This window comes from Arthrobacter senegalensis (assembly GCF_059091765.1).
Genome location: NZ_JBNHGZ010000002.1, coordinates 676998 through 734668, shown reverse-complemented (window position 1 = coordinate 734668; position 57671 = coordinate 676998). Strand labels below are relative to the sequence as shown.

At 64.3% G+C, this 57671-nt stretch carries 47 protein-coding genes, 2 pseudogenes and 1 riboswitch (2 of these 50 cut by a window edge); of the genes and pseudogenes, 24 read left to right on the top strand and 25 right to left on the bottom strand.

Translation table 11 applies throughout. The features are described 5' to 3' along the window. Positions 1 to 126, bottom strand: partial view of a hypothetical protein gene (locus AC5RVG_RS08810; RefSeq protein ID WP_494013540.1) — the start only. It extends 2346 nt beyond the left edge of the window; only the first 126 of its 2472 coding nucleotides appear in the window; the start codon lies at positions 124 to 126; its stop codon lies beyond the left edge, outside the window. Between the two features lie 7 nt (positions 127 to 133). After that, a complete protein-coding gene (locus tag AC5RVG_RS08805) occupies positions 134 to 922 on the bottom strand; it encodes a peptidoglycan-binding protein (RefSeq protein ID WP_494013539.1) in 789 nt (262 codons plus the stop codon). Positions 923 to 1359: 437 nt separating this feature from the next. Next, positions 1360 to 1461, top strand: a riboswitch (glycine riboswitch). A 441-nt stretch (positions 1462 to 1902) separates the two neighbouring features. Here AC5RVG_RS08805 and gcvH point away from each other — a divergent pair. From gcvH to AC5RVG_RS08790, 3 genes are read left to right on the top strand one after another with little or no spacing between them, the layout of a single operon-like run. Then, on the top strand, positions 1903 to 2289 hold the full coding sequence (gene gcvH, locus AC5RVG_RS08800) for a glycine cleavage system protein GcvH (RefSeq protein ID WP_493989946.1): 387 nt from the start codon (positions 1903 to 1905) through the stop codon (positions 2287 to 2289). Positions 2290 to 2297: 8 nt separating this feature from the next. Then, entirely contained in the window at positions 2298 to 3611 is a 1314-nt protein-coding gene (gene glyA / locus AC5RVG_RS08795) for a serine hydroxymethyltransferase (protein WP_494013773.1), read from the top strand. A 9-nt stretch (positions 3612 to 3620) separates the two neighbouring features. Beyond that, positions 3621 to 5036, top strand: a complete 1416-nt coding sequence (locus AC5RVG_RS08790) for an L-serine ammonia-lyase (RefSeq protein WP_494013538.1) — start codon at positions 3621 to 3623, stop codon at positions 5034 to 5036. Positions 5037 to 5087: 51 nt separating this feature from the next. On the opposite strand, the gene AC5RVG_RS08785 is transcribed toward AC5RVG_RS08790, so the two are convergent. After that, positions 5088 to 5774 (bottom strand): FadR/GntR family transcriptional regulator, encoded by a 687-nt coding sequence (locus AC5RVG_RS08785; protein ID WP_494013537.1) that lies wholly within the window; start codon positions 5772 to 5774, stop codon positions 5088 to 5090. Between the two features lie 204 nt (positions 5775 to 5978). On the opposite strand from AC5RVG_RS08785, the gene AC5RVG_RS08780 reads away from it, so the two are divergent. The 3 genes and pseudogenes from AC5RVG_RS08780 to AC5RVG_RS08770 all read left to right on the top strand — a co-directional run bounded on the left by AC5RVG_RS08780 (position 5979) and on the right by AC5RVG_RS08770 (position 9622). Then, a complete protein-coding gene (locus AC5RVG_RS08780) occupies positions 5979 to 7505 on the top strand; it encodes a gamma-glutamyltransferase (RefSeq protein ID WP_494013536.1) in 1527 nt (508 codons plus the stop codon). Next, positions 7502 to 8206 (top strand): YoaK family protein, encoded by a 705-nt coding sequence (locus AC5RVG_RS08775; RefSeq protein WP_494013535.1) that lies wholly within the window; start codon positions 7502 to 7504, stop codon positions 8204 to 8206. The genes AC5RVG_RS08780 and AC5RVG_RS08775 overlap by 4 nt, the downstream gene beginning before the upstream one ends. Before the next feature lie 109 nt (positions 8207 to 8315). Continuing rightward, positions 8316 to 9622: pseudogene (locus tag AC5RVG_RS08770) on the top strand (Nramp family divalent metal transporter). A 213-nt stretch (positions 9623 to 9835) separates the two neighbouring features. Here the strand turns inward: AC5RVG_RS08770 and AC5RVG_RS08765 are convergent. From AC5RVG_RS08765 to AC5RVG_RS08740, 6 genes are all read right to left on the bottom strand, one after another. After that, positions 9836 to 10870, bottom strand: coding sequence for an AAA family ATPase (locus AC5RVG_RS08765; protein WP_494013534.1), 1035 nt, complete (start codon positions 10868 to 10870; stop codon positions 9836 to 9838). Between the two features lie 586 nt (positions 10871 to 11456). Then, positions 11457 to 12305 (bottom strand): 3-hydroxyacyl-CoA dehydrogenase, encoded by an 849-nt coding sequence (locus AC5RVG_RS08760; protein ID WP_494013533.1) that lies wholly within the window; start codon positions 12303 to 12305, stop codon positions 11457 to 11459. Positions 12306 to 12386: 81 nt separating this feature from the next. Beyond that, the gene (locus AC5RVG_RS08755) at positions 12387 to 13571 is read right to left on the bottom strand and encodes a thiolase family protein (protein ID WP_494013532.1); all 1185 of its coding nucleotides are present in this window, start codon (positions 13569 to 13571) and stop codon (positions 12387 to 12389) included. 51 nt (positions 13572 to 13622) lie between these two features. Next, entirely contained in the window at positions 13623 to 14810 is a 1188-nt protein-coding gene (locus AC5RVG_RS08750) for an acyl-CoA dehydrogenase family protein (RefSeq protein ID WP_494013531.1), read from the bottom strand. Next, on the bottom strand, positions 14807 to 16336 hold the full coding sequence (locus AC5RVG_RS08745) for an acyl-CoA synthetase (protein WP_494013530.1): 1530 nt from the start codon (positions 16334 to 16336) through the stop codon (positions 14807 to 14809). Before AC5RVG_RS08745 ends, AC5RVG_RS08750 begins: the two co-directional genes overlap by 4 nt. An 83-nt stretch (positions 16337 to 16419) precedes the next feature. Next, on the bottom strand, positions 16420 to 18789 hold the full coding sequence (locus AC5RVG_RS08740; RefSeq protein ID WP_494013529.1) for an alpha/beta fold hydrolase: 2370 nt from the start codon (positions 18787 to 18789) through the stop codon (positions 16420 to 16422). A 234-nt stretch (positions 18790 to 19023) separates the two neighbouring features. On the opposite strand from AC5RVG_RS08740, the gene AC5RVG_RS08735 reads away from it, so the two are divergent. From AC5RVG_RS08735 to AC5RVG_RS08725, 3 genes are all read left to right on the top strand, one after another. Beyond that, the gene (locus AC5RVG_RS08735; protein ID WP_494013528.1) at positions 19024 to 19959 is read left to right on the top strand and encodes a helix-turn-helix domain-containing protein; all 936 of its coding nucleotides are present in this window, start codon (positions 19024 to 19026) and stop codon (positions 19957 to 19959) included. 392 nt (positions 19960 to 20351) lie between these two features. Then, the gene (locus AC5RVG_RS08730) at positions 20352 to 21905 is read left to right on the top strand and encodes a GMC family oxidoreductase (RefSeq protein WP_494013527.1); all 1554 of its coding nucleotides are present in this window, start codon (positions 20352 to 20354) and stop codon (positions 21903 to 21905) included. 185 nt (positions 21906 to 22090) lie between these two features. Further along, a complete protein-coding gene (locus AC5RVG_RS08725; RefSeq protein ID WP_494013526.1) occupies positions 22091 to 23521 on the top strand; it encodes an aldehyde dehydrogenase family protein in 1431 nt (476 codons plus the stop codon). Positions 23522 to 23929: 408 nt separating this feature from the next. On the opposite strand, the gene AC5RVG_RS08720 is transcribed toward AC5RVG_RS08725, so the two are convergent. Beyond that, positions 23930 to 25183 (bottom strand): MFS transporter, encoded by a 1254-nt coding sequence (locus AC5RVG_RS08720; RefSeq protein ID WP_494013525.1) that lies wholly within the window; start codon positions 25181 to 25183, stop codon positions 23930 to 23932. Between the two features lie 271 nt (positions 25184 to 25454). Here AC5RVG_RS08720 and AC5RVG_RS08715 point away from each other — a divergent pair, with 271 nt between their 5' ends. The 7 genes from AC5RVG_RS08715 to AC5RVG_RS08685 all read left to right on the top strand — a co-directional run bounded on the left by AC5RVG_RS08715 (position 25455) and on the right by AC5RVG_RS08685 (position 31427). After that, complete coding sequence (locus AC5RVG_RS08715) at positions 25455 to 26315, top strand: MBL fold metallo-hydrolase (protein WP_494013524.1); 861 nt, start codon at positions 25455 to 25457, stop codon at positions 26313 to 26315. A gap of 131 nt (positions 26316 to 26446) precedes the next feature. Continuing rightward, positions 26447 to 27181 carry an alpha/beta fold hydrolase gene (locus AC5RVG_RS08710; protein WP_494013523.1) on the top strand — a complete coding sequence of 245 codons (735 nt, stop codon included), beginning with the start codon at positions 26447 to 26449 and terminating at the stop codon, positions 27179 to 27181. After that, positions 27178 to 28548: an MFS transporter gene (locus AC5RVG_RS08705; protein WP_494013522.1), complete on the top strand. Its 1371-nt coding sequence runs from the start codon at positions 27178 to 27180 to the stop codon at positions 28546 to 28548. Before AC5RVG_RS08710 ends, AC5RVG_RS08705 begins: the two co-directional genes overlap by 4 nt. Before the next feature lie 14 nt (positions 28549 to 28562). Continuing rightward, positions 28563 to 29003 (top strand): nuclear transport factor 2 family protein, encoded by a 441-nt coding sequence (locus AC5RVG_RS08700; protein WP_494013521.1) that lies wholly within the window; start codon positions 28563 to 28565, stop codon positions 29001 to 29003. Further along, the gene (locus AC5RVG_RS08695; protein ID WP_494013520.1) at positions 28996 to 29940 is read left to right on the top strand and encodes an alpha/beta hydrolase; all 945 of its coding nucleotides are present in this window, start codon (positions 28996 to 28998) and stop codon (positions 29938 to 29940) included. The genes AC5RVG_RS08700 and AC5RVG_RS08695 overlap by 8 nt, the downstream gene beginning before the upstream one ends. Positions 29941 to 30026: 86 nt before the next feature. Further along, positions 30027 to 30572 carry a CGNR zinc finger domain-containing protein gene (locus tag AC5RVG_RS08690; protein WP_494013519.1) on the top strand — a complete coding sequence of 182 codons (546 nt, stop codon included), beginning with the start codon at positions 30027 to 30029 and terminating at the stop codon, positions 30570 to 30572. 99 nt (positions 30573 to 30671) lie between these two features. Continuing rightward, the gene (locus tag AC5RVG_RS08685) at positions 30672 to 31427 is read left to right on the top strand and encodes a flavin reductase family protein (protein WP_494013518.1); all 756 of its coding nucleotides are present in this window, start codon (positions 30672 to 30674) and stop codon (positions 31425 to 31427) included. Positions 31428 to 31892: 465 nt separating this feature from the next. On the opposite strand, the gene AC5RVG_RS08680 is transcribed toward AC5RVG_RS08685, so the two are convergent. Next, positions 31893 to 32237: a recombinase family protein gene (locus AC5RVG_RS08680; RefSeq protein ID WP_494013517.1), complete on the bottom strand. Its 345-nt coding sequence runs from the start codon at positions 32235 to 32237 to the stop codon at positions 31893 to 31895. Between the two features lie 272 nt (positions 32238 to 32509). Then, complete coding sequence (locus AC5RVG_RS08675) at positions 32510 to 33430, bottom strand: hypothetical protein (protein ID WP_494013516.1); 921 nt, start codon at positions 33428 to 33430, stop codon at positions 32510 to 32512. 636 nt (positions 33431 to 34066) lie between these two features. Between AC5RVG_RS08675 and AC5RVG_RS08670 the strand changes: the two genes are divergently transcribed. Together AC5RVG_RS08670 and AC5RVG_RS08665 are read left to right on the top strand one after the other, a co-directional pair. Next, positions 34067 to 35335: a HEPN domain-containing protein gene (locus AC5RVG_RS08670; protein ID WP_494013515.1), complete on the top strand. Its 1269-nt coding sequence runs from the start codon at positions 34067 to 34069 to the stop codon at positions 35333 to 35335. Between the two features lie 101 nt (positions 35336 to 35436). Next, positions 35437 to 36321: a hypothetical protein gene (locus AC5RVG_RS08665; RefSeq protein WP_494013514.1), complete on the top strand. Its 885-nt coding sequence runs from the start codon at positions 35437 to 35439 to the stop codon at positions 36319 to 36321. Between the two features lie 66 nt (positions 36322 to 36387). On the opposite strand, the gene AC5RVG_RS08660 is transcribed toward AC5RVG_RS08665, so the two are convergent. From AC5RVG_RS08660 to AC5RVG_RS08645, 4 genes and pseudogenes are all read right to left on the bottom strand, one after another. After that, positions 36388 to 37992 carry an AlbA family DNA-binding domain-containing protein gene (locus AC5RVG_RS08660; RefSeq protein WP_494013513.1) on the bottom strand — a complete coding sequence of 535 codons (1605 nt, stop codon included), beginning with the start codon at positions 37990 to 37992 and terminating at the stop codon, positions 36388 to 36390. Positions 37993 to 38358: 366 nt separating this feature from the next. Then, positions 38359 to 39712: pseudogene (locus tag AC5RVG_RS08655) on the bottom strand (ParB/RepB/Spo0J family partition protein). Between the two features lie 555 nt (positions 39713 to 40267). After that, positions 40268 to 40417: a hypothetical protein gene (locus tag AC5RVG_RS08650; RefSeq protein ID WP_494013512.1), complete on the bottom strand. Its 150-nt coding sequence runs from the start codon at positions 40415 to 40417 to the stop codon at positions 40268 to 40270. Positions 40418 to 40584: 167 nt separating this feature from the next. Beyond that, positions 40585 to 40992, bottom strand: coding sequence for a hypothetical protein (locus tag AC5RVG_RS08645; RefSeq protein WP_494013511.1), 408 nt, complete (start codon positions 40990 to 40992; stop codon positions 40585 to 40587). A gap of 629 nt (positions 40993 to 41621) precedes the next feature. Here AC5RVG_RS08645 and AC5RVG_RS08640 point away from each other — a divergent pair. Next, the gene (locus AC5RVG_RS08640; RefSeq protein WP_494013510.1) at positions 41622 to 43748 is read left to right on the top strand and encodes a calcineurin-like phosphoesterase C-terminal domain-containing protein; all 2127 of its coding nucleotides are present in this window, start codon (positions 41622 to 41624) and stop codon (positions 43746 to 43748) included. Positions 43749 to 43858: 110 nt separating this feature from the next. Here AC5RVG_RS08640 and AC5RVG_RS08635 read toward each other — a convergent pair whose 3' ends face one another. From AC5RVG_RS08635 to AC5RVG_RS08620, 4 genes are read right to left on the bottom strand one after another with little or no spacing between them, the layout of a single operon-like run. Next, positions 43859 to 44962 carry a zinc-binding dehydrogenase gene (locus AC5RVG_RS08635; protein ID WP_494013509.1) on the bottom strand — a complete coding sequence of 368 codons (1104 nt, stop codon included), beginning with the start codon at positions 44960 to 44962 and terminating at the stop codon, positions 43859 to 43861. Then, entirely contained in the window at positions 44959 to 45975 is a 1017-nt protein-coding gene (locus AC5RVG_RS08630) for a Gfo/Idh/MocA family protein (protein WP_494013508.1), read from the bottom strand. The genes AC5RVG_RS08635 and AC5RVG_RS08630 overlap by 4 nt, the downstream gene beginning before the upstream one ends. Next, on the bottom strand, positions 45972 to 47099 hold the full coding sequence (locus tag AC5RVG_RS08625) for a glycosyltransferase (RefSeq protein WP_494013507.1): 1128 nt from the start codon (positions 47097 to 47099) through the stop codon (positions 45972 to 45974). Before AC5RVG_RS08625 ends, AC5RVG_RS08630 begins: the two co-directional genes overlap by 4 nt. A gap of 3 nt (positions 47100 to 47102) precedes the next feature. Then, positions 47103 to 48074: a glucosyl-3-phosphoglycerate synthase gene (locus tag AC5RVG_RS08620; protein WP_494013506.1), complete on the bottom strand. Its 972-nt coding sequence runs from the start codon at positions 48072 to 48074 to the stop codon at positions 47103 to 47105. Between the two features lie 203 nt (positions 48075 to 48277). Between AC5RVG_RS08620 and AC5RVG_RS08615 the strand changes: the two genes are divergently transcribed. From AC5RVG_RS08615 to AC5RVG_RS08605, 3 genes are all read left to right on the top strand, one after another. Further along, entirely contained in the window at positions 48278 to 48976 is a 699-nt protein-coding gene (locus AC5RVG_RS08615; RefSeq protein ID WP_494013505.1) for a histidine phosphatase family protein, read from the top strand. Positions 48977 to 49255: 279 nt separating this feature from the next. Further along, a complete protein-coding gene (locus AC5RVG_RS08610) occupies positions 49256 to 49987 on the top strand; it encodes a hypothetical protein (protein WP_494013504.1) in 732 nt (243 codons plus the stop codon). Between the two features lie 194 nt (positions 49988 to 50181). Next, on the top strand, positions 50182 to 50838 hold the full coding sequence (locus AC5RVG_RS08605; protein ID WP_494013503.1) for a 4a-hydroxytetrahydrobiopterin dehydratase: 657 nt from the start codon (positions 50182 to 50184) through the stop codon (positions 50836 to 50838). 314 nt (positions 50839 to 51152) lie between these two features. On the opposite strand, the gene AC5RVG_RS08600 is transcribed toward AC5RVG_RS08605, so the two are convergent. Further along, entirely contained in the window at positions 51153 to 51488 is a 336-nt protein-coding gene (locus AC5RVG_RS08600; protein WP_494013502.1) for a hypothetical protein, read from the bottom strand. Positions 51489 to 51641: 153 nt separating this feature from the next. Between AC5RVG_RS08600 and AC5RVG_RS08595 the strand changes: the two genes are divergently transcribed. Then, the gene (locus tag AC5RVG_RS08595) at positions 51642 to 52397 is read left to right on the top strand and encodes an SDR family NAD(P)-dependent oxidoreductase (RefSeq protein ID WP_494013501.1); all 756 of its coding nucleotides are present in this window, start codon (positions 51642 to 51644) and stop codon (positions 52395 to 52397) included. Positions 52398 to 53173: 776 nt separating this feature from the next. Continuing rightward, positions 53174 to 55012, top strand: a complete 1839-nt coding sequence (locus AC5RVG_RS08590; protein ID WP_494013500.1) for an FAD-dependent oxidoreductase — start codon at positions 53174 to 53176, stop codon at positions 55010 to 55012. A gap of 141 nt (positions 55013 to 55153) precedes the next feature. Here AC5RVG_RS08590 and AC5RVG_RS08585 read toward each other — a convergent pair whose 3' ends face one another. From AC5RVG_RS08585 to AC5RVG_RS08570, 4 genes are all read right to left on the bottom strand, one after another. Continuing rightward, positions 55154 to 55645: a class F sortase gene (locus AC5RVG_RS08585; RefSeq protein WP_494013772.1), complete on the bottom strand. Its 492-nt coding sequence runs from the start codon at positions 55643 to 55645 to the stop codon at positions 55154 to 55156. A gap of 299 nt (positions 55646 to 55944) precedes the next feature. Next, complete coding sequence (locus tag AC5RVG_RS08580; RefSeq protein WP_494013499.1) at positions 55945 to 56718, bottom strand: hypothetical protein; 774 nt, start codon at positions 56716 to 56718, stop codon at positions 55945 to 55947. 91 nt (positions 56719 to 56809) lie between these two features. Continuing rightward, positions 56810 to 57424 (bottom strand): TetR/AcrR family transcriptional regulator, encoded by a 615-nt coding sequence (locus tag AC5RVG_RS08575; protein ID WP_494013498.1) that lies wholly within the window; start codon positions 57422 to 57424, stop codon positions 56810 to 56812. Further along, a protein-coding gene (locus AC5RVG_RS08570; protein ID WP_494013497.1) for an NAD(P)/FAD-dependent oxidoreductase crosses the window boundary here: on the bottom strand, positions 57424 to 57671 show its 3' portion. The gene runs 937 nt beyond the window's last position; 248 of the gene's 1185 nt are visible here — the last part of the coding sequence; its start codon lies beyond the right edge, outside the window; the stop codon is at positions 57424 to 57426. Before AC5RVG_RS08570 ends, AC5RVG_RS08575 begins: the two co-directional genes overlap by 1 nt.

The window sequence follows — 57671 nt, the reverse complement described above, 5'->3', positions numbered from 1 at the left end:
TCCCCGTGCCGGTCCGAGGAACTGCACGCCCTCGGCCAGGGCCGGGACGTCAACCGAAGGGGCAGCCGGCCGGCCGCCGGGCAGCGGGTCGCTCGTGGCCGGCGGCCGGCTCGGACTGATGCTCATTCAGGGACTATTGTTCGAGATCGGACTGCTGGCCGGCGCTGGCCTCGGCGCTGCCGTCGATCTGCTGGTTGATGATGGCGTCCTGCTGCGCCACCGCGACGGCGTTGCTGTCGATCGAGCCGATATTCGCGGCCACCGCGGCGTCGATCGGCGCGGCAACGTTGGCGTTGGCGGCCACGGCGCCGTTGATCGGGGCGGCAATATCGGCGTCCGCGGCCAGATTGACGTTGACGTTGAGCAGGTTCCCGTCGAGGGTCGACCCAAGGCCTTCAGTGGATCCGGTGTCGGGCAGGGTGCCATCGGGAAGGGTCCCGTCCGGCAAAGTCCCGTCCGGCAGGGTGCCATCCGGCAGCAGCGCAGGGGCAGTTGCCTCCTGCCCGGTGGCCTCCTGGGCAAGCCCGGAATCGCCGACGGCGGCGCCCGTCCCGGCAGCGGAACCGGCCGTTGCCCCGGCGTCCTCCACGGTGTCATTGCCCTGGTCGATGGTGCTGTCCTGGGTGGACTCGGCGGTCGCGTCGGCGGTGATGCCCTGGTTGATGATGACTCCCTGGTCGGACAGGGCCTGCGCCGTGGAGCCGGCCGAGAGGAGGTTGGCCGAGGCGGCGGCATCGATGGGGGCCGCGACGTTGGCGTTCGCCGCTACGGCCAGGTCGATCGGCGCGGCCGCATCGATGGCCAGGTCGAGATCGGCATTGAGATCCAGGATGGACGCGACTTCCTTGTCCGGCAGCGCGGTCCCGGACTGCGATTCGAGCTCCTCCGGCGATAGCGGCGTGCGTCCCATGTCGTTGCTCATCAAAATCTCCGTCTCCGGCGCAGAGCGCCATTCGTTCCAACCCGTTGGCGAAACCTGTCGATTCTTGTCAACGGCCCGGCGGTACCGGCGCCTTGGTCATCAGCCTTCCTCTCGAGGACATCAACGCAAAGCATACTGATGAATCCATTCATTGTGTAGGCATCGGCGTTCTCCAGGACGCGCAGCGGCGCACGCGACCCTGGATGTGCCGGGACGGGAGTGGCTGCCGGCAGGACCATCGGAGAGCGGCGGCCCGTGAGATCGGAGAGTGGCGGCCGCCGGGACCGGAGAGTAACGGCCGGCGGGACGCGACCTCGAATTGGCGGCCGGCACAACCCTGGATCGGCGACAGGGCCTAATCTCTGGCGCCGCAATTTGGGATCCCACGGGCACTGTGTGTAGGGTGTGAGGCGAATCACCCACAACTGAATGCCTTTCGAACCGTGGCGGGAGAGTCCTCTCCGCACACCATCCGGGCAGGCGCCGTAGGAGCAAATCCTCCCCAGGAATCTCTCAGGCCCATGTACCGCCGCGGCTAGGCAACTCTGGAAAGCAGTCAGGCAGCAGCCTGGCTCACCGACGGTGCAAGCGGAACACACTCCGCGGAATCTCTCAGGTCAAATACAGAGCGGGGAGGAACCCCAATCCCAGCCGAGCCCTCGGGCCGGCCCGATCTTGGAGTTCCTCATGACTTCCTGTCTGCAGCGGCGCGTCCTTCGCAGACATTCAAATACTTGGTTGCCGGCCCTGGCCCCACCTTGATCCCCGCCCCGTCGTTCCCGCTGTGCCCGGCGCCCTGATCCTCGAGCCGAGGAGTCCGGAGATCTGGCGGCCATCGACCGCTTCATCGAAGCCATGATCGCCGTCCGCACGTGCTTCCGCGCACGAAGCGTCACGGCAAACAAAAACGGGTGCATGGCAGGGACCGAGGCGGCCTCCTCTCCTCTCCTCAACAAAAGCGTGTTAAGAAAGGCATCACAGTGAGCAAAGTCAACGCCGAACTACGATACTCCGCGGAGCACGAGTGGGTGGCCGCCGACGGTTCCGGCCCGTCCAGGATCGGCGTTTCTGCCGTGGCAACCGAGGCGCTGGGCGACATCGTGTACGTGGATCTCCCCGAGGTCGGTACCGTCGTGACGGCCGGCGAGACCTGCGGTGAAATCGAGTCCACCAAATCCGTTTCGGACCTCTACTCTCCGGTGACCGGCGAGGTCATCGAAGTCAACGGCGACGCCGTGGCCGATCCCGCCGTGATCAACGATGACCCCTACGGTGCCGGCTGGCTGTTCACCGTCCAGGTGTCGGAGGAAGGCCCCCTGCTCTCCGCGGAGGAGTACGCCTCCGCCAACGGTGGTGAAGTAGCGTGAGCGCGGCCATGGCGGCGGTCGCCAGCACCAGCCTGAACGTGGACCTGGGTGTCCTCGATCCGGAAATCGCCGCCCAGATCGACAACGAGCTGCGCCGCCAGCAGTCCGGGCTGGAGATGATCGCCTCGGAGAACCACACCCCCGTCGCCGTCATGCAGGCGCAGGGCTCGGTGCTGACCAACAAGTACGCCGAGGGTTACCCGGGGCGCCGGTACTACGGCGGCTGCGAGCACGTTGACGTGATCGAGCAGCTGGCCATCGACCGGGTCAAGGAGCTGTTCGGCGCCGGTTTCGCCAACGTCCAGCCGCACTCCGGTGCGCAGGCGAACGCCTCGGTGATGCACGCCATGATCAAGCCCGGCGACACGATCCTGGGCCTGAACCTGGCCCACGGCGGGCACCTGACCCACGGCATGAAGATCAACTTCTCCGGCAGGCTCTACAACGTGGCCGCCTACGGCGTCTCCGAGGAGGACCACCGGGTCGACATGGCGGAGGTGGAGCGGCTGGCGCACGAGCACCAGCCGCAGCTAATCATCGCCGGCTGGTCCGCCTACCCGCGCGAGCTCGACTTCGCGGAATTCCGGCGGATCGCCGACGCCGTCGGGGCGTACCTGATGGTGGACATGGCGCACATCGCCGGCCTGGTGGCCGCCGGCCTGCACGCCAGCCCGGTGCCGCACGCGCACGTGGTCACGTCCACCACGCACAAGACGCTGGCGGGCCCGCGCGGCGGCATCATTCTGACCAACGAGGCGGACATCGCCAAGAAGATCAATTCCGCGGTGTTCCCCGGCCAGCAGGGCGGGCCGCTCGAACATGTCATCGCGGGCAAGGCCGTGGCGTTCAAGGTTGCCGCCTCCGAGGAATTCGCCGACCGCCAGCAGCGCACGCTGGCGGGCGCACGGATCCTGGCCGAGCGGCTGTCGCAGCAGGACGTCGCGGAGAAGGGCATCACGGTGCTGACCGGCGGCACCGACGTGCACCTGGTCCTGGTTGACCTCCGCAATTCCGAGCTGGACGGCCAGCAGGGCGAGGACCTGCTGGCGACCATCGACATCACGGTCAACCGCAACGCGGTGCCGTTCGACCCGCGGCCGCCCATGGTCACCTCCGGCCTGCGCATCGGCACGCCGGCGCTGGCCACCCGCGGCTTCGGCGACGCGGCGTTCCGCGAGGTCGCGGACATCATCGCCGAGGCCCTCATTGCCGGGCCGGCCGCTGACCTGTCCGGCCTGAAGACCCGGGTGGAGGCACTGGCCCAGGCGCATCCGCTCTACCCTGACCTGGCACAGGTTTCCACGCCCACCGAAGGGCACTGAGGAGCCATCATGGCCGTAGGCGTCTTCGACCTCTTTACCGTGGGCATCGGTCCCTCCAGTTCGCACACCGTCGGCCCGATGCGGGCAGCCGCCGTCTTCGCCGGGGAACTGGTGTCAACCGGTGTGCTGGACCGGGTCGCCGGGCTGCGGGTGGACCTCTACGGATCCCTCGCGGCCACCGGCCGCGGCCACGGCACGTTCACGGCGGTGATGCTCGGGCTGGAAGGTTTCCAGCCCGAGCAGATCCTCCCGGACGACGTTGAATCCCGGCTGGCAGAGATGGCCTCGGCCGGCGAGCTGCAGTTGTGCGCGCGGGTCGAGGGCTCGGCCGGACGGGCCCTCGACTACCGGGTCGAGGACATGGTGCAGCATCCGCTCACCGTGCTGCCCCGGCACACCAACGGGATGAAATTCCAGGTGACCGACGACGCCGGCGCCGTCCTTCACGAGGCGACGTTCTTTTCCGTGGGCGGCGGCTTCGTGGTCCGCGACGGCGAGGAAGGTGCGGCGGCCCGGGAGCCGGATGCCGCCCAGGAGCCCCTCCCCTACCCCTTCCGGACGGCGGCGGAACTGCTGGAACACTGCCGCAACACCGGCCTGGGCATCAGCGACATCATGATGCTCAACGAGAAGGCGTCGCGCTCCGAGGCGGAGATTCGTGCCGGCCTGATCCACATCTGGCAGGTGATGGAGGACTGCAAGGACTCCGCCATCAGGCGCGAAGGTGTCCTGCCCGGCGGGCTGAACGTCCGCCGTCGGGCCCCCGCCTGGCATGAGCGGCTGCGCAAGGAGGACAAGGACCGGGACCACAAATACTGGCAGGAATGGGTCAACCTGGTGGCCCTTGCGGTGAACGAGGAGAACGCCTCGGGCGGCCGCGTCGTCACCGCACCGACCAACGGAGCGGCCGGCATCATCCCCGCGGTCATGTTCTACGCCACGCACTACGCGCCGGGCATGGACAAGGCGACGCAGGCGGACAAGGAAGACGTCATCGTGAAGTTCCTACTGGCGGCCGCCGCCGTCGGGGTCCTCTACAAGGAGCAGGCCTCCATCTCCGGCGCCGAGGTCGGCTGCCAGGGCGAGGTGGGCTCCGCGTCCTCCATGGCCGCAGCGGGACTGGCCGAGGTGATGGGCGGCAGTCCAGCGCAGGTGGAAAATGCCGCCGAGATCGCCATGGAGCACAACCTGGGGCTGACCTGCGACCCGATCGGCGGCCTGGTGCAGATCCCCTGCATCGAACGCAACGCCATCGGCGCCGCCAAAGCCGTGAACGCAGCCAAGATGGCGCTCTGGGGCGACGGCACGCACCGCGTCTCGCTGGACGAAGTCATCATCACGATGCGCGAAACCGGCAAGGACATGAGCTCCAAGTACAAGGAAACCGCGATGGGAGGCCTGGCCGTCAACGTCGTCGAATGCTAGGCGCGCCCGGTCCGGCTAAGCCCCGCGGGCGCCGGTATTGCGCCCCCGTATTCACTGTCCCTTTTCGGTGTGGCCCTTAATGTCGATCAGGTGCTCCTCCATGGCATCGAAGGCCCCGTCGCCGTCGCGCGCCAAGACAGCCTCAAAAATGCGGCCGTGCCACATCACAGAGCTCCGGACGCGTTCCAGCGTCAGGAATTCGTCGGCACGCGAGGGGGCCATCAGGTCATTGGACATCGCCAACAATTCGGTCAGCAGCGGGTTCAGGGACAGCCGGGCCAGTTCCGCATGGAAGTCCAGATCGAGTTTTCTTAATTCCGCGTTCGAGGGCTGCGTGCGGCCCGCCTCTTTGGTGGCCGCATCGAGGATCGACCGCAATTTGGACACCTGGCCACGCGCCCTGATGGCCGCCCGCTTGGCGATCCCCGGTTCGATGACAAGGCGGAGATCCATGACGTGATTCATCGGGTCACCGGCACCGGCGCTGCCGGCCAGCGACGAGGAGCCGAAGGCCAAAAGCGGTTCGTCGGCTACGTAGGTTCCGCTGCCGGGGCGGCGATACAGCAGGCCGACAGCCTCGAGCTCGCGCAGGGCCTCCCGCACCGTATTCCTGGACAAGCGGTAATTCTCGGCGATTTCCCGTTCGCTCGGAAGTTTAGCTCCGGGGCTCAGGGTGCCGTCCTCAATCCGGGTCCGAATTGCCTCGGCGAGAACGTCTACGCGATCGCTGAATACCAATAAGGGCTCCTGCCTCAGGCTGCGCATATTCGTCCTCTCTATGGGTACCGGTTAGCGGGTTTCCCCCTGACCGCACAAGTTCCGGCAATTGAAAGTGTATTTCGCGGCCCCACACCTTGTGGTTTAGTGACTCACCTCACTATGCTACCCAAAGTGGTCCAACCACCCTACCGGTTCTGTGAACTAGCAGAGGAAGCCCCAGCAATGAATCAAGCAGCAATCTCAACGCCGCACCATCTGGCCACGGAGGCCGGGTGGGCCGTTCTTCAGTCAGGCGGAAGCGCGGTCGACGCCGCCATCGCCGCGGCCGCCGTCCTGTCCGTCGTCTACCCGCACAACTGTTCCATCGGCGGCGATCTGGTGGCGCTGGTGAAGGAACCCGATGCAGAGCCTGAGTGCGTGCTTGCCGTAGGCCGTGCCCCCGGTGCCGGCCGCCTGGCGGACATGAGGGATCGGTTTGGCGAGAAGATGCCTGCCCGGGGACCGGCGACCCTCACGGTTCCCGGAGCCCCCGCCGGCTGGCAGCACCTGCATGAGCGGTACGGACGGCTGGCGCCCTCGACCCTTCTCGAAAAGGCGGCGGAACTCGCCGGCGGCTATCAGCTGTCCCGGTCGGTGACGATGGCAGCGGTCAAAGCAGCAGCTGCCGGCGGAATAAGTGCCGACCTGGTCTCCGCGTTGTTTGGCTCCTCGTTTGAGCCGGGCAAGCGCGTGTCGAACCCGGCACTGGCGGAAACGCTGCGCCGCATGGGTTCGGAGGGGTTTCAGGAGTTCTACCGGGGCACGACGGGCGAGTCACTGCTCTCGTTCATGCAGGGCCACCGCGCCGAATTCAGTGCCGACGACTTCGCATCGGTCGTCCCGGTCACCGCCGCGCCGCTGTCACACCGCGGCGAAAGCCACACCGTGTACACCAGCCCGCCGCCCACCCAGGGCTTCGCACTGATCCGGCTGCTGGAGAACCTGGCCGCGGCCACGGGCCACGCGGTGACCTCGCCGGATGTCGTCGAGGCCATGCAGGTCAATGCCCGGATCTGCAACCACCTCCGGGACAACGTCCTCAGCGAAGACTCCGAACCGTACTTCTACCGCGATTACGGCCTGGAGGACCTGCCGTCATCCGGAACTCCCGCACTCGCCTCGGCCCGGGCCGACGGAGACACGGTCGGAATTTCGTGCGTGGACAGCACGGGGTTGAGCGTGTCCTGGATCCAGAGCCTGTACTCGGCCTTCGGCTCGTACCTGATGGATCCGGCTACCGGCGTCATCCTGCAGTGCCGGGGCTCTATGTTCTCGCTGAACGACACGCAGCCGAACGCCTTCCGGGGCGGAGCCATGCCGCCGCACACGCTGATGCCGGTCATGGTGACCGATGAGCACGAACGCATCCGCTATATCCAGTCGACCATGGGTGGCAAAGCCCAGCCGCAGATCCACGCCCAGGTGTTGCTGAGGCAGTGGGCGGGCGAATCGCCGGCGTCTGCGCTGCTGGGCCCGCGCTGGATGATCGTGCAGGACGACCAGGGTGCCGATGTGGCTGTCATTGAGCAGTCCGTGGATGCCGGGACGCGGAGGCACTTGGCGGATAGTCTCGGCCGAACCCGCATGGAGCCGGACTTCACCGACGGGCTGGGGCACATGCAGCTGGTCACGGTGGATTCCGCCGGCGCCCCGGTCGCGGCCAGCGATCCCCGATCGGACGGATCCGGACGCTACGGACCGCTCGGATGACGCTGACGGAAAGGCGCCCGGCAAAGAGTGCCCGGCGCGGCTGGCTGCTTCCCGATCCGCTCCTCTTGACGGTGCTCTCGTTCGGCACGGGCTTCCTGGATGCCCTGACCTACCTCGGACTGGACCGCATTTTCGGTGCCAACATGACCGGAAACCTGATTTTGGTGGGGATCGGGCTGAGCGGGGACTGGGCCGAATTGATCCACCCGCTGGTCGCCCTCCTCGCGTTCTGCGTCGGATGCATGGTGGCGGGCTTGTGCAACAGGCTGCTGGAGGCAAAAAAGCGGGGATCCCCGGCCCCACGGATGCTGTTCCTCACCACCGGGGTGCTTCTGGCCGTGAGCACCGCCCTCGCTTTCATGAATGGGAGCGGATCTTTGGGACTGGTCATCACCGCCCTCATCGGGGTGGCCATGGGTTGCCAGAGCCTCGCCGCGAGACTTCTGGCGGTCCCCGAGATCAACACCGTGGTCGTCACCTCCACCCTCTCGCAATTCTTCGCCGAGGCCGGAGCGGGCCGAACCTGGCGCAAACGGCGTGTTTCGGCACGCCAGCTGGCAGCCGTTGGAAGCATGCTGGGCGGTGCCATCGTCGGTGCGGCCGTCGTACCCTTTGCCGGCCTCACGGCCCTCGCCGTTCCCACCGCCCTGGTTCTCCTGATGGCTCTTTTCTGCCGGCGGCTGAAACCCCAGGCGTCCTGACACCTGCCCGCTGCGAGCCCGATCGAGAAAGGGGAAAGAACCAGAGGCTGCCCTGACGGAACAAGCCTCACGTCGATTGCACCAATTCTTCCAAGAACAGGAAATCCAAATGTCTGAGTACAACGCGCCAACCGGAGCGGTGAACCACGCCGACCGGATTGACGACGACGGCGGCAAGCCCGCCAAATGGAAAATTGTCGGCCCGGGCTCGTCGTAGCGGCCACCGGCGTGGGGGCAGGGGACATGGTCGCCACCCTGGTGGCCGGCACCCAATTCGGTTACCAGCTCTTCTGGGCCGTCATCGTCGGTGTCGTCATGAAGATCGTCCTGGTCGAAGGCGCCGGACGCTACACCCTGGCTACCGGCAAGACCATCTTCGAAGGCTGGCTGACGCTCGGCCGCTGGACCACGTGGTACTTCGGCCCGTACATCATCATTTGGGGCTTCGTCTACGGCGCCACCGCCACCTCCGCGGCAGCGCTGCCGTTGGCCGCCATGTTCCCGGTGCTCCCGCTATGGGCGTGGGCCATCCTGAATAGCCTGGCCGGCTTCGTCATGATCTGGTTCGGCAAGTACGCCACCTTCGAGAAAATCACCGCAGTGCTGGTCGGTATCATGTTCGTCACCGTCGTGGGCCTGGCCATCATTGCCGTTCCCAACATCCCCGAAATGCTCAAGGGGCTGATCCCCTCGATCCCGGCCGAAGGCGGCCTCCTGTCCACCCTGGCCCTCGCCGGCGGCGTCGGCGGCACCATCACGCTGGCAGCCTACGGCTACTGGCTGCGTGAAAAGGGCTGGTACACCCCCAAGTGGATGCGTGTCATGCGCATCGATAACTCCATGGCCTACGTCATGACCGGCATCTTCGTCATTGCCATGCTGATCGTCGGCGCGGAGGTCGTCCGCTCGGCCGGAGTCTCCATCAGCGGGAGCGATGAAGGCCTGCTGGATCTGGGCAACGTCCTCAACGATCGCTACGGCGAGGTCGTCGGCACCACCTTCCTGATCGGCTTCTGGGCGGCGTCGTTCTCCTCCATCATCGGCGTCTGGAACGGTGTGTCCCTGATGTTTGCCGACTTCTGGGGCCACATGCGCAAGAAGCCCTCCGGCCATCCGGACACCCGCATTGGGGGCAAGTACTTCAAGTTCTATGTGCTCTGGCTGACCTTCCCGCCCATGCTGCTGTTTATCATGGGCAAGCCGATCGCGCTGATCCTGGCCTACGGCGTCCTTGGCTCGCTGTTCATGCCGTTCCTTGCCCTGACGCTGTTGGGCCTGCTCAACGGCAACCGCGTGCCCAAGGCGTGGGCCAACCGCCTGCATACCAACATCGCGCTGGGCATCTGTGCCCTGCTGTTCGGCGTTCTCGGTATCCAGCAGTTGGTCAAGTCGATCGCCCCGCTCCTCGGCGGCTGACACCCAGGCGAGGTGGGTCAACGGCTGCACAGGCCCGCGGGCGCACCCGGCAGGATAGCTGCCCGGCCACCAGCGCAGTCCCGAGGCAAGGACGCCTCGGCAGCCATGGGAAGAAGTTATATGTACGGAAGGCCCGCAACGTCGCGGGCCTTCCGTCTCCCTTTGGTAATGCTCCGGCAGCCGGTTGTTCGGATCGCAACCGCTGTTTGCCTGTTAGGCAAGCCAGCGCCGCCAGCGTGACTGCTCCGGTTCCGGCGTTGGTTCCGGCTCCGGCTCCTCGCCCAAGGCCAGCGCGGCCTCGACGATGTCGTCCTCGGTGAGCGTCATGACGGCCTCACGATCGAGCGCATCGAGACTTCGGTCCTCGTCCAGCGACAGCCGCAGCGCCTGGCGGTTGAGCGCCTGCTCGAACAGCGTGCGGGCAAACCGTGCGTTGCCCGAGTCCTCGCCCGCGTGGAGCCCGGTGAAAATGCGGCGCAGCATCTGGTCCGCACCCGGCTCCAGCATGTACTCGTGTTGGGCAAGCATCTGGTGGAAGATCGTCTGGAGTTCGTCGATGGAGTAGTCGGGGAACGTGATCTCGCGGGCGAATCGGGAGCGCAGTCCGGGGTTCGAGAGCAGGAAGGACTCCATCAGCTGCGGGTACCCGGCCACAATCACGACGAGGCGGTGGCGGTAGTCCTCCATCCGCTTGAGCAGGACCTCGATCGCCTCGGGGCCGAAGTCCGCCCGGCCGTCCTCCGGGGCCAGCGCGTAGGCCTCATCGATGAACAGGACGCCGTCCAGCGCACGCCGGATCACCCGGTCCGTCTTGATGGCGGTCGCGCCGACGTACTGCCCCACCAGGCCCGAACGGTCGACCTCGACCAGATGGCCTTTCTGCAGTAGACCGACCGCGCGGTACATCTCGGCCAGGAGTCGCGCCACGGTGGTCTTGCCCGTGCCCGGGTTTCCAAGGAACACGAGATGCTGTGATGTGGCCACCTCCGGCAGGCCGTGCGCCTTACGGCGGGCCTGGACCTGGAGCAGTGCGACGAGGGCCCGCACCTGTTCCTTCACGGTCCCCAGTCCGACCAGCGTGTCGAGCTCGGCCTGCACCTCGGACAGCGGCCGGGCCGGCCCGGGCCTCGCACCGATGCGATCACCGACCAGGTCGTCGACGCGCTCCGAACCGTGCAGCTTGAGCTGATCGGCCAGATGGCCGATGGTCTCGCGCAGGTCGTCGAGCGGATTGCGGCTGGGAGCCATGCACTCACTGTAGTACCCGGTTCCCGACCGGGGAGCGGTTGGCCTCACGAGTATCCCCCTTTGGCCGTAGTTCACGCGACACCGGGTCTCCGTTTGATATGCGGGCACTGGCCGGAGAACAATGAGCAGTGCCATACAAGTGGCCGCAATGGAGGAGCATGGTTATCTAAGTCGCATTCCTTCCCTGCTCAGGGCCGAACCCTGCGCCTCGGCCTGACAGTCTCGCAAGCCGGCCGCACACCGCGACAAAGATGAGCGGGAACTTATGAACGCCATGTCCACCAAGGTTCATGTATGTCCCGTTAGCGGATGCTTCATCGAGACACTGCCGGGACATACTCACGGTTATCGGCGGATTACTTTTCGGTCCATGTCCGGGATGCGTACAGGGTAACTCCGCACTTGCAGCGGTAGGTGCGGAGCCGGGCGGGCCGGTCCTGCCCGGGCTCCCCGTCCGGCACGGAGGGCAGGATCACGAGAAGCTGGGCGTACCGGTCGCCTGCCAACAGACCCGAAAACAACCGGCAACGGACCTGAGGACCGGCTTTGAAACCTTCACCCGGTCAGGGAGAGTCGTCGAGCCGGGTTACTCGTAGTCGTAGAATCCTTTCCCCGTGGCAAGTCCCAACCGGCCCTTGTCGATGAAGTCGCGTTTGAGGATATTCGCGAATTCCCGGAGTTCCGGGTCCTCACTATGGGTGTTGAGGTTGTATGGGGTTTCCATGCCGATGATGTCGTGGATTTCGAAGGGGCCGAAGGGTGCGCCCGTGGCCCTGCGCCAGGTCGCGTCGATGACCGCTACGTCGGCGACGTCCCGTACGTAGAGCTTCGCGGCCGAGGTCAGGAACGGAACCAGTAGCGAATTCAGGATGTATCCAGGCTGTTCCTTCTTCAGCTTAATGGGGACCATGCCGATCTCCTCGGCGAATTCAGCAACGGCGTCCAGGTACTGCGCGGCAGTGCCCGCATGTCCCATGATTTCGCCGGTGTTCAGGCGCCAGACCTCGTTGGCAAAGTGCAGTGCCAGGAATCTTTCCGGACGGCCCGTGGCATCTGCGATGTCACTGGGCAGGAGCGTTGAAGAGTTCGTAGCGAACACCGTGTTCGTGGGTGCCACTGCTCCGGCCTTCGCCCAGACATCGCGCTTAATCTGCAGAACCTCGGGGACCGCTTCAATGACGATCTCGGCGTCCTTCAGGGCATCGGTCAGGTCGCTGGAGGTGCGGATGCGTCCGACGGCGGCATCGAGCTTTTCGGCGGTGGCTTCGGGCAGATCGCGCAGGTAGAGCGGCTTGAGGTATTCCCAGCGGACAGCCAGTTTTGCAAGTATCTCGTCGCTGAGATCGTAGGCGACGACATCTTTGCCCCGATAGGCGGCCTGAAAGGCGATCTGCGATCCGAGGACACCTGTGCCGAGCACGGTGAGGTTTTGCATGGTTTCTCCTTGTCGTGGGTGGCTGTGCAGGTTCAGTCAGCCGGGGCGTTGCCTGGGCGTGGTCAGCGGGAGATCAGGGGGTCAGAGCGCCTCGAAGAGGCCTGCGGCGCCCATGCCACCGCCGATGCACATGGTCACCACGGCGTACTTTCCGCCGCGTCCCCGGGTGGCGTGCAGTGCGTGCCCGGTCATGCGGGCGCCGCTCATGCCGTATGGGTGGCCGATGGAGATCGCTCCGCCGTCGACGTTGAACCGTTCCGGGTCGATACCCAAGGTGTCGCGACAGTGCAGGGTCTGGGAGGCGAATGCTTCATTGAGTTCCCAGAGGTCAATGTCGTCGATGGCCAGCCCGTGCCGGGAAAGCAGTTTCGGAACGGCGGTGACCGGGCCGATGCCCATCTCGTCGGGTGCGCAGCCGGTGACGGCGACACCGTGGAAGATGCCCAGCGGTTCAAGGTCACGGCGGGAAGCCTCGGTGGCGTCCATGAGGACCACGGCGGCGGCCCCGTCGGAGAGTTGGGAGGCGTTGCCAGCGGTGACGCTGAACCGGCCCGGGTGCTTTCCGTCCCGGTCCAGGACCGGGCTGAGTTCGGCCAGAGTCTTAGCAGTGGTGTTGGGTCGGTTGCCCTCGTCGCGGGCTAATGTCCCGGCCGGGGCGGTGGCGTTCCTGTCCGGGTGTTGGGACAGTGGGACGATTTCGGCGTCGAAGGCCCCGCGTTGTTGGGCTGCGGCGGTGCGCCGCTGGGACTCGGCGGCGTAGTGGTCTTGGGCCTCGCGGGAGATCCCGTAGCGGTCGGCGACGAGTTCGGCAGTTTCGAGCATGCTGGAGTACAGGCCGGGAACATTGGCTTTCAGCCAGGGGTCATGGGCACGGTGGGTGTTGAAGTGTTGGTTTTGCACCAGGGACACGGACTCGGCTCCGCCGGCGACGATAATGTCGGCGTCCCCGGCTTCGATCATGCGGGCTCCCAGAGCGATGGCCATGAGTCCAGAGGCGCACTGGCGGTCCACCGTCATCCCGGGCACCGTGTCCGGTAGGCCGGCTCGCAGGGCGGCCTGCCGGGCCAGGTTCATTCCCTGGCTGCCCTGCTGCAGGGCTGCGCCCAGGATGACGTCGTCGATTTCGGCGGGGCCAAGCCCGGCACGCCGGACCGCGTGCTCGATAGCGTGGCCGGCCAGTGTCTGGGCCGGGGTGTCGTTGTAGGCCCCCTTGTATGCCCTGCCGATCGGGGTGCGGGCGTAGGACACGAGGACGGTTTGGCGCACGGTGGCTCTCCTGATGGGTTTCGCGGCGGGTGGATGTCGGGCGAAGGCGTTTCAGACGAAGGCGGAGATTCCGGTGAGGGCCCGGCCGACGATCAACGTGTTGATCTGGTGGGTGCCTTCAAAGGTGTAGATCGCCTCGGCGTCCATGAAGTGCTTCATCACTTTGTTTTCCAACTTGATGCCGTTGCCGCCGAGCACTTCCCGGCAGTGGGCGACGGTCTGGCGGGCCTGGGAGGCGGCCATCAGCTTCACCAGGGAGGCGTGTTCCTCTTCCAGTGCGTCCCGGTCGGCGAGTCGGGCGGCCTGGACCAGCGCCCCCAGGGAGGAGGTGATGTTGATTTCGGAACGGACGAGCAGGTCCTGCACGAGTTGGAACCGTGCCACGGGGCGGCCGAACTGGTGGTGGCCCATGGCGTGGGCCAAGGCCGCGTCGAAGGCACCGATCGCATTGCCCAGTGCCGTCCACCCGACCTCCAGCCGCGTGGATTTCAGCACTTCGGAGATCTGCCGGAACGAGCTGACCCCAGGCAGCCGCGCGGTGTCCGGGATGCGGACGTCGGTGAGGGTGATGTGGGCGTTCTGCACGGTGCGCAGGCTGTACTTGCCTTCGATCTTCTCGGCCAACCATCCCGGGGTGTCGGTGGGGACGATGAAACCGAGGAAGCGGCCGTCTCCGCCTTGCTCCTTCGCCCACACGATGGCTTGGTGGCCCCAGGTGGCGTTGCCGATCCATCGTTTGGCACCGTTGATCACCCAGCCGGCTCCCTCCCGGCGGGCCGTGGTGGTCATGCCGCCGGCGATGTCGGAGCCTGAGCCCGGTTCGGTGAGCGCGAACGCGCCGATCAGTTCGCCGGTGGCGACGGCCGGCAGGATGTGGGCCTGTTGGGAGGGTGAGCCGAAGCGGCGCACCGACAGGGCGAACAACGAGCCGCTGACCCCTACGAAGGTGGCCAGGGAGGCGTCCTTGCGGGCGAGTTCTGCGGTGAGCATGCCGCGCAGCAGGTGGCTGGGTTCTTGCCCGGTGTGCAGGTGCCGGCCCAGTTGGCCGGATTCGGCCAGTGACTGGACGAGTTCGACCGGAAATTCCGCGTTCTCCCAGGCACGGTTCAGCGCGGTGTCATCCACGCCGGCCAGATAGGAACGGAAGTCTTCCAATACTGCTTGCTCCGCGGGATCCAACAATGTCTCAAAGAGCAGCAGGTCGTGGGACTGGACGGTGGTTGTGGCGGACAGGCTCATCGGGAAACTCCTTGGCGGGTGCGCAGATCGGTTTTCAGCAACTTGCCGGTGGAGGTGCGCGGCATCTGTTCGATGAACTCGATCTGCTTGGGGATTTTGAACCGGGACAGGGCAGGCGCGACGGCTGCGCGGATGTCCTCGGCCGTGAGCTCAGCGCCGGCTTCGGGCACGATGAAGGCTTTGCCGACCTCGCCCCACTGCTCATCGGGTACTCCGATGACGGCGGCTTCGGCGACACCGGGCACGTTCAGCAGGGCGGACTCCACCTCCGCCGGGTACACGTTCTCCCCGCCCGAGACGTACATGTCCTTGTACCGGTCCCGGATCCAGTAGTAGCCCTCCTCGTCCCGCACCGCTGCGTCCCCGGTGCGGAACCAGCCGTCGGCAAACGCGGCGGCGGTGGCCTCGGGGCGCTGCCAGTACTCGCGGATCACATTCGGTCCCACCGTCTGGATCTCCCCGATTTCCCCGGGGGATGCCGGCTCGCCGTTCGGGGCGATGAGGCGGACATCGACAAGGAACTGCGGCTTGCCGGCCGATCCGGCCTTGCGGATCCCGTCCTCGGCGGCAAGCTTGAGCACCGCCGGGGCGGTTTCGGTGAGGCCGTAGCCCTGCTGGACGGCCACGCCCCGCGCGGCCCACGCCCGCAGAATGCGTTCGGGCACCGGGGCCCCGCCGACGACGATGGTGCGCAGCGAGGACAGGTCGGTCTGGCTGAACAGGCGGTGGTGGGCCAGGGCATCGAGCATGGCCGGGACGGCGAACAGGCTGGTCACCCCCCGGCCCTGGATCGCGGAGAAGATCGCTTCAGGTTCCACGCGCCGGTGCACCTCGATTGTTCCGCCCTTGAGGAACGTTGGCAGCACGAGCCCGTTGAGTCCGGCGATGTGGAACAGAGGGGCTGCCGCCAAGCACACCTCGTCTGGGCGTATGTCGTTTTCGATCAGGACGTTGATGTCATTGAAGAACAAGTTTCCGTGGGTCAGCACGGCGCCCTTGGGGCGCCCGGTGGTGCCGGAGGTGTACATCAGCACGGCCGGATCATCGAGACCGCAGCAGGCTTCCGGCACCGGGCGAGCTTCCTCTTCCGGCATCTGCCCGTAAGGTGTCCCCGCGCCGGTGCCATCGACGTCGACCAACAGACGGGCGGGTATCCTCCCGGCGATCATTCTTGCTGCTTCTGCCTGCTCTTGGCCGAAGAACAGCAGAGCGGCGCCGCTGTCTTGCAGGATGTACTCCGCCTCTGCCGGCGCGAGCCGGGCGTTGACCAGCACGCAGATTGCTCCAATCCGAGTGGTGGCGAACAGCGTCTCTAGGAGTGCCACATTGTTTGCTCCCCAGTAGGCCACCCGGTCACCCGCATGGACGCCCTGATAGGCCAACCAAGCGGATAGCGACTCCACCCGATCGGCGAACTGTGCGAATGTCAGCTCCGTTCCCTCGAAGACCAAGGCCACGCGGTCTGGACTGAGCATCGCCCGTCGACGAGGCCAGGATCCGAGCCCCAGGTTTTGAAGACTCGACATGTCGTATGTTCCTTTCGGTTTGCTGACTGGGCGCCGGACACCCGGAAAAGAGGCGCGGGACGGCGATCGTGCGCTTTGGGCGCTTATACAGCGCCTTCGCCAACGGGCGCGAGCCGGGCTGGTGTATCGGCCCAAAAGCCGGTGGTCAGGTCGGCGAACTCCTTGGCCCGCTCGATCTGCGGCATGTGCCCGACGTTGGGCATGGCGTGTGTGCGGGCGTGCGGCAGGTGTTCGCCGGCGGCGGCGAGATGGGCGAACGGGAAAATATTGTCCTGCTCTCCCCAGATGACCAGGGTCGGTACACGCTGGGCGGCCAAGCCTTCCATGAGCTCCTTGCGCCAGGCCTCATTGGTACCGCGGAACGTGCCGAGGGCTGCGGCGGTGTCCAGGAACACGCGGCTCGCGTGTGGTCGGGAGGCCAGACGGTATCCCAGCTGCACCCGCTCGTCGGTGACCTGCGCCGGGTCGTTGAAGAGGCTGAGTTCCAGCCGGCGTGACGAGGCGGGGCTGGGCTTGCTCAGCAGCATCTTGCCTAGCGGCCGGACTGACATCAGACGGACCGGCAGTGCGACCTCCCTGCCGAAACCGGCGCTGCCGGCGAGTACGAGGCTGCGCACCCGCTGGGGCGCGTCCACGGCTAGCTGCATGGCGACGGCACCGCCCAGAGAGTTGCCCACTATGTGGGCGGGTTGGGTGATGCCCACCGCGTCCAGGAAGGCGCCGAGGAAACGGGCCAGAGCGGGCAGTGAGTATGGCTCGCTCAGCGGTTCGGACCCACCGTAGCCTGCCAAGTCGACGCTGATGAGGCGGTACCCCTGACCAGCAATCAACTCATGCTGCTCGTTCCAGTCCTCAAGGCTGCGGCCTATGCCATGCACCATGACGACAGGGGTTCCTTCCCCCTCATCGCGGTAGCGGACCTGCCCGCCGTTTACTGCAACCGTTTGCGTGGCGGGAGCGTAGAACGCCTCCACTGATGACTCCCCGGCTGCCCGCCGCCGTTGAAAGCTCATGCTCCCGTCCTCCAGTTGACGGCCGCTTAGCAGCCGAATGTCCTTCATGTAGTTCTGGTGCAACCGCCAAGGCACCTGCGTGCCCTGCTTGGCCATCCCGTCCACTCCACGCCGGATGTAGCCGGCGTCGAGGTCCAGGAAAGGGCGTGGGGTCTCGCCGAAGGGGGTGAGCGGGGTGGCGGAAACGTAGCCGTTCGCGTCCAGATGTTGCAGGAGGCGGCATGCATACCGACTGACCAGGTCAGCCTTCAGCGTCCAGGAGTTGTTCGTGTAGCCCGTGACCATGCTCAGGTTGGGCACTCCTGAGATCATCGTGCCTTTGTAAGCAAACCGCTCGCCGACGTCGACCTTCTCGCCGTCGACGCTCAGAGTCATGCCGCCCAGCCATTGAAGGTTCAGCCCGGTAGCAGTCACGATGATGTCTGCGGGCAGGTCCTCGCCCGATTCAAGTACGATCCCGTCCTTGTTAAGAGTGCGGATTCGCCCGGTGGCAATCGATGCTTTGTCACCCCGCAGTGCCGTGAACAGGTCCCCGTCCGGGACCGCGCACAAACGCTGGTCCCAGGGGTTGTAGGGCGGGTTGAAGTGCGTGTCGACGTCGTAACCGGCGGGGAGCAACTTGACTGCATCCTTGCGGATCTTGGCGCGAACCATGTCCGGGTTTTTGCGGCTCAGTGTGTACTTCAGGTGCAGGTTCAGCATGTTCTTCCACCGCAAGGCGGGATATGCCACGGAGGCCGGCAGCACGCGTCTCAGCACATCGGCCAGCGGATCGACAGCCGGCACCGATGCGATGTACGTGGGGGTGCGTTGCAGCATGGTGACGTGCGCTGCCTTCTCCGCCAGGTTCGGTACCAGTGTCACGGCTGTGGCGCCGCTGCCGATGACGACGACGCGCTTGCCCGCGTAGTCCAGGTCTTCGGGCCAGTGCTGCGGGTGCACGATCTGACCGCGGAAGCGCTCCTCGCCCTCGAACGCCGGCCGGTAGCCTTCGTCGTAGCGGTAGTAGCCGGTGGCGCCAATAACCCAGAGGGCCGTAAAGACAACTGATTCCCCGGTATCGGACCGTTCGGCGGTAACCGTCCAGCGTCCGTCGGCGGTAGACCACTCCGCACACAAGACCCGGTGGTGGAAGCGGATGTTCCCGGTGATTCCGTATTCCTCGGCAGTCTCCTCGACGTACCGTTTGATCGATGCCCCGTCAGAGATTGCCTTCGGCTCCGTCCATGGCTTGAAGGCGTAGCCGAAGGTGTACATGTCCGAATCGGAGCGGATACCGGGGTAGCGGAACAGGTCCCAGGTCCCGCCGATGGCGCCGCGCGACTCCAGGACGGCATACCGCTTACCGGGACACTCCCGAACCAGATGGGCGGCCGCACCGATGCCCGACAGGCCCGCACCTATGATCAAAACGTCTACATGCTCTGTGGCCACGGCCATCGTCTCTCCTTTGAAGCGGGTGCTCGGAACGGTTTCCCAATGCGCGGTACCGTCCACGCGGGCTAGAGCCCGTATGATCTAGGACACACGGTATGTCTGTTGCAGGGCCGGGCGCATGACTGCCCGTGCAGCCGGCCTTGCCCGTCTGTGCAAGTCTGGGCGTCCGCCGCGAAGCCTGACCTTGGGGCCGGCAGCGGACGGCAAGTCCCGTGAGGGTGTTGAAGGAGACGATCCATGACAAAGGTGCAGACCTGGTCCACCGACCTCTTGCCGGAAAAAGCCCGGTTCGAAGCGTGGGCGGAGAAGATGCGCGCGCTGCACATGGACTGGGACCTCTCCACGCCGGTCGAGGATACCTATGCCGCCCGTATCCGCTACCGGGGGGCCGGGAACCTCAACGTCGCCGACGTGCGCTGCGCGGCGTTCGGGGGTCAACACGCCCCTTCATCAAACACCCCTGACGTCGTGGGCATCCAGCTGCAGCTCAGTGGGCGGCTGACGTGCACCTATGGAGATGACCGATTCACGCTCAATCCAGGCGACCTGTTCCTCTGGGACAGCGACCGAAAAGGCACCTTCGACAGCGTTGGGCAACACCGTCAGCTGTCGCTGCTCGTCCCGATGGCGCGGGTCCCGCAATCCATCGCATCGATGCTCGGGAGCAGTCGTCCCCTCGCCGCGCGGCCCGGAGCCGGCGCACTTTCCATTGCTGCAAGCCAGATCCGCGCAATCGCCCGCGAGCTGGACCACCTCAGTGATGATGCCCTGCACCGGACGGTGAACGGGCTCCTCGATCTCCTCGACACCGCGGTGGCCCCCGCCCAAGGCACAGCCTCCGGGCAGCGCGCGCAGCTTCTCGCGGACATCCAGCAGTACATCCTGGAGCGGCTCGACGACCGGCAAATGTCTGTCAGCTCCATCGCAGCCGCCCACTGGATCTCGGTGCGCACCCTGCACCTCATCTTCTCCGAGTCGGGGACACCGGTGGCACGATGGATACGCCAGCAGCGGCTGGAGCGCTGCCGCCGCGATCTGGCCGGCGCCTCGGGCTCCACGACGGTCACCGCTGTCGCCTTTCGATGGGGCTTCAGCGACACGGCCCACTTCAGCCGCGCGTTCAAGCAGGCCTTCGGCGTCCCGCCGACGGCGGTCATGCCGCGGCCGGAGTAATACAGTGGCATTGATGGTGCCACCGGCACATCAACGCCACCTTTCAATGGACTAGCCGCCCTGCCGGCCTAAATCCCACAAAGGCGTCGCGGTCCTTGATCCCGGGTGCCACCTCGCACCGTTGGGCCCCAAATCAGGACGAGCAGGCAGCGGCCACCACGCACCGGGGCGTCCGGGTCACTGATACAGCGGCTCTCCATTTCCGCCGTTCAGCCGCCTGGCCCTAACAACGAGACGTCGATCCACTCGAGTGTGTGCCCGCAGCCAGGTCAAAATGGCACTGATTGTCATGGCCCCTGCACTCACTGACAAGCGGATTGCGCCACGCGCAAATAAGACTGGAGCATCAGTTGTAAGTGAGCTGCATCACCGCAGAGTTTGGGAGGCCAAAGATGGCAGCAGAGTTGGATTTCATCGTCATAGGTGCGGGATCGGCCGGGTCCGTCCTCGCACGCCGGCTCATCGACGCCGGCAAGCGCGTGGCCGTGCTGGAGGCCGGCGGCGAAGACACCAACCCGGTGATCGCCGACGTGTTCGCGGCCGGTGCACTCTGGCACGGGCCGGAGGACTGGGACTACTACACCACGGAGCAGGAGGGGTGCGCCGGCCGGCGACTGCACCTGCCGCGCGGGAAGGTCACCGGCGGCTCGCACGCGCTGAACGCCACTATCTGGGTCCGCGGCGCGAAGCAGGACTACGACACGTGGGCCTACCTGGGCTGCCCGGGCTGGAACTGGGACGAGGTCCTGCCTGTCTTCAAGGCGATCGAGAACTACGACGGCGGGGCCTCCGACACGCGCGGCGGTTCCGGCCTGCTCGACGTCGTTAAGGACTTCCCACGCAACCCGGTCCAGGACGACATCCTCGAAGCCGCGCAGGAAGTCGGGGTGAAGCTCAACGAGGACTACAACTCGGGCGACGTCGAGGGCGTCTCCAAGATGCAGCTCAACGTCCGCAGCGGCAAGCGCTTCAACACCTGGCACGCCTACCTCAAGCCCGTCATCGGACATGAAAACCTCACGCTCATCACCGGCGCCCACGTCCGCCGGCTGCTGATCCAGGACGGCACCGTGACCGGCGTCGAGTACGAAAAGGACGGCCGGCTACTCACCCTGGCGGCGGCAGAAACCGTCCTCGCAGCCGGCGCGATCAACTCACCGGAACTGCTGCTGCGCTCGGGCATCGGGCCGGCCGACGAACTGCGCAGGGCCGGCATCGAACCCGTGCTGGACCTGCCCGGCGTCGGGAAGAACCTGCACGACCACCTGCTCTCGCCGGTCATCTTCACGACGACAAAGAAGGAAGTCCCGCCCTCGCAGGTTGCCGCCGCGGAGACCCACCACTTCTGGAAGAGCAGTCCGGACCTGGCCGTGCCGGACACGCAGCCGATCCACTTCTCCCTTCCGATGTACTTCCTCGACGACATGACCGGCCCGGAGAACGGCTTCTCGCTCATCGGCGGCATCGTCCGCCCGCTCAGCCGCGGCGAAATCACGCTCTCCGGCCCCAACCCGGAGGACCCGATCCGGATCGACCTCGGTGCGCTGAGCGCCGAAGAGGACGTCCGCGCCCTGGCCGCCTCCGTCCGCCAGTGTCGCGAAATGGGCCGCACCACCGCCCTGACCGAATGGGGCCCCGAAGAGATCTACCCCGGACCGGAGTACTCGGACAGCGACGAGGACCTCGAGCGCTACGTCCGCGAAACCGCCGTGACCTACCACCACCAGGTCGGCACCTGCAAGATGGGCCTGGACGAACTCGCCGTCGTCGACCCGCGCAGCCTGAAGGTCCGGGGCCTGAACGGCATCCGCGTCGCCGACGCCTCCATCATGCCGCTGGTGCCCACCGGCAACACCAACGCCCCGTCCGTACTCATTGGCGAAAAGGCCGCCGAATTCATCACCGGCCACCACTTCGGCGTCGCAGACACGCAGAAACCGCAATGACATTGGGCTGGGTCAGCAGATGACGTTCTTTGGACCCACGTCTGGGGTCGGCCGTCGTTATCACACAGGCGGCGACTGGGAATCGGGGCCGCAACGGCCGAATGATACGCAGCCGTCGCGTTCTCACGCATCCCTGCCCAGCCGGATCTTCCTGCCTGAAATCCACCAACCACGAAGGACACGACATGACCACCCAGTCAGAAACCCTGACGATCACCTTCGCTGACCTCCTCGCCGCGATCCAGACGGCCGAGGGCGGTCGCGAGATCAAAGACCCTGCCACGGGGGAGCTCGTGGGCTGCGCACCCGAGCACACCACCGCAGATCTGGAAGCCGCGGTCACCGCTGCCCGCGCGGCCCAGCCGGCATGGGCCGCGCTCGGCCACGAAAAGCGCAGCGAGTACCTGAACCGCGCCGCCGACGCCGTCGAAGCCTCCACCGAAGCCCTCGCCGAGCTGCTCTCCCGCGAGCAGGGCAAGCCCCTGAACGGCCCCAATGCCCGCTTCGAAGTCGGGGCGTGCGCCGCCTGGCTGCGCGCCACTGCCGCATTTGAACTCGAGCCCGAAGTGCTGGTCGACGACGACGGCGGCCGCGCCGAACTCCACTACCGCCCCCTCGGCGTGGTCGGCGCGATCGGCCCGTGGAACTGGCCCATGATGATCTCCGTCTGGCAGCTCGCTCCCGCCCTGCGCATGGGCAACACCGTCGTGATGAAGCCCTCGAGCTCCACGCCGCTGTCGGTCCTCGCACTGGTCCATGTCCTGAACACCGCGCTCCCGAACAACGTATTGCACGCCATCTCGGGAAACCGGACCGTCGGCAACCTGCTGGTCGAACACCCCGGAATCGCGAAAATCATGTTCACCGGCTCTACCGCTGCGGGCAAAGCGATCATCCGCAACTCCGCCGACACCGTCAAGCGCCTGACCATGGAACTCGGCGGCAACGACGCCGGCATCGTACTCCCCGACGCCAACCCGCAGGCGATAGCCCAGGACCTGTTCTGGGGCGCATTCATCAACACCGGCCAGACCTGCGCCGCGCTCAAGCGCCTCTACGTGCACGAGGACATCTACGAAGACGTCGTCACCGCCCTGACCGAAACAGCGAAAGCCATGCCCATGGGTGTCGGCCTGGACGAAAACAACGTACTCGGCCCTCTGCAGAACAAAAACCAGTACGACATCGTCGCGAACCTGGTCCAAGCGGCCAAAGACTCCGGCGCCCGCATCGTCCTCGGCGGCAACCCCGAACAAGGCCAGCCGGGCTACTTCTACCCCACCACCCTGGTCGCCGACATCAACAACGACAACCCGCTGGTCGCCGAGGAACAGTTCGGCCCGGCCCTGCCGATCGTCAAGTACTCCAGCGTGGACGAAGCCATCGAGATGGCCAACGCCCTCGAGGTGGGCCTCGGTGCCTCCGTCTGGTCCTCAGACAAAGACAGGGCCCGCGAAGTCGCCGCCCAGATCCAGGCCGGCACGGTGTGGATCAACAAGCACGGCGCCGTCGACCCCCGTGTACCGTTCGGCGGTGCCAAGCAGTCCGGCTACGGGCTGGAATTCGGCGTCGAAGGCCTCAAGCAGCTCGGCCAGCCCCACGTCATCAGCTACTAGCGATCACCTGCGCGTGGGGCTGCCATCCCTCGGTGGCAGCCCCACGCTCGCCTAACACCCAAAAGCCGCCTTCTGGGTCTTGTCTCATAAGCCGGTCCTTCAACGCACCGCTCCCTCGCGCCAGAAATCAGACGCTGAAAGCGTGTGGTTGCAGCGTTTTCAGATTCCCAATTAGCCTGCCCGTAAAAATGCCCGCGAGGGTTACTCAAGTGGTACTTGTACGGGCTCACCGACACCTTCGGGCAGATCTCAGGCAACTAGATCTGACAGCGTGTCCAAGGGTGCGGACCCGACGCACAGTGGCCTTCGGTGATGAGAGCTTCTTGTGAGTCAGCAGCATTGAGTCGATCCACCCAATCAGTCCGAGCTCAATCGTCGCGTTCACGGGACCTTGTGCTTGCGAGGCGCTCAGGGCCGATGGCGTCTGGAGAATGGCTTTCGTGTTCGCTGGGCGATCGCCATGAGCACTAGGACGACTGCACAAAGGCAGCCTAGGAATAGTGCGGCAGCGGTCACGGCTGTGCTCAGCGAGCTCATGGTGGCCAGGACACCGACACCGATCGCGACAGCACCCTGCAGGAAGTACGCGACGAGATACAGCAGCGACAAGGTGGCACCGCGATACTCCTCTGGTGCAGCCCGGTTCATGACCCCCAGGCCACCGGAGAAGGCAAAGGAGTACGCAACCCCTCCGATTAGACTCCAGGCGAAGAACAATCCGATCGACCCGGATGTGGCGGCCAGCACCATGAGAGTCAGGCTGCCGGCCGAGAGCAGCGCACCGATGACTACTGCAGCCTGCACGGGCAGCCTCGACAGGAACAGTGCAGTGATGCCGATCGTGGCGGCCGAACAGCCCAGGAGCACACCGGTCACTAAAGCGTCGTCTGTCTGCGTGAACTGGCGGATCATGTGCGCACCGAGGGACAGCATGATCGCACCCACGCAGTATGCAAGGGCAACCGAGATCGTTGCGATCGCGAACGTCAGTCGCAGTCCCGGGACCAAACGCAACGCCTGGGGGCGCCACCGCGGGGCGTTCGTGGGACGGTCATCGGGAGACAGAGTAAGAGCGATGATCGAGCAGACCGCCAGGCCCAGGAGGACGATGTAGCTCCAGAACATCGGCAGGGGCACGAATCGAGCGAACAGGCCGCTGAGCACCAGGGCGAGCATCAGCCCAGAGGCGGTCGAGATCGTGGCCAGCGTGCTGGCGAACCGAGGATTGGAGGTGACATTGTTCTCCACCAGCGAGGCGGTCGCCGCTCCCATCGCCAGTCCGGTGCCTGCCCCCTGCAGCACACGCCCGGCGAACAGGAACCCGACGTTCGGCGCGAGGGCGAAAAGGACGGCTGAGGCTCCGATGAGGACAAGGCCGATGATCATGACTCGGCGTCTGCCGAGCTGGTCGGATAGTCCACCGAACAGAGGTAGGACGATGATGATCGCCAGCTGGTAGGTGGCGAACACCGCGGTGATGACCGCAGGGGTGAGCCCCCAACGCTCGGCGTACATGGGGTAGAGAACGCTCGGCGCCCCGCTGGACCACAGCGCCAGTGCCAACACCGATGCCGAGGCCCAGAATGTTCTTCGCCTGCCGAGGCGCGTGCGGGCATGAGGGACGGCTTCATCGCGCGCCGCAGCAGTAGTTTGCCGTGTCATTGCGGAGGCACCCCCTGTACATCTGTGGCAGCGGCGGTGGCGCCCTGCGTGGACAAAATGCTCCCCATTTCAGCAGCAGCTCAGAGCAGGGTCAGCACGGTCTTGTTCAATTGAAGCGAGAATCGGTCAGCGGGATGTGCGCATTAAAAACGGGCACGGCTTGGCCGTTCACTGAAACCTTATCCCCCACCTAACTGCGCCTGAAGTGTTGTAGGTCATAATTGCGTAATAGGCAGGTAGTGTGTGACTATTACCACTCCCGATGGAAAGAGTGCAGCAGATCATGACCCAACTCTCATATGAAGTTCTAGTTCTGGACGGCGTTGCCCGCTCTGGTGAACAACATCTCCCAAGCGGCGAGTCAATCGTCTCTTCACCGCTGTCGATCACATTGATATCCGGCGAACAGGAAGCCGTGTTAGTCGACGCGCCCTTCACCTATAACCAGGTCGAGCGTGTTCGGAACTGGATTGTTGATTCCGGAAAGACCCTCCGCCATGTCTACATCACCCACGCGCACGGCGACCATTGGCTCGGTGTCGCGGAACTGCTGTCGAGTTTCCCCGACGTGACCGTCCACGCCACGCCGGGAACTCTGTCTGGCATGGAGGAGCAGGCAACGGTCGGCAGGGAGATGCTGTGGGACAAGGTCTTCCCGGGACTGGTGCCTCCGTCCCCGCTCATTGCAGAAGCCGTACCGGCGGCGGGTTTCACGGTCGAGGGACACCAGTTTGTTCCGATCGAGCTCGGCCATACGGACACCGACAATACGACAGCCCTGTGGGTCCCCTCGCTCGGCCTCCTCGTTGCCGGCGATTCGGTCTACAACGGCGTTCACCAGTACCTTCTCGAGATTTCCGATGAGGGCTTCGAATCCTGGTTCGCAGCCCTTGACTTGATCGCGGCGCTCGACCCCAAATACGTCGTGGCCGGGCATAAGGCCCCTGGCGCTGATGATGACCCGGCGGCCATCGAAGAAACCCGCGCCTATCTGAAAGACGCACAGCATCTCCTGGCGACAGTCTCTGGTCCAGAGGAATACTACGCAGCCATTGTGCGCAAATATCCGTTCCGCATAAATCCCGGTCCCGCTTGGTATGGCGCGGTGGGGCTCCTCCGCCCCACCGCCTAGGTCAAAAACAGATTCAACCCTTCAATACCCGCCGCTGACCCGGCGCTGACCCGCCTACCGGCGAGAACCGTTCCTTCAGATAACAAACGAAAGACCTGCCAATGTCCGCTCAAAATCCACTCTGCTCTCCGATGAGTGTCATCTTTGTCCATGGATTCCTCGATGATCACACGGCGTGGCAAGAAGTCACGGCCCGAATGGGCGACGGCGTCGAATCCAACACTCCCGATCTTCCCGGATTCGGCACTCACGTCGACGACCCGGGTCCCTTTACCCTTCGAAGGCTCGCCGATTCGATCGTGGCCCGCATAGACCACAGTGAGACTCCAGTGGTCCTCGTCGGACAGAGCATGGGTGCACAGATATGTGAACTCGCCGCCAAGGAACGACCGGACAAGGTTGCCGGCTTGGTCCTCGTCACCCCGGTCCCGCTTGCGGGGACTCACCTGACCGGAGATGCCGCCGAATCGTTTCGCGCCCTTGGAGGAGACGCAGAGGCGCAGAGACAGGGACGGCTAAATGTCTCAGTCGCACTGGACAAAAGCGCGCTCGACCTCCTCGTTAGTTCCGGAATGGCAGCTCGCTCCGAAGTCGTAGCGCAGATGTTTGACGCGTGGAATGAAGGAGATCCCGCGGGAACGCAACCTGCGGCGTACACCGGCCCGACTCTCATCGTTCGTGGCGGCGGCGACCCGTTCGTGACCCAGGAGATGCTGGACGCCGAAGTGCTTCCCCGCTTCAAAAACGTACAGACTCGTCTCATCGCCGAAGCGGGACATCTGCCCCATCTTGAGGCCCCCGAAGACCTGGCACGCGTTGTTAACGACTTCGTTCGATCCCTTGAATCTGTAGGAGCCCCGTTATGACTGACAGTCCAACACGGACCGCACCGGATTCAGAGGTCCTAAGAGTCAAAGACTTTCTCGCGGCCAGCCCCTTGGGTCGCCGCCGGATCGGTTTCATCGTCGTTGGGTTCCTCTGCGTCCTATTAGACGGGATCGATATCGGTATCTGGGGTTTTATCTACCCTCACGTTATTAGCGAATGGGGGGTGTCGGTAGACCAGGTCACGGTTGTGGCAACGACGGGCTACATAACGCTCGCGTTGGGAGCCTTCGCTGCTGGGCCCATCGCTGACCGCTTCGGGCGGAAACCGACGTTGCTTGTCTCGGCCGCTGCATTCGGGGTGGCTCTGCTCGGTGCTGCCTTCGCAACGAACATTGAAATGATCGGTCTGTGCCGTGCCGTCGCGTGTGCCGGCTTGGGGGCAGTCATGCCAACCGCGATCACGCTCGTGTCTGAGTATCTTCCCAGGAAGCGGCGGGCGCTGCTCGTGACGATCGTGTTCTGCGGCTTCCCTCTCGGCCAGGCCGTTGTAGGGTACATGGCTGCTTTCATTGTTCCTAACTTCGGCTGGGACACGCTCTTGCTCGTAGGAGGTGTGGCAGGTGTCGCGCTCGTGCCTCTGATTGTCTTCATCCTGCCTGAATCGCTGGCATCGCTTCTTCGTAACCCGAAAGATCGGCAGAAGGCCGACCAGATCGTGGCTGGCATCGCCCGTTCGGTTGGCGAGACGCGACCTGTCTCCACTGAGCCCGCTGAATCCGTTGAGGAAACGCCCGTAAAGCACAAGGGCGGGGTCCGAACGGTCCTATCGCGGCAGTATCTCTTGACCAGCACGGTTGTTTGGTTTGCTTACCTCGCCAACTGCACTGTGACTTACATTCTTATCGGCTATCTCCCACTGATTATGGCCCAAATGGGTATCGATGCCTCGGGGTCTGGCCAAGTAGTGGGGATGCTCGGGTGGGGTGGAGTGATCGGTTCTCTAGTCATCGGCTATGCCATGACCAAGCTCGGAAGTTTCCGCGCCGTTGCCTTCGGCCTTGTCCTCACGGCCATCTCAATCTCGATCGTGGCGTTTGGGGAATGGGAGCTGACCGCCTTGATCGTGCTCGGTCTCGCGTGGGGCATCCTTAACGGCGGTTCCAACGGTGGAATGAACGCTGCCGCCACAGAAGCCTTCCCCGCCGTGGCACGGGCGACCGGAGTCTCGTGGATGCACTCGGCCGGGAAGATGGGGGCTATCCTCAGCGGCCTGTTAGGCGGACTCATGATCGGTGCAGGCTGGGGCATGGGTGCAATTATGATCTCTTTCGCCGTCCCGCTTGTTATCGCTGCAGCAGGATTCGTCGTACTGACATACAAGACCCGGTCCAATAAAGCCCTCTAAGAAAGGAACACGATATGTCTAACGAAACGACAAGCATCAAGACGACCGAAGTAGCCGAAGAAGCGTGGACCGGCGCGTTCGAGTCCGAGACTGAAGAAGCCTTCGGGGAAGCATTCGCCGAGAACGTTGTCCTTGAAGCGACGGCCTTGCTCCTTCCCCTCCAAGGCCGCGAGGATGTCCAGACATCGATGGCGACAGCAAGCCAGTACTACTCCACCCTGCAGTTCACCCATGAGGCCAAGAACGGGCCTCGGACCTACATCGAATGGGAGGCCAGCGGGCCCTCGGGTGTGCAGTTCTCCGGCGTAACGGTACTAACCCGCAATGACGAGGGTCTCATCGAACACATTGCTATCAGTCACCGGCCCCTCGGCGCCGTCTTGGAGTTCTCTGCTGAGCTCGCCCGACGCACGGCTGGCAAAATCAAGGAAGGGCATTTCCGCGCCGATGACTAGCAATACACATAATGGCTACACGATCGAGCAAGTAAGTTTTCGAGCTGACGGCGATATTGAACTGTCTGGCAACCTGTACGTTCCCAAAACAGGTAGCGGACCTTTCCCCGGCATAACGATGACTGTGGGATACGGCGGGGTCAAAGAACAGGGCACGCTACCCTATGCGGAACGGTTCGCTGCCGCGGGGTTCGTCGTCCTCTTTCACGACCATCGTGGATTCGGCGCCAGTGGTGGCGAGCCGCGACAGGACATCAATCCTTGGCGTCAGATCGAGGACTGGCGTCGAGCCATTACTTACTTACAGACCCGCTCCGAGGTCGACTCAACCAGGATTGGGGTGTGGGGCTCCAGCTATTCAGGCGGCCATGCAATAGTCCTCGGGGCAACAGGTTCCCGAGTCAGCGCTGTGGTGGCCCAAGTCCCTACAATCAGCGGTTACCAACAAGGGCTGAGACGAGTAAGCCCTTCGGCCACCGCTGCTTTGGAGGCATCTTTTGCCGCCGATGAAGTGGCGCAGCTGGAAGGCAAGGAGCCAAGCCGTATTGCGCTGGCCAGCGCAGACGGGGCGGTCCCGGCTGCTTATAGTGCCCCCGATGCGGTTGCGTTCTACCTTCAGCCAATCCCTGATGGATTATGGGAGAATAACGTCACCATTCGCTCAACTAGAGCTGCACGTGCATACGAACCAGGCATCTATGTGGGGCGTGTCTCTCCCACACCGCTGCTCATGGTCGTTGGCGACAATGACACCGTCACCCCAACGGACTTGGCCCTCGATGCTTATGAACGAGCGCTGGAACCGAAAGAACTGGTGCTGTTCCCCGGCGGTCATTTCGATGCATATTTGGGTGAGTTTGAGACTACGTCCGGGTCAGCTCTACGCTGGTTTACAAAGCACTTGACCAGAAAAGAACGAATACAACCGGAGAATTGATCGGAATGCAGAGTCCCGGGCGTGACATGGCTTGGCCGGCAACAACTCGTTACCGCCTGCCCGTCGCGCCCGGGAACCTGGGCCTGGTGCAGGATTTCCTCAACACGATCGAGGAAGGATCCGTCGCACCGCCCGACCTCCTCGGCACGCTCGAATCCGCACAAGAGTGGGCCGACTCCGTAGGCCGGCTTTGGAAGTCTGTCGACGAGACCGGTCTTGCGCTGTCGTTGCCAGCCCTCCAAGAAGAGGATCGCCTTAGCCTCATCAGGCTACGCAGTAAGCTGTTCAACGAACTGTTCGGCGGCCGCGAAGAGGACGCCGACAGGGCGCTCACAGCGGACGCCGAACATATTGAGCACCCCTCGCTGGTGAGAGTTTCGGGAGGCCGTATAGATATTTTGCCCTCGAGCGAGGGCTGGCAGTACTTCGAAACGGCTCTGTTAATCATCTGCTACCGGGCCCAGCTCTCCGACAGGCTCCGTCGCATGAAGACCTGCAAGAACCACGACTGCAACATCGTTTTCTTCGACCGGTCCCCTAACAACAGCGCTGTGTGGCACGACGTCAAGGTCTGCGGGAATCGCGCCAACGTTCGTGCCTACCGGGCTCGGACCGCGTCGGCCAGGAACTAGTAGCACGATTCAGCACGCGCGTACAATCAGCTAACTCATTGCCTTCCCCAAAGGGCCTACCAAAGTCGTACGGGTGCCTCATGCCCCATGCCTTCTGCCATGGCCCGCAAGCAACCTCCGGAATGTGAGCCGATCATGATTATCTCGTCCGACACGCTGTCCGAAGCGGCAGCGTACAAGCTACTCATCGGATCCATCTTGCCCCGCCCCATCGCATGGGTGAGCACCCTCTCCCGCGACGGGGTCGGCAATATCGCACCTATATCGTTCTTCACTGCGGTCGGGCGTCGCCCGCCCATGATCTCGATCTCCCTGCAGCCACGTGCCGACGGGACAACACTCAAGGACACCTTCAACAACATCCGCGACACCGGGGAGTTTGTCGTGAACATGGCGACGATTGCCCAATCCGACGCCGTTCACCGGTCGGCTTACGAGTACGACTCAGAACAGGACGAGTTCGAAATACTCGGCCTCGCAAAGGGAGAATGCGAAGTGGTTTCGGTGCCCCGGGTTGCCTCCGCCCCCATCGCGTACGAATGCCAGGTCAACCGGATTATCCCAGTCAGCGAGACCGAGAACGTGGTGTGGGGCGAGATCGTACGCTTTCATGTTCGCGATGACCTATATCTGGAGAGAGGCCGCATCGATACCGCCGCGCTCTCCCCGATAGGCCGGTTGGCTGCGGAATACACCCACGTCGAGAACGTGTTCACGACTCCTCTGACTGAGGAAACGCTCGCTTCTCTCGAAGGTACTCGAATGCGCCGGCTGGATAATCTCGATACCGATTTCTCGCCGATCGAAACGCCTCTGTGGTCCCCTTCCGGCTCAACGAAGCCTGGTCCGCAATGACGTCCGCCCGATCATAAATACGGGTTGAACCGCCCCCGCTCCCGTACAACGGATACGTCCCAGGGCCCTCACTAACGTGCTGGCACAGACGAGATACGGCGGTATTGTCGTGGCCTGCGGCATGGCCCAAGGCCACGATCTGCCCGACACGGTCGTGCCGTTCATCCTGCGCGCCGTTACCCTGGCCGGCGCCTACTTTGGGGATGCTCCGCGGGAGCTGCGCAAGCAAGCGTGAGAGATGCGCAGCGCCGATCTGGACCTCGACATACTGGACGGAATGACCAGGACCATCCGTCTCGAGGAGACTATGGCCACCGCTGGGGAGATCGTGCAGGGCAGGGTCGGAGGCCGCAACGTCGTCGACGTCACGCGATGATTGATGAGGTAGTCGATCAAGGACTGATAACAGCACACTCGTATATACGGCTCGAAAACTGTTCTGAGTCTGCTGCGCCGGCGCCAGCTTTAGTCCAGACCCAAATACCGGTAGACGGTCGCGCGGCTGGCGCCGATGAATTTACCGATGTCTGCGGGCTTGAGGCCCTGGGCCTTCAACTCGCAGGCGCGTTGCACCTTGTAGTCCCCCGCGGTGACTTCCCCCCGGCCGGCCCGCCGGCCATGAACGGCAGCGGCAGCCATTCCGGCCTTGGTCCGCTCGACCAGCTGGTCGCGTTCTAGCTGGGCAAACGCAGACATAACGGTGAGCATGGCATTGCCCATTGCACCCGTGGTGGTGATGCCCTCGGTCAGTGAACGGAAGTGGATTCCCCGCCCTTCGAGGTCATCGATGAGCGCCAGCAGGCGCGGCATGTTGAAGGTCCGCGTTCTGCTCGACGGTACTGACCCTGGCACATCCGATGCTTGCCACAACCGCCGCCTCGTTAGTCACATCAAAGGTTCAATTTCCTGCTCTTGAGACTAACAGACGTGAGACATATTGATGAGACGAAGGCGTTCTCCGGAAACCGCGACTTTCTGTCACTCGGCGAGACGATGGCCCAGGAAAGCTCGTCGTCTCAATAGACGGTGGTTTCATGAGACACAGAAGATGCCGAATTCTTAAGCTTTTCGTCAGATACCGATCAAAATGCCTCGGCCAGTCGCGCCACCGACTGCAGGAATCCCGGCATTCCGTTTACGGCAAGTTCGACAGCCAACCCAGTGACTAGGTTGCTAACCATTTCCTTCACGCGTCCTCGATTAGGTTTCCGTGATGCAGCTTCCTCTTCAGCCGCCTCCTGAATCCGGTCGAGTCTTTCGCTGATCTCTTCGATACGTCCCCGGTCGAGTTCGACGTTGGTTAGGTCCGACCGGGCTTGTTGTAGAAGCGCGCGCACTACCTCCATATCGACCGTGTAAATGTGCGCACCCTCTTGAATGATACTGTCGCCCACCGCTGCAATTCCGACCGTGCTGCGGGTTATGTGCATAGTCTTGTTGTTCTGGCTGTAGTCATAATTCACGCTGCCACCGCCCCGCCTCTCTGCCTCTAGGAAGTGGCGGGGGCTTACACCGCTGTAGAGGGCGCTCCTGCCCAGGGAAGTAAGTTCCGGCCTGACGAGTTCTGCAGACGCTGTTGGGATGCCATCCAGCAGGCGGTACTCCTGCAACATCGCGACAACATCCTCCACCTCCTGCTCGGACACTTCTTTGGATCGGACTGTCATGCCGATGAAATCGTGACTTCCCGCGGGTCCTTTTTCATCTACCCAGCGAAGAAATTCCTGCTGCACGGCATCCATGCGCAAAGGCCCGCGCTCCATCGAGCGCTTCAGCACAGCCGCAACCCGCTCCCCGAGCGTCGTTAGTTCCCACTCGGACACGATAGACACCTCGGTGCAGATGAGATCGAAGGACTTTAACTCCGTGGTGACGCCATTTCGTTGTCGCCCCGTCCATCCCTCAGGGCTTCCTGTTGCGGTTCCCCCCTTGTCCAGTATCCATACCAGGGCCTCGTGTGCGTTCGGCGAAAGCCGGTCGATCAAATGCAATAGATCAGCCATATCCGTTCCTCTCCTGCGGGTCCTGCAATTTCGGCTCAACCATACTTCGACAGGGGGAGGGTGGCTGCGCAACAAGATATGATCGTGTCGCTCCGGCGGCCTGACTTGCATGCTCCCACTAGTTTTTAGGTCCTAGATGCTCTCTCCGGCGCAGTCCGCTCTCAGTGGTCAATAACGCCTTCTCCCCTATTTTGACTGACTATGATTCCGGCAACGACTTCCGACAGCTCGATCCAGGCCATTCCTCGGGTGATCATGGCGGTCAAAACTGACAGGGTCTCAAACGGTCGTTTTTGACTCGTGCACTGATCGATCGGACCGGCGTCAGTTCGCAAAGTTCTGAGCTACCCGCCGTCCATCTCCTAAGCTTTCTAAATGGCCGCAGAGAAACCGCCTCTAAAACTGCTTGTCGAACCCGACGAGTATCTGTGCACGTGGCTATTACCTGGCCCCAACGGGGGTGTGACTGAGCATGCCGGCGCTCTCGATCTCCGTGCTAACCGTCCTCCCACCGGGTCGGTATACGGCAACGTCCCAATTCAGTGGGACGAAACGGCAACAGGGCAACGTAGTGCCGGCTTTCCTCAAGAGGTCCAGCTGCCCCGTTTGCGAGCACGTCTCGCAAACGGACACGATGTGGATCTGATCGATGCCTCAATCACTTATTGGTTTCCGGAGCAGGGCCACATCAGCGCCGGTACCGCCATTGTTGGCGCTCCCGAGGGGCTTCGTGGATTTGGTGCGAAGATCGCCTGCGAGGTGCAAGATCAGGAACAGGCGGCAAACCAGTCAGTGGTTCCGACCTATTCGCGTGTGAGCGCGCAAGTTGGCGCGCTCGATGCATTTGCAGGAGCCTCTCCGTTCTCAGGGTGGACGTTCCCGAAAGGTGGGGAGGGCCGGCATCTGGAGGGCGACTGGGCTGTGTCTGGCAATCCTGACTCGTCCCAGAAGTGGAGCGACGACGACGTCACCGTGCGCTTGGAGTACGACGCCAGCATCGCAGTAGGTAACGCTTATGCGTTCAGGTTCGTCGTGAGCCCGGTCGTCCGGATCGAGTCACGAGAGGCATTGACGGTGCGCGCCTGGGTGGACCGGTGGATCGTCCCCCTTCGACGTATTGTCTCGATCGCCACGGGAGATGGGCAGCCCCTCACCTATCTGGCCGTCGACGCGAACGGCGTCGACGGGCCCGGTACACACCAACGCCGGCAGGTCTACGGGTTGGGAATCACACAGGAGCCGTATCAGTCCGACGAGGCAGCGGTGAATAAGTCTTCGACAGCAGTCCATATCGCCGTCGATGGTCTGTCCCTACTCGACATGCTCAGGCGCTGGCAAGGGCTTGAGGACGATCATCACCCGCTAATCGAGACCTACGGGGCGATGTTGTCGGCGACCGACGAGCACCCCCGCTCCCGCTTCCTTCTACTCGTACAAGCGCTGGAGGGCCTACACGGTCACGAGACCGCTGCTGCTTACGAAGAGCGAAAGAACCGTCACACGGAGAAACGCAATACCCTCATTGAGGCGCTCCAGAATGCCGACATTCTCAATCCTCAACAACTGACGTTCGTTAAGAAGAACCTCACCAAGAATCCGCCTCGGGGGCTGAACGAGGCCCTGCATCACCTGCTGGGTGAACTGCCTGTGGATCTCACTCCGCGGCTGGCAGCCTGCAAGTTGTTGACTAACTACCTGGCCGAGGCCCAAGGGCCAGAGGCACAGCGCGTCGCATACGCGCTAAGCCGAGTTCGCAACGATCTGGCCCACGGTAACAAGGGTTTCGACGCTTATGACCTTCATGACACGGTGAGGGTACTCGAGCGCATAGTGCGTGCCCACGCTCTGCGCCTGTTGGGGTGTCCCGAACCAGTCTTGGAGCGCGTCTGCAATCTGGACCAGTAATAGTTGTCCTAGCGTCGGCGGATCAGTAGAAATGAGTCGTTTCTGGCACGGCAATGCGGCGAGCTTCATCAGCTTCGGACCCTGTGTGATAGGAATCAGGCATGAGCGATTCGGCCGAAGATTGGCTTGAGCTGGAGCGGTGGGTTATCAAAACGCGAGACCTGTCGTCTGATCCTTCCGCATACTCCCTTGCCCCCGACAGTCTCTTGGCGGGAGATGAAAACGGCATGCCAAGCGGAGTCTCCGTCGGAGTCGTAACTCGAGCATTCCTAGATTCCGCGGTAGACAACCTCTCGGGAGCCCTATCGAGCATCAAAACGGGCAAGATTCACTCGGTGGCTACCGCCACCGCCACCCGGGGAGCCGTAGAGCTAGCAGGCGTAGCCATGTGGATCCTAACAGGAACTGGGCGGATTGGCCGGCAACAGCGTGCATTGCGAGTCGCTCATGACTCGGCCTTTAATGCTGCCAAGTTCTTCCAGGGCCTCGCAGATTCTGCCGACTCGCCCCAAAACGTTCGAGAGGAAAGCTCGCAGGCTGCCGCCCACCACCGGGGAACATGTGACGACCTAAGCGCGGCCGCGCTTCGCCTGGGCATTAAGAAGACAGCTGTAACAGCGCGCCTGGACCGAACAGCTCATCTTAAGGACGTCGACGAGGCACGAGGAACGGACTTTTTTCAAAAATGGCAGCTTTGCTCCGGGTACGCTCATGGTCTTGCTTGGGCGTCGGCGTTCTTCAACCAACATCTATATACGCACGAGATGGAGGGGGGAGGCAGCCTGCAAGGTGGCCACTTGCCTGAAGACAGGGCTTTGGCGATGTTGGGGTGGGGCAGGCACGCTATAGAAGAGCTTCAGGGAACCTTCGCTGCCGGTCGTGCCCCCATGCCCGACGCCGGCGACGATGGGACGTTGTTCTCGGGGCAGCGTGAAAAAGTGCAGAAGCTGTTCCCTGGCCGTCCTATAAAAACCCGCTTCATCTAGGACTCGGCGCCAGCAGATGCCGTCCTGGTATCACTGATCGGCTCGTACAGGAGGTCTCTACACCTTTTAGAAGCGCTGAGCAGGCGTGTCCTCAATGGATGCATTCTTCATGGTCCAGCCGGCAGGATCTATCTCGCGGCGACCGCCCCACCATCCGCCATAGTTCCATGATTGGCCTTTGGCCATCTCTATGACTTCGAGAATTGAATCTGCAATCTTCCGGTCTGAGATGTCTCCGAATATCTGCGCTCTAACCTCCGGCTTATTCTCAACCAGGTGTAGCGCCGGCGCGACCCTGTGTTGGTGATAGGCAGCACAACTCGGGAAGTACGCAGCGGAAGATGATGCATCCTCGTTCGAGGCCAGGGATAGGCAGCACCAAAGGAAATCGAACTGACACAACGAATCGAGAAAGGCTTCGCCCGATTCTGCATCGTCTGCAATCTGAATGTCGGGCCGTAGATCTGCGCTGTGGCGTAGAAGCGCGGCGGACATTGCAATGAGGTTCCCGCCCTTCTCCGTTTCGTCGGACCGGACAAGGAGGCCCGCCCTTGACGCCTCAGTTATCGCATGTCGAATCCAGGATCTGTAGGAGTAGACGCTGTCGCCTATTGACCTCAAAACAATAGTGGGCAAAGCCTCGTACTGGCCGTTGCGGACAGCGGCGGCCCCCACCGCCATGACCCGGAGAACGATGTCGAGCCAATTGGCCTGCGCACCTTGCTTACCTTGCGTTCTTCCCGGGGTAAGCAGATAGCTCTCGTACAAGTTTGAAAGCACGTCCATGGCGAGCTTGACGGCGGCAATGTCGCCCACGATCACAGCTTCTGCCGCGACTGCAGCAATCCTGTTGAGCGCTGTCGACCTCTGCTCCTCACTTTCTCCTTGGAGGTAAGCATTCTTCGCCGCAGCCAGGAACTTCCTAAGGGCACGAACGTTGCCGTCGGTGAGCGTCCTGCTTAGCGCATCGGTAAATGTCGCTGCATCCATGGCCAGGTCGGGAACTATCATTGCCGGGGCACCGGAGGTACCAACCATCTGCAAGGTTCTGCGGATAAGTGCGTCCACATCTTGACGAGATTCAGCACGTTGTTGGCTCTTGAAGTTAGCAAGAACGTTGCCCCACGTTTTGTGGGTGACGACGGCATTGGAGGTTCCCTCGCGGGTGAATACAACCCCACGGCTAAACCTCGTTACGTTCGCGCCGCTCGGGGCCTTGGTGATGCCGTCCTTTGCCATCACCGCCGGTATTCCGTCAGCCGGAGGCGCGATGTAGATGACTGCCATTCGGGCAGGTTCCCCTGCTAGCTGAAGTGTGTGTACCTGTGCCCGTATGTCGACTGGCGCATCGACATACGGCCTGACAATTTCGGTGAGAGCAGCGGAATCGAACATTTCTTTTGTTGGCGCCAAATACCCTGCGGCCGGCGTTCCGTCATCATTCGCGCCGATGACCAAATAACCGCCCTGAGGTTGGTTCATCATGGCGGCGCAGTCCTTGATGAAATCGAGCTTCTTCACCGGCTCGTTGAGGTTCAATTCCTTCTTGAAGTCCAGGGATGAGTGTTCCGCTCCAAGAGCAAGGAGCTCTGCAAGCTTTTCCTCGCTGACCTGACCGTCGTACGTAAAAGCTTGGGCTGGGCCACCGGGTTCTGGCGCTGTTTCGCTCATCAGTTCATCCTAGGAAGGATTTCCGCTAAATAGCGGAGGCTGATATCGGTGAGGTCTGGAAAAGTGGAAGGGCCGGCACCTGTGTGCCGACCCTTCCTGGGTTTCCCTCTGCAAAGGAAATCTGTGTTTCAGCGTAGCTGAATTATTGGTGGTGCTGCCACAGGGTGGGGAACGTCGTTGTTCCTGATCACGCGGTGGATTGGTTCTTGGGGTTGTGTCGCGTTTAGCGGCGGTCCGCCGCCGTGAGTGGCTATTGTGTCTTGGTCTGGCGCGGCGGACCGCCCCACTTTTGGGCGGTTCCTGGCCGAGTCTGTTGTGGTTGGTGCCCTGCCGGGCGATTTTTGTATGCCGCCCGGCAAGGTGGTCTTATGCGGCTCCGGTGGTGGTTTTTTTGCCGCTGTCTATGATGATCTGTTCGGTCTCGGAGGCGGTGTAGCCCCATGTGACGAGCTGATTGAGGTAGTCGCGGTGGCTTTGGTGGGGTGAGCGCCATGAGTCCTTGGCAATGGTCTTTTCGTATCCTGCGCAGATCAGTGCGATCAGGGAGAACTCGGGCCGGGCGGTGGTGTTTGCGACGTGGTCGCGGAGGGGGTTCCAGCCCCAGCGTCCGTTCTTATCTTCGGTTTTGGCTCCGATCATGTCTGCGGCGACTTCGCCTTGGTATCCGCTGGCGGTTTCGGGGTGGTGGGTGATGGCGTGGACGGTGAAGTACAGCCAGCCTTTGGGTGCCTGCTTCCGCGCCAACAGGTTCTTCACGAACTCGCGGCGGACGATACCGGCGGATTCCATGGCCTTGTTGTTGGTGATCAGGGTTTTGCGTTCGGCTTTTTGTTCCTCGGTCATGGGGCCGGACTGTGCTTGGCGGCCGCCGTCGTAGCGTTCGTGGCGCGGGGTGAAGCCGAGTTCCTTCCACCCGCTGATGACGGGTTTGGCGGAGTGGTTGCCTTGCCAGTTGCGCTGGATGACGTAGGCGTTGGCGTCGTCCTCGGTGGCCGGTTCCCCGTCGGCCCGGTTCGCGGCCGAGACGTACAGGGCGTCTTCGTCGGCGTAGTGGCCCGCGTCCTCGACGATGGCCTTGCCCTGGCCTTCAAGTTCGGCGATCTTCGCGGCACGGGCGGCGGCGATGTCCCGCTTGTCCCGCAGGCGCTGGGTGACGTGCAGTAGCATGTCGGGTTCGTCGGCGAGGACTGCTTCCCAGTTCCTCGGTCGCGTCGGGGTCGTCTTCGAATTCGGCCAGAATCAGGGCTTCTTCGATGGTGCATCCCCTGCCCAGGGCGGCGTCCCCGGCGGTGGTGGACTTGGCTTTCAGCGCGTCCTCGACGTTGATCTTGGTCCGCCCTGTTTTCTTGGCGATCTGTGCCGCTGACACGCCGATCAGGGAGAGCTGGTGGTATGCCTCGGCCTCGTCGGCCTCGGTCAGCGCGGAGCGTTGGATGTTCTCGACTACCTGTGTGACGATGCGTTCTGCTTCCTCGGGGCTTTCGGTGACCATGACGGGGATCTCGGGTCGTTCGGCTTCGACGGCGGCGCGGGTGCGGCGCTGTCCCATCAGGACGTGCACGGTGCCGTCGTCCTTGCGGTGTGCGATCACGGGCTCGAGTACGCCGTGTTCTTTGATGCTGGCCACGAAGGCGGGGGTGAGCGCGGTGTCCTTGCGGACGTTGATGTCGATGGTCAGGGTCTTGGGGTCGAGCATTTCCAGCGTGGGTGTGGTGTTCATGGTGTTGCTCCTTTTGCAGAGGATTTTGGTGGGTGGGGCGACCAGGGATGACCGGCCAGCTTCCCCTCTCCCCCGTTGTTCTTTGGCTGCTGGCGGAGCTTGCGGAGCTGTGCCCGACGCAGGCCCGTCTACCCGCAAGGGCAAAGGGTGGGGAAATTCCTGGAGGAAATAAGCGAGGCACGAGCGCCGAAAGGAAATTCACGCCCCTGCAGGCCCCGACGAAGGAGGGGCTGGACGGGGTGGAGCGGGCACGTACGATCCGAAGGACAGCAGCCAAAAACGTCGAAGACGTGAAAACAGGTTTAGGGAGGGCGGAGCTCTGCGGAGCCGGCACTGGACCCAACAGCCGGCCGCGCCAGCGGACGCCCACCAGGGCGTAGCGCAGCGAAGACCCAGGGTTTTTAGGGGCCCGGGTTATGCCCATTGGCGGGCAGGTGGAGCCTTCCGCCACAGCTCAAAGCTGTCCCCACTGGGTATGACCCGGTTCTCGTTGTCGTACCTCTCCCCCATGATGGGAGCCGGCGGCCAAACCTAGGCGGGGTGCCCGGTGCCCACTTAGCCCTTGAGCACCGGATAATCCCCATCTACCGTGCCCATGGTTTCCATCCAGGCCACGGCCTCCCGCGCCTGGTCCAGTCCAGCCAGCGCGGCGCTGATCGCGGCTCGGCTGCCGGGGTGTTCCTTGTTCGAACTATCGCGGCTCATGACGATCCGGCCCTGTTCGGCAGCCTTCTCATTCCCGCCCCCCCCTCGCGGCCAGGTGGTTTCGGCATCTTTCCACTCCATATGCGGAGCTGAGTGAAGCCGGTTCCCCGCCCAAACCTCAGAGAGGAAGTCATCGACGAGGTGCCCGTCGGGCCGGAGTCCTTCGCCTAATCTGCAGCCAGGGCTGTCCGGGCGGGACGTCGTGCTGCCAAACCAAGGGCGAGCACAGCGGCCGACAAAGCCATCCCGACAGCACCCCACAGGCCCGGGGCCACCATGACGTAGAAGACGGCAGTGACGGCGAGACTGAAGACCCCGTGCGTCACCAACATGGTAAGTCCCGGCCGCCAGCGTGCGGCAGCAAGGACGATGATCCCGGCGGGGAGGGCCAGTAAACCGGCCGTCAGGAGGGCGCTCAGCACCAGGGCCAGCGGGTCACCCGGTGCCGGCACGACCGCGAAGATGCCCGCCAGCGACGTGAGCGTTGCCCACACGAACAGGCCGACTGCGGCAACGCCGGCGCATATCCTGACACCATGCCGTCCGACTGCGCCGTCTGTCGAACCCTCGTTCATGCTCCCCCTGATCAAAGCTGCTGATGGCAAGGCTACCTGCCCTGCGGTACTAGCTCTCGCAGCCGAACCGTCACCGTCTGCGTCGAATCCGGTAGGCCACCCGAGGTCCTCGACAAACGCCGATAACAGCGCATATGTTCGTTGAGGTGACCGCACGGCGGGATTCTCCGCGTGCACGAACGAGCCACTCTTGCGCGGCGGTACTGGACCGCAGCGCCAAGTGTGACGGGATTCGGGGTAAGACACTGCACAGGGATGCTTGTTAGTTTGCGGGCAACTCGTCCAGGCGGTGGTGAGCTTGTCTTCCCCAAGCCCGAAGGCGACGTAGGGCAGGTCCGGCGGGTGACCTGGGTGTGGGCCTCCGCTGTGCAGCGGCGGAATGATCAGGTATGGAACAGCCGTGGGAGACAGAACCGCACGGGCCAATGACGGCGGTACAAAAACAAACGGGCGAAAGCGGTGCTGCGAGGGCACATTTACCGAGGTGGCGCCGGCATCTGGAGCCTGAGCAGGCCAGGCTTTGCCGCCCGTTCACCCGGTCGTGGCGGAACAGGGACCGGCCCGTCATACGGAAGTCCTAGCTTGAGGGCTTGCTTACTACAGCAATCACCCTGGCGAAAGGATTCTGAATGTCTTCCCCTGTCTCCCGGCGCCGTCGTGCCCTGACGGGCGGCACCGCCCTCGCCTTGCTGGCACCGCTGGCGTTCTTTGGCGTGCAGATCGCTTCAGCGGATCCGCCGAAGCATTCCGGCGCGGAGGGCAACCCTCCGGCCCATGCCCCCGCCAAGGGTCACCGCGGGGACGAGCCCGTCGATGATGGGGTGGACCCCACGACGTATGTGGGCAATCCCGAAGTCGTCACCGAGGGCGGGACCGGAGGGGATGTTCTGGATGGCGTGGTCTTCGATGACGCCAACCGGAACTCAATCCGGGATAAGGGCGAGAAGGGCATCCCGGGGGTAACGGTGTCCAACGGCCGCGAGGTGGTCCAGACAGACGCCAAGGGCCGCTACGAGCTGCCGGCGCAGGACAAGGACACCTTCTTCGTCACCAAGCCCGCCGGCTGGGACACCCCGGTCGATGAGAACAACGTCGCGCAGTTCTCCTACACCCACGCCCCCAAGGGCACCGCCGAGCAGGAGCTGCGCTTCGGAGGCCTGGAGCCCACCGGGGAACTGCCCGCCGCGGTGAACTTCCCGCTGTCCAAGAACCCCTCCTCGGCCGGCGAGGACATTCGGTGCCTGGTGCTGGCCGATCCGCAGGCCTACTCCAACCAGGAGATCTCCCATGCGCGCAACGGTGCCCTGCGGGAAGCCGCGGCCTATGATGCCGCCGACTGCGGTGCCCTGTTGCTGGGCGACATCGCCGGCGATGACCTGGGCATGTACGACCGGGCGAAGGAGGCCCTGGGCCTGATGGGCATGCCCGTGCGCGCGATCCCCGGCAACCACGACCTGGACTTCGACGCCACGGACGCCCGGTGGTCGTTCGATACCTACCGGCAGCACTGGGGACCGGAGAACTACTCCTATGATGTCGGCGAGGTACACGTGCTGGCGCTGAACAACGTGAAATACCCGTGCACGCCCGAGGACGACAACGCCGACGGCAAGCGGCCGGCCTGCGAGGACCCGGCCGGCGCCCCGGCGTACAACGGCCGCCTCGGGGAAGACACCCTGGCTTGGATCAAGAAGGATCTGGCCACCGTGCCCAAGGACAAGCGCGTCGTGATCGCCACGCACATCCCGCTGGTGTCCCACTCCGGCGCCGACAGCGCCCAGCACCAGACCGACGACGTCCGCACACTCTACGAACTCCTCGAAGGACGCGAGGCGTTGTCCCTGTCCGGTCATTCGCACTGGGTCGAGTCGATGGCCGAGGGGGATTCCCTCGGGGCGTGGGAGGAGGCCGTGGGGGTGAAGGCGGTGCCGTTCGACCACATCGTCGCCGGCGCCGTGTCGGGAGACTGGTACGCCGGGGACTACGACGTCGACGGCCAGCCGATGAGTTTCCAGGGCGACGGCGCGCTGCCGGGTTTCTGGACCTTCGACTTCTCCGGCACGGACTACCGGCACGCCTTCCATGCCACCGGCCGGGACGGCGACCAGATGGGCCTGGGCCTGAGCTCCCCGCACTACCGCCACTGGGCGCAGACCCTGATCGACTGGCGCGACGAGCACCCCGTCACGTGGGAGAACAAGCACAAGGACGCGGTGCCCCCGCTCACCCTGGGTGATCTCGGGGATCAGAACATGATCACCCGCGACGACCTGGACGGGGGCACCTACCTGACCGCCAACGTCTGGGCCGGCACCACCGACTCCACCGTCACCGTCTCAATCGACGGCGCCGAACCGGTCACCGCGGAGATCACCCAGCCCGCGGCGGGTGAAGAGGTCCGGCGCGGCGTCGAGTGGTCCGACCCGTCGGCGCTGATCCGCCAGCTCACCAGCGCCCGGATGTCCTACCAGTCGACCTCGGGGAACCCGGAGGCCCAAGGCCTGCACCTGTACAACGGCCAGGTCTACGGACCCTCCGCACCGCGCCCGGTGGAAGGCAACCTCGCCGATGGGTCCCCGCACCTGTGGCGCATCCCGCTGCCGGCCGACCTCGAGAACGGCATGCACCTGGCCGAGGTGGTCTGGACCGACCGCTACGGCAACGAACACACCGAGACCCTCGCTTTCGAGATCGTCGACGAACGGCCACAGCAGAGCTTCCGGCTGGACACCTTCGGCGAGGACGTCGTGTGGTGAGCCACGGTCCTCGGCCAGGCCGTCGGCAACACGGGCGGAAAGCGCGTTGTCTGCCAGATTGAACTAGGCCCAATCAGGCTCGTGCAGGACCGCCAATCAACCTCAGGTGCTCACAGGAACGCCGGGGCTACGGCGAAGACGGCGGTCAGCACGTGCCGTCGGCGGCGGGAGACGTCATGCATCAGCAGCGGCGCGTCTTCGTAAGGCACGACGTCGGTGATCAGGTGCTTGCGGATCTTGTCGCCGTGGGTGCCGAGCAGCTTGATGGTTTCGGCCGAGAGCCGGGCCCGGTCCCACTGTGCCGTGAGGCCGCGCGGTACCCTCCCGATCTGCGCGCAGCGCAGATTGAGCCCGTTGTGGTGGAATTCCTCGCCCAGCCGTACGGCGTCGGCTCCGCTGGTGTAGAAGGCGAGGTCGATGATGCTGCCCTGGGGCCGGGCCGCACGGAGGGCGGCGTGCAGCGCCTCGGGGCGTCCCCGGCATTGGAAGACGACGTCGGCGCCCCGGTCCCCGGGACCATGGCGCCATCGTGTTTTCAGGATCTTGCCGGGGTCGTCATTCAGGTCGAGGGCCAGGAAGCCCAGCTCTTCGGCCAGCTGCCGGCGGCGGGCGTCCGAGTCCGCGACGGCGACTTCGCGCGCGCCGAGAGACCGGGCGAACAGGGCGGTGACCAGCCCGATGGGTCCTGCGCCGGTGACAAGCACCAGCCGACCATCCACCCCGTCGCCGAGCGCGCGGACCAGGCCGCCGGTTTCGTCTGCCGCCGCGTGCAGCAGGCCGTTGGCACAGATGGGACCGAAGTGTGCGACGAAGACGCCCAGCAGCGGGTCAAGGTCGTTGGGCAGCGGCACCAGATGCTCGCGCAGCGGGTCGGCCACATGCGCGGTGGCGTGGCCATAGGCCGTGGCGAGGATGTCCCCTTCGGCGAAGGCGGGCGTGCGGGATTGTGCGACCCGGGCGACCTCCATGTAGCCCAGCCGGCGGATCGGATAGGCGGTCTCGGCTGAGTCCTGCAGGAACAGGCCGAGCTCGTGATCCAGGCGGGACCGCAACCCGGGGTGGTCGCCCTTGACGAAGGCCAGTTCCGTGCCGGCTGACAGGCCGGTGACGAGGGTTTCGAGCAGGAGCCCGCCGTCGGGGACTTCGGGCAGCTGCTCCTCGACAATTTCCAAGGCTCCGGCTGCGGGAATGACGAGGTTGCGCCGCTTCCTCACGGCGCTGCCCCTGCCGTGGCCGGCCGCTCTTCGGGCAGCTTCACCGGCAGCCCCGTGCGCGCCGATTCGGCAATGGCACAGCCGAGCCGGTGGCTGCGCAGGGCCTCGGCATAGGGTGCGCGGGTGCTTTCCCGTTCGCCGCGGACTGCTTCGATGAATTCCCGGTCGACGGCGATGCGCGGGTCCTCGGCACAGCCCAGGTCCGTGCGTGACGTGCCGTCGAAACTGCTCAGGCCGGCCTCGGACAGCTCCAGGTACAGGCCTCGGCTCACGATGTGCAGAGCCGCGCGGTGCTTGGCGGCCAGCACCGAGGTCGCCGCCAGCGTGGCGACGGTCCCGCTGGCAAAGCGGACGGTGGCCGCGGTGGCGTCGTCGACGTCGTCCGGCTCCGGCCCTGATCCGTCGTCCGGCGGCTGCCCGGCCTCCGTCCCGCGCACCCCGGCGGCGTAGACCTCAACGGCTTCGCCGAGCAGGAAGCGGGCGGTGTCCAGCACGTGCGTGAGCTGCTCGACCACCTGACCGCCGGAGCGGTCCATGCGCCCCCACCAGGGAACCGGCGGCCGTTTGTCCAGCCAGTAGCCGTTGGCCAGCAGGGCCGGGGCCTCCTCGAGCAGGCCGCGGGCATGTCCGACGGCGTCCATGCAGCGCCAGTGGTAGCCGGTGCCGGTGACGACGCCGGCCGCTTCCACGAGCGCTCCGATTTCCTCCGCGGTTTCCCGGCCCAGGCCGACCGGCTTTTCCACGAACAGCGGCAGTCCCCTGGAAAGGGCGGCCCGTTCACCGGGCCCGTGCGCGAACGGCGGAACGCACACGTAGACGGCGTCCGCCTCCGTGTGGTCGAGGGCCGTCTCGGGATTGGTGAACGCCGGGGCGTCCACTTCCCGCCCCAGCTTCTCGGCCGCAGCCGCATGAGCGTCGGTGACGCTGGTGATCCGGGCGCCGAGCTCCTGCAGGACGCCGACGTGCCGCCGCCCGACGGAACCGGCCCCGATCAGGGCTACTTTCACGCTCATCTGGCCTCCTGGAGGAGTTGGTCGTACAGGCGCAGGTAACTGGCAGCCATCGCCTCGGGTGTCCATGCCGCCACCGCGTCGATGCAGTCCTGCGGGCGGATATCGTCCAGTTCCTGCAGGAACCGGGCCATCTCCTGCTCATCGGCGGCTAGGAAACCGGTGCGGCCGTGGTCCACCAGCGAGGGCAACACTCCCAGCGGTGTCCCCACCACGGGGATGCCGCGGGAGAGGGCTTCCACCACCCCGGTGGCTCCGGGTTCGGCCCACCGGTTGGGGGCCAGCAGTACCCGGGCCGAGCGCAGGACGTGCTCCTTCGCTTCGCCTTCGACGCCGCCGATCCAGCGGTACCGGCCGCCGTCGAGCAGCGGCCTCACCTCCTCCCGGAAGTACCTGGCATCCGGATGGGAGGCCAGATGCGGGTCCCCTTCGGCCAGCCGGCGGTCCAGCTCGGCCGGGTCGTTGATTCCGGCGACGGGGCCGGCGAGTACCAGCGGCAGGCCCGCCAGGCGGCAGATCCTGAGCGCGGCGTCCTGCCCCTTGTCGCGGGTAATGCGCGCCAGCACCAGGGCATGCCCGGCTTTCTCCGCGTGGACGTCCAGGGCGGGCGGAGCGGCCAGCGGGACGACGCCGATCGTCTGGCGCTGCAGCGCTACTGGTGCGCGCTCCAGCTGGGACTGCGACACCGCGGCGAACCGGATGCGGCCGCGGCCGTTGAAGGACGAATAGAACGCGCTGTGCTTGCCCAGATCCCAGTGCAGGGTCTGCAGCACCGGCGGAGCAGCCGGTCCCATGGCGGCGAATACCGCCGGTCCCACCACCTCCAGGTGGTCGTGCACCAGGTCCCAGGCGCCGCCGTCGTACATGGCCTGCACCACGCCCTGCATATGCGCGTGAGCGATACCCGAGACCTGGTTATAGGGCAGGGCGATCGAGGGAAACTGGGGTTCGTCGAGGGGGCACAGGTAGGCGTCGGCCTCGATCGTGCTCGGACCCACCGTGGCGAGGGTGACATGCACTCCGGCGCGGCGCAGCTCCGGAACCAGGGTGGCGATCACCGTTTCGATGCCCCCGTACCCGGGCGGCGGAACGGGCAGCCACGGGCCGGCGTTGATGAGGATCCGCACGGCTCAGGCCACGTGCCCGGTCGCGAGCCGGTACTGGCCCACGTCCAGCATCGCCGGACGTTCGGACACTTCAACGGTGCAGCTTTGCCCGACGTAGTCCTCCCCCTCGCGCATGAACTGTGTCAGCTCGACGGCGGAAGGGGCGGCCGGGGCCAGGCCACGGCGGTGCAGCCGGGCCTGCACGGTGAGCTGGATCTGCAGGGCCATCCGGGCCAGCTCGGCGTCCGTGGAGTTGCGGTGGCAGCGCTCGCCCAGGTCCACCTGGGCCATTCCGTCCAGGCCCACGGCTTCCAACACGTCGATCAGCATGCCGGTCTCCACCCCGTAGCCGGAGACGAAGGGGATGCGTTCGAGCAGGCTGCGCCGGCCGGCGTATTCGCCGGCCAGCGGTTGGACAATCCCGGCCAGTTCGGGCCAGTACAGGTTCAGCAGCGGGCGTGCCACCAGTTCCGTGACCCGGCCTCCGCCCGCGGGCATGATTTTGACCCCGTCGTCCAGCGGCCGGTCATAGTAGCTCTTGACGAAGTGGGTCCGGGGATCGGTCAGCAGGGGGCCGATCAATCCGACGGCGAACTGCGCGTCGAACCGGCGCAGGTCCGAGTCCATGAACACCAGAAGGTCGCCGCTGGCGACGGCCAGGGATTTCCACAAGGCTTCGCCCTTGCCCGGAGTGCATCCGGTGCCGGGCAGAATCAGGTCCTGGTGGGCAACCTTTGCGCCGGCGGCCGCGGCGACGGCGGCGGTGTCGTCCGTGGAGTTGGAGTCGATCACGATGATCTCGTCCAGCAGCGGTACCGCCTCGACAAGTTCGGTGCGCAAAGCGGTCACGATCGACCCGACCGTCGCCGACTCGTTCTTGGCCGGAAGTACCACGCTGATCCGCTGGCCGGCCTTGCGTTTCACGAGTTCGTGCCGGTCGAAGCTTTTGCCTTGATAATTTCTGGCGGAGAACCACTCCAGAACGTCAGCCCGCATTCCGGCTTCCTCTCATCGAGCGCCGGTTCATCCCCCAAGGCCGGCTGTCGGTAGGATCAAGTCGAAGCCTACGGGGCCGGATCCTGCCCTGTGAATAGTTTCCGTGAGATTGGCAGGGACGGCCGGCCCCCGGAAAGGGCTGCGGATGCCGGTGCGGGCGGCTCGGAAACGTCTGCGCAAGGCCGCGGCAGTGAGGAGAATTGATGCAGCAGCAGGTCCCCGCCGGCGGCCACGTCCATCGACCCCGCCTGGTGCTGTGGCGGCACGGCCAAACCGACTGGAACGTCTTGGAAAAGGCCCAGGGACATGCCGACATCCCGCTCAATGCAATCGGCCGGGTCCAGGCCAAGCAGGCTGCCCGGCTGCTGGCAACGTTCCAACCCGATTTCATCTGGTCCAGCGACCTGGAACGCGCCCGCCACACTGCTGCAGAGCTGGCCGCGTTAACCGGGCTGGAACCGGTGCTGGACAAGCGGCTGCGCGAGTACCATGTGGGCATCAGGCAAGGCACCACCTTTGCGGAGTTCCGGGAACAGCATCCGAGCATCTACGAGAAGTTCTTCAGCGAGGAGAACTACCGGGTTCCCGGAGCCGAGCTGCCCTCCGAAGTCAACGGGCGGATGAAATCGGTCATGCAGGACGCCGCCGCGGAGCTGGCCCGGGGCGGCACCGGCGTCCTGGTGGGGCACGGTGCCGCGCTCCGAAGCGGGCTGTTGGCCTTCTTCGACGCACCGGCCCACATGCGCGAGATGTTTGCCGGCATGGCAAACTGCGCCTGGACGGTGCTGGAAAAGCACCCGGACCGCGGGTGGCAGGTCGTCGACTACAACGCCCAAACCCTGCCCGATCCCTCCTCGGCACTGGCAGACGAAATGCCGGCCGAACACGATGGCCAGGGGTAGGATCCGGCCGGGCGGAATCGCACAATCCGGCGTCTTTGTGCAACTTCGGCAGGCTGGTTGGCCGATGGTGCCTCCGCATAACGGTTGCCTGTATGTTGGATAGCTTTCTCGGCGCAGCATCCAGCAAGTCCCGCTGGCCTCCGCAAGCTTCCCTATGGACGGGGTGAATGCTGGAACAAGCTTTTCATAAGAGGACACGTGCAGAATACGCCCTACGCCGCGCATCATGCCGGCGCGTCCACGGCCGGTGTGACCGGCGAACCGAGGGAGACGGTAAGAATGGCACGCACAACCGGGGTTTACGCAGTGCTCCTGTCCGCAATGCTGATGCTCACAGCTTGCGGAGGTGAAGCAGCCCCGGAAGGGACCGCCGAGCCGGCCACGTCCCCTACCGCCCAATCTCCGCAGACCACCTCGGCGGCCAAAACATACACCAACGACGACCTCAAGGAAGTGATCGCGGGTCTGGAAGACGCGCAGGGCCAACAACTTTCAGTCGTTCCGGCGGCACAAATCGATCAGGGACTCACGGCTGCGAAGGAATTGCTGGCGAACGCGACCATTACCCCTGAAGCCTGTTCCATGTTCGCGACCGAACAGACCCGGATACCCGATGGCAGCACCTACGCCGCCGGAGCCAGCCACTCAGCCGAAGAAAAGTCTCAGACCATCATCACCCTCGTCGCCGTCCAAGACCCGCGAGTCGTCGCCGAGCAGCTCGAACAAGCACAAGAATCCATGCAGCAGTGCGCCGACTTCGAAATCGAAGCGGAAGGACAGAAAATCAGCAGCAAGATCACCCCACTGGACGTGATCACAGACGGTGAGCAGTCCCTCGGCTCCATCACCACCCAGAAGTTGCCGAACGGGCAAAGCCAGAAGGTCATGTCCGTAGCCGGAACGCAAGGATCCCTCGCGGCCACCGCAGTGAAAATCGGAGTCGACATCGAGGAAGAAGCTCAGGACGAACTCATCAAACTCGTCAACGACGCGCTTGCCCAAAGCGAGTAACCAACCATCTGCATAAAGGAGAATATGACCTGGATGGGTCGCCTTAACCTAACTACGGGCTCCGGATATCGTTACACACAGCAAACCAGGTGACGAGGTCAGAACCGGACCCAAGCATATTCGGAGAGCGCGCCCTCCGGCATTCCAGATAGCTTGGATAATCTCAAGCTAACTCGAAACGCGGAGGAAAAATCATGCCAGCAAGAGATGTCCTAAGCCAGGAGCAAATCCAAGCAAATCTGCTCCAGTTGCCGGAATGGCGTTACGGTTTGGGTGCTTTGCGGACCGCAGTTAAATGCGAATCATCCGCAGCTGCCTTGGACTTGCTTTCCGCCATTGGCCGGCTGGCACAGGAATCCGACCACCACCCTGATGTGGACTGGCGGTACGACACACTGTTCATCACGCTCACTTCGCATGATGCCGGCGACAGGGTGACGGCGCGTGACGTGACGCTGGCTCGTTCAATATCGCGGCAGGCCCAAGCCACTGGCGTCACGCCCCTGCCGGAACTCTTGCGAACAGTGGAGATAGCCATAGACACAGATGCCTCGGAAGCCATTTCGGAAGTCTGGCGGACGGCACTGGGCTACAAGAGGCACGAAGACGGAAGCCTGATCGATCCCTATGGCAGGGGTCCGGCCATTTGGTTTCAGGAGTCCCAGCGTCCGAGCGAGAATCGTTTTCACCTGGACGTCACCGTCCCCTTCAGCGAAAGCAGCTCGACTCTGGATGCCCTGGTAAGCGTTGGTGCAACACTCGATGATGAACATGCGCCCATGTGGGTAGTTGCCACTGATGCCCAAGGCAACCGGCTATGCATCAGTACTGAAGCCGGACGCGGCGACTAGACGCGTAAATTCAGGCTGCCTCGGCAAAGGGCGGCAGCCTGACCTTCCTGTCAGCCGCAGTCGCCGCCACCGCCCCCGACATCTCCGCCGTAGGCAGTGGCTCCGAAAGCCCCCGTGCTGGCTGCATCCGTGCTAGCAGGAGCCCGGGCACCCTTTACTGGTCGGCGGTCGGCGCGGGCACCCAATACCACCCAGGCGATACATGCCGCACAAAGGATGCCAACAATGATGGCGAATTCCATACTTGTCTCCTGTCGTTGAGCTCAGAGTATGGGCGGAATAGGCTTAGGGCAACAGTTCCAGGGCAAGACAATTCAGTGACTGGTGCGCCCGCGGGATGAGGCCAACGTCGGGGGCAGCATTCGGTCGGCCACCATTCCGGTCACCATTGAAAATAGCGTTTTGTGGAGGACGTCCACGGCTTTCTCCTCGGCGGGCCAGGTCTTTGGTGGTGACCCGGCACCGGTGGCGTTCTCAATTGTTTGGTCAAAGCCCAGTCGCATCACGGTGTGCCATATATTGGCGTGCAGTCCGCGAATGCCCGTGGCGGCCCACACTCCTCTCAGGGCGCCGAGGCTGGCACCGGTGAAGTAATGCATCAGGTGATTCCACAGGAGGGGCTTGGCATCGTTGGCGGGGCAGATGGCCATACCAGAAGTCCCGATAATCAGGGGGCCTCCCCTGCGGACCGCGAAAGCCATGGCTAGCGAGTTACCAAAACCGTAAGCATACTTATAAACACGGGCTTTTGAACCCAGAGTTGCCCATAGCGGGCATCGGGCCTACATCGAGGAGGAGCTTCGATGCGCATCAAGGATTCCGTCGTTGTGATCACCGGTGCGTCAAGCGGAATAGGCCGCGCCACTGCCCTCCGTTTCGCCCAGAAGGGCGCCCGCGTCGTGCTCGCGGCCCGCCAGGCACAGGCTTTGGAAACGCTTGCCGTCGAATGTGAACGGCGCGGGGCGCAAGCACTGGCAGTGCCGACCGATGTCAGCGACGCGGCCGCCGTGCAGGAACTCGCGGACCGAGCGGTAACACGCTTCGGCAGAATCGACGTCTGGGTCAATAACGCCGCGGTCAGCTTTTTCGCTCCGTTCCTGAAGGCACCCGTCGAGGACTTCCGGCGCCTCATCGACGTCAACGTGATGGGCTACGTGCACGGGTGCAGGGCCGCGCTAGCGCAGATGCAGCAGCAGGGAGCGGGAGTGGTCATCAACGTTTCCTCCGTCGTGGGGGAAATCGCCCAGCCCTACACCTCCGCCTATTCGATGTCCAAGGCCGCCATCCGCGCCCTGGGCGTTAGCCTGCGCTCGGAACTGCGGCTCACCGGCAGGAAAAACCTCAGGGTCTGCACGCTTCTGCCGGCAACCATCGACACCCCGTTCTTCCAGCACGCCGGTAACTACACCGGCCGCAAGGCCTTGCCATGCCGCCTGTGTACACGGCGGAACGGGTTGCCAAAGCCATCACCGCGCTGGCGGCCTCCCCTCGCGCGGAAGCCGTCGTCGGACCGCTTGGACGGGTCATGGCCTTGCAGCACAGGCTCACCCCGCGCTTGATGGAAGGCGCCATGGCGGCCCAGGTTAACAGGACACATCTTTCGCGCAGCGAGCCAGCGTCCACGACCGCGGGAAACCTCTACTCGCCTCAGCCCTCGCACCCGAAGCCAGCAACGGGAGGCGGCTGGCACGGAAGAAGAAAAACCGCGCTGCGCAGGACAGGCGCCACCCTGCTCGTCCTCACCGCCGCCGGAAAGCTCACCAGCACGCTTGCCCGACGCTACCTTGGTTCCGGTGGACCAGGAACGCGGACCTCGTGATCTCACCCGCGCACGGCTGACGCCCCTGTCCCCTGACTGCTCAAACCTCTAGGCGGTTCGACGGTGAAACCGTCTTTTCCGGCTTGCACTGCTCGTCCCGCCCTAAACCAGAACCGGCGCGGCCGGTCAAGAGCTCCTACTTCCGGCCGGCATCAGTGAACTCCTGATCGACGGGCCCGGCACGAGGTCAACGCGCCCGGGCGATGTCGCCCCCCCCCCCGACGAACGACTGACAGCAACGTCCGGATCTGCCGCCAACCGGAAGGAACGCACTCCCGGAATTCGACACTTGGCATGGTCCTTGGTGTGATGGAGACGGAAGAGCGAAAAGTTGACACATCAACTATCCGCGCTAGAGTAGATGCATATGCATGTACATGCATATGCCCGTCCCCGGCACCTGCATCGGTCTCATTCCCGCGGGCTGCTGCGTCAAGCATCCCGCAGGTGGACTTCTGCAGTGCCCCACTGAACCGGCGAGGCCACGTGACGGGGACTATCTGTAAGGAGGAAATCGTGGTTGACAGTTTGACTCAGCACAGCGGCTCCATCGGGACCGTGTCTCAAAAGGGCATCCCCGACGAGGTAGATGTAGCAATCGTCGGTTCCGGCGGGGCTGGCCTGATGGCGGCGCTCACTGCTGCCAGGGAGGGCGCAAGGGTTCTCGTTGTCGAGTCGCGGGAACTCGTCGGAGGCGCCACCGGCATCTCCGCGGGTGCCGCCTGGATCCCCAACCACGGCTTCTCGACCAAGGACCTCAAGGTCGAGGACAACCTGGACCAGGCCCGGCGCTACATCTACGGCCAAGGTCGGGACAAGGTTCTCGACCACGACTTGGTGGAGAGCTTCTTGGAAGCCGGACCACACGTCGCGCGCTTCATCGAAGAGCACACCTCCTTCGGGTGGATCCCGACGATCTGGCCGGACTACCGCTCCGACATCGACGGCGCGTCCGTCGGCCGGGCGCTCTTCCCCGGCCCCTACTCCCCCGAAGGACTGGGGGAGGCCGCACAGTACGTGCGGCCAGCCCTCACCACGGGCATGGCCAAGAACCCGCTCCCGTTCTGGTTGCTGGGCGGTATCGGCATCGACGACGTCTGGCTCGCGGGTCCGGCACTGGTCGGTGCCCTGCTTGAGGGCAGCCTGCGCAACGGCGTGGACGTACGTGTGGAGGCGCCCGCAGTCCGACTGGTCACGGATAAGTCGGGCGTGCGGGGAGTCGTCGTACGGGCCGATGGCATGGAGCACACCGTACGCGCCACCAAGGGAGTCCTGCTGGCCAGCGGCGGGTTCGAAAGCTCGGACGAGGTCACGACCCAGTACCTCGACGCGCCCTTCGGCGTGCAGGTCTCACCGAAGGGCCATGACGGCATCGCAGTCCAGTTGGCCAAGGAGATAGGCGCCGACCTGACCGGGATGGAGGACGCCTGGTGGATGCCGGGGGTGCAGTTGCCCGGCGAGGAGTTGGAAGGCCAGCCGCTCAGCCGGGTCTTCCTGGGAGAGCGGGCGCTGCCGCACAGCATCATGGTGAACAGCAAGGGCGAGCGTTTCGCGAACGAGGCGTTGGCCTACGACCAGTTCGGACAGATCATGCGCGAGACCGACCCGGAAACGGGCGCCATGCCCAATGCCACCGCGTGGTTGATCTTCGACCAGAACTACTGGGAGAAGTTCGGTATCTTCGGCGTCACGCCGGGCGGAAAGGTGCCCGATTACCTCCACCGCGCTGAAACCTTGGCAGAGCTAGCGGCCAAGATCGGCGTAGATGAGGTGGGGCTACTCCGCACCGTTGACCGGTTCAACCCTGAGGCCGCACGAGGCCGCGACCCGCAGTTCAACCGTGGTGACACTATGTTCGACCGCTACTTCGGTGCCTACTATCCGCGGCTCGGCAAATACTCGCCCGATGCGCGCTTCCCCGCCGCCACCGCAAAGGCCAGGGTGCTCATCGCCAAGGCCGTCGGTCCGATCGCGAGCAAGCTCGCGGGACGGGTGGCGAAGAAGAACGACCCCGAGCGTCTTCGTTCCTTCGTGGTCCGGCCCCTGGCGAAAATCATCCGGCCGGTGCTGAAGAGCCCGCGGTCGAGCGTGCTGGGCCCGGTCGACACTGCCCCCTACTACGCGCTCAAGGTCGAGGCCAGCGCACTCGGCACTGTCGGTGGCCCGAAGACCGACGCACTCGGGCGCGCGTTAGACACCGAGGGCGAAGTCATTGACGGCCTTTACGCCGCCGGCAACGCAGGCGGCGCCCCCACGAAGGGGTTCTACGGAGGCGCCGGCGGAACGATCTCCCTCGGGCTGGTGTTCGGCTACCTGGCCGGACGCGAAGCAACCCGGCGGCAGGACGGCGCCTAAGCACCAGGTGCTCTGGCGGGGTCGCACCTCCTGTTGGGGGTGCGACCCCGCCTTCGTGCAGGTCCTGATCCGTGGCGCCGGCATCGGCGGAAGGTGGCCACCTACGACATGAACGCCGCCTGCTGTTTCCGCACTGCAAGGTCAGCTGCGTTTACCCTTGTCCCCCACGCCTCCGGTGGCGGCGGTGAGTTTTCCGTAGGCAACAAGGTTGTCTTCGAACCTGCCGTTCTGCGGGTTGTACCCGTCGCAGGTGATGAGCCGGATCTCTGCCTGCGTGGTATTCCCGTACACCTGCAGGGCCGGGAAGTTGTCTTTGGCATATCGCTTGATGACCGTCAGCCGGAAGACCGCCGTCGTGCCATCTTCGCGCTCCACCCTGACTTCGTCTCCGGGTACCAGTTCCTGCAGTCTGGCGAAAACGCCCGGGCCCCCGCCCAAGGCGTTGACGTGACCCAGGAGGATCGAGGGCCCCCTTTCCCCCGGCGTCGGGGAATTGATGTACCACCCTGCCGGGGAGCCGGCCTCTTCGGGCGGCACCTCCAAGGTGCGATCCTCCTGCTGTGCGAGGTCGATGATGTCGCTGCTAAGCCCGATCCGGGGAATGCTCAACGCTAAAGGCCTGGCTTTCTCCATCACGGGGGAATCGCCGCCGGCAGCGGGAACGGCGGCTTGGGGCGCGGCTGTTTTCTTGCCAGCCTGTTCCGGCTCTTCCCCCGGTTCACGCCCTTGGCCCGGGCGGGGAGCCTGCTCGACGGCGGTACCCGAGGGTGCGGAAGTCGAGGGTGCGGAAGTCGAGGGTGCTGAGGCCGAGGGTACGGAGGGTGGGGGTGGTGACCCGGTAGCGGAGGGTGCAGCGCACCCCGCATTCACGGCCAGGACAAGGGCCAGCCCGGCGAAGAAGGGTGGCCCTGTCCGTGCCGTCTTCACGCCGGTCAGTCCTTGGAAGCGGAACGCCTGCGTGCGACGGCCACCGAAGCGCCTGCAGCAAGCAGAACCCCCAGACCTGCGGCGAGGGACATCGCGCTTCCGTCTGTTTGCGTTGGGGTCTCGACGCCTGTGTCGGGGGCACCGCCTGGCATCGGCCCGGTCATCTGGGAAGCAACCAAGGTTCCGCAGGCCGCGGAAAGTGTGGCGGCCAGCGGCAGCCCCGGGGCTTCAGGGCTCATTTGTTGCTGGGCAGCCGGAGGGAGCCTGTTCGGGTCTACGCCATGGACCTCCACCGTTGCAGTTCCGGCCTGGATTGCCGCTATTGTTGCCGGATCCAGGGTCAGGGTCCGTTCATAGGTGTAGGCTCCGCCGGCGGGGAAGCGGTCGGTTGCCACCATCGAGGCCGGGCTGGTGTCCCCTTGGACTGTCAGCGAGGTACTGACGGCACCGGCATAAGGTTCGCCCTCGGGTGAACTGACGACGCCGTCGCCGTCGGTGTCTGCTGCCGGCCCGGGGCACAACCCCTGGCCGCCGATGTGAATATGCTGGCCGTGTGGGAACGGTGCGTTCATCCAGATTTCCGCGGCGCCCGAGACGTTCATGCTGACCGTTGCCTGCTGCCCGTGTATCTCGATCATCGCCTGTCCGGCGGTTCCGCTGTTGTTGGCCGGCGCAAGGTCAGCCTGCCACACGCCGTCCTGGGCTACAGCCGGCCCGGCCGCGAAAGCCATCGCGCCAATCGCGACGGCAGGGGCAATGAGAAGAGTCTGTGCCTTCATGATGTAGGCCTCTCAGAAAATAGTAAGGGTGCTTACGGTTCTCCCGTGCGTCACACCCTAATCCAATGCCGTCGATCTGAAAAGTCTTTACTCAGCCTGCGTCGCCGAGCAGGTGGTACCAGCTTTCGGCGAGGACCCCGAGCGCCTGGCCACGGTTTGGTTCTGAGGTGCGGCTCGTCCAGAGGGTGGAGACGTAGTTGAGCTGGGTGAACGCGAGCGTTCCGCGGACGTGGTGCGTCTCCTCCGAGAAGCGGCCGGCCTGCTGCATGCCGCGGACGAGGTCGGAGACTACTTCCTCACGCCAGCCCATGACCAGGGCCCGCACTTCGCGGTCGACGGCGGCAGCCTCGTCGAGGACATCCAGGTAGGGGCGGAAGACGGGCCAAAGTACTGCGCGCGACTCGAGCCAGTCGAGGATGCCCGCTGGCTCGCCCGCGCGGACCACATCCACGAGCTCGGGGGCCGTCGATGCATGGCCGGGTCCGGCGGCGCGGTCAAGGACCCCATTCACCCGGGTCATGAAGTCCTTCATCAGATCGCTCCGCGAGGGGTAGTACGCGTAGAAGGTCACCCGGGTGGTGCCGGCAGCGGCAGCGATATCGTCGATGGTCGTGGCGGCGTATCCCTTGTCGATGAAGAGTTCGAGCGCCCGTTCGACGATCCTGTCGCGGGTCAGCTGTTTTTGGGCTTCTCGCAGCGACGGCATCAAGACTTCGCCGGCGTAGCCGGTTGCAGCGCCGAACCTACATTGGCGAGGCGACGCAGTTTGGGAATGGGGATGCGGTAGTTGATCGCCGCCGCGGTTCCGGGGCCGCCGTCCGCGTTGTCCCAGCGCAGCAGCATCGAGTCGGGCTCGCCGCCCGGCTCCAGGTAGTCCGGCGCCCCGGTCACGGGTGTGAAGCCGATCGCCTTGAGGGACAGCCCGAATCCTTCGGTCCAGAAGTACGGTTGGA

Coding starts and splice junctions, on each gene's coding strand:
- AC5RVG_RS08595 (WP_494013501.1), top strand. CDS start 51,642: ATGCGCATCAAGGATTCCGTCGTTGTGATCACCGGTGCGTCAAGCGGA.
- AC5RVG_RS08600 (WP_494013502.1), bottom strand. CDS start 51,488: ATGGCCATCTGCCCCGCCAACGATGCCAAGCCCCTCCTGTGGAATCAC.
- AC5RVG_RS08740 (WP_494013529.1), bottom strand. CDS start 18,789: ATGGCCGTGGCCACAGAGCATGTAGACGTTTTGATCATAGGTGCGGGC.
- AC5RVG_RS08615 (WP_494013505.1), top strand. CDS start 48,278: ATGCAGCAGCAGGTCCCCGCCGGCGGCCACGTCCATCGACCCCGCCTG.
- AC5RVG_RS08750 (WP_494013531.1), bottom strand. CDS start 14,810: ATGAGCCTGTCCGCCACAACCACCGTCCAGTCCCACGACCTGCTGCTC.
- AC5RVG_RS08585 (WP_494013772.1), bottom strand. CDS start 55,645: ATGGAGAAAGCCAGGCCTTTAGCGTTGAGCATTCCCCGGATCGGGCTT.
- AC5RVG_RS08575 (WP_494013498.1), bottom strand. CDS start 57,424: ATGCCGTCGCTGCGAGAAGCCCAAAAACAGCTGACCCGCGACAGGATC.
- AC5RVG_RS08705 (WP_494013522.1), top strand. CDS start 27,178: ATGACTGACAGTCCAACACGGACCGCACCGGATTCAGAGGTCCTAAGA.
- AC5RVG_RS08645 (WP_494013511.1), bottom strand. CDS start 40,992: ATGAACGAGGGTTCGACAGACGGCGCAGTCGGACGGCATGGTGTCAGG.
- AC5RVG_RS08700 (WP_494013521.1), top strand. CDS start 28,563: ATGTCTAACGAAACGACAAGCATCAAGACGACCGAAGTAGCCGAAGAA.
- glyA (WP_494013773.1), top strand. CDS start 2,298: ATGGCGGCGGTCGCCAGCACCAGCCTGAACGTGGACCTGGGTGTCCTC.
- AC5RVG_RS08780 (WP_494013536.1), top strand. CDS start 5,979: ATGAATCAAGCAGCAATCTCAACGCCGCACCATCTGGCCACGGAGGCC.
- AC5RVG_RS08665 (WP_494013514.1), top strand. CDS start 35,437: ATGAGCGATTCGGCCGAAGATTGGCTTGAGCTGGAGCGGTGGGTTATC.
- AC5RVG_RS08805 (WP_494013539.1), bottom strand. CDS start 922: ATGAGCAACGACATGGGACGCACGCCGCTATCGCCGGAGGAGCTCGAA.
- AC5RVG_RS08790 (WP_494013538.1), top strand. CDS start 3,621: ATGGCCGTAGGCGTCTTCGACCTCTTTACCGTGGGCATCGGTCCCTCC.
- AC5RVG_RS08735 (WP_494013528.1), top strand. CDS start 19,024: ATGACAAAGGTGCAGACCTGGTCCACCGACCTCTTGCCGGAAAAAGCC.
- AC5RVG_RS08695 (WP_494013520.1), top strand. CDS start 28,996: ATGACTAGCAATACACATAATGGCTACACGATCGAGCAAGTAAGTTTT.
- AC5RVG_RS08680 (WP_494013517.1), bottom strand. CDS start 32,237: ATGCCGCGCCTGCTGGCGCTCATCGATGACCTCGAAGGGCGGGGAATC.
- AC5RVG_RS08675 (WP_494013516.1), bottom strand. CDS start 33,430: ATGGCTGATCTATTGCATTTGATCGACCGGCTTTCGCCGAACGCACAC.
- AC5RVG_RS08650 (WP_494013512.1), bottom strand. CDS start 40,417: ATGAGCCGCGATAGTTCGAACAAGGAACACCCCGGCAGCCGAGCCGCG.
- AC5RVG_RS08745 (WP_494013530.1), bottom strand. CDS start 16,336: ATGTCGAGTCTTCAAAACCTGGGGCTCGGATCCTGGCCTCGTCGACGG.
- AC5RVG_RS08710 (WP_494013523.1), top strand. CDS start 26,447: ATGAGTGTCATCTTTGTCCATGGATTCCTCGATGATCACACGGCGTGG.
- AC5RVG_RS08630 (WP_494013508.1), bottom strand. CDS start 45,975: ATGAGCGTGAAAGTAGCCCTGATCGGGGCCGGTTCCGTCGGGCGGCGG.
- AC5RVG_RS08725 (WP_494013526.1), top strand. CDS start 22,091: ATGACCACCCAGTCAGAAACCCTGACGATCACCTTCGCTGACCTCCTC.
- AC5RVG_RS08610 (WP_494013504.1), top strand. CDS start 49,256: ATGGCACGCACAACCGGGGTTTACGCAGTGCTCCTGTCCGCAATGCTG.
- AC5RVG_RS08640 (WP_494013510.1), top strand. CDS start 41,622: ATGTCTTCCCCTGTCTCCCGGCGCCGTCGTGCCCTGACGGGCGGCACC.
- AC5RVG_RS08765 (WP_494013534.1), bottom strand. CDS start 10,870: ATGGCTCCCAGCCGCAATCCGCTCGACGACCTGCGCGAGACCATCGGC.
- AC5RVG_RS08660 (WP_494013513.1), bottom strand. CDS start 37,992: ATGAGCGAAACAGCGCCAGAACCCGGTGGCCCAGCCCAAGCTTTTACG.
- AC5RVG_RS08580 (WP_494013499.1), bottom strand. CDS start 56,718: ATGAAGGCACAGACTCTTCTCATTGCCCCTGCCGTCGCGATTGGCGCG.
- AC5RVG_RS08720 (WP_494013525.1), bottom strand. CDS start 25,183: ATGACACGGCAAACTACTGCTGCGGCGCGCGATGAAGCCGTCCCTCAT.
- AC5RVG_RS08775 (WP_494013535.1), top strand. CDS start 7,502: ATGACGCTGACGGAAAGGCGCCCGGCAAAGAGTGCCCGGCGCGGCTGG.
- AC5RVG_RS08760 (WP_494013533.1), bottom strand. CDS start 12,305: ATGCAAAACCTCACCGTGCTCGGCACAGGTGTCCTCGGATCGCAGATC.
- AC5RVG_RS08620 (WP_494013506.1), bottom strand. CDS start 48,074: ATGCGGGCTGACGTTCTGGAGTGGTTCTCCGCCAGAAATTATCAAGGC.
- AC5RVG_RS08605 (WP_494013503.1), top strand. CDS start 50,182: ATGCCAGCAAGAGATGTCCTAAGCCAGGAGCAAATCCAAGCAAATCTG.
- AC5RVG_RS08685 (WP_494013518.1), top strand. CDS start 30,672: ATGGCCCGCAAGCAACCTCCGGAATGTGAGCCGATCATGATTATCTCG.
- AC5RVG_RS08730 (WP_494013527.1), top strand. CDS start 20,352: ATGGCAGCAGAGTTGGATTTCATCGTCATAGGTGCGGGATCGGCCGGG.